Below are 57,671 nucleotides of genomic sequence, written 5' to 3' on the forward strand. Positions count from 1 at the left end.
GATATATTTTTGTACTTCTTCTTTCATAACTGCACCTCCTAAATTAACATTTGATTATATTATACAAAAAAACTCAAGATTTTACAAGCATAAATTTAAAGGAATGATTTAAATGTCTAATTTTGTTCATCTCCATAATCATACTGCTTTTAGCCTTTTAGATGGGGCAATAAGAGTTGATTCATTAATAAGAAAAAGCAAAGAGTATGATATGCCAGCTGTCGCAATAACTGATCATGGAGTACTCTATGGAATGATTGATTTTTATAGAAAAGCTAAAAAAGAAAACATTAAACCTATTATAGGAGTAGAACTTTATTTAAGTCCCGGGAGTCGTTTTGAAAAAAATAGAAAAAGATATCATTTGGTACTGCTGGCCAAGAATAAAAAAGGATATCATAATTTAATTCAGCTGGTATCAAAAGCATGGCTGGAAGGATTTTATTATAAACCGCGAGTTGATAAAGAATTACTGGCAGAGTATAGTGATGGCTTAATTTGTCTTTCTGCTTGTGTTCAAGGTGAAATCCCACAACTTTTAATTAAGGGCAATTATGATCTTGCTAAAAAAGCAGTTTCTGATTATCATGCTATTTTTGGTAAAGAAAATTTCTTTTTAGAGCTGCAAAACCATAACTTACAGAAGGAAAAAGAAGCTGCTCAAGGATTATTGAAAATAAGTCGAGAAGAGAACATTCCAACAGTTGTTACAAATGATTGTCACTATTTAAATAAAGAAGATGCAGAATTACAGGATATTTTATTAGCTTTACAAACAGGAACTACTATTGCTGATGAGAATCGGATGACTTTTACAGGTGAAGAATTTTATTATAAATCACCGGAAGAAATGTCAAAACTTTTTCCTGATTTAGATTCTGCTTATCAAAATACTATTAAAATTGCGGATAGAGTCGAAGTTGATCTAGATTTTAATCATTTTTATCTTCCTGATTACCCTGATTTAGGTGAAGAAAAAAGCCCTGAAGATTTATTGAAAAAATTATGTCTTAAAGGTCTTAAAGTAAAGGGGATGAAATCAAATCAAGAAGCAATTGATAGACTAAAATATGAGCTAGAAATTATTTTTAAGATGGGTTATGCTGCCTATTTTTTAATTGTTTATGATTTTGTTAAATATGCGGAGGATAATGGAATAATGGTTGGCCCAGGTAGAGGTTCGGCTGCGGGGAGTTTAGTAGCTTATCTTTTAAATATCACAAAAGTTAATCCCTTAAAATATGGTCTTATCTTCGAACGTTTTTTGAATCCAGAGCGAGTAACAATGCCTGATATTGATATAGATTTTGATGAAAATAGAGATCAAATTATTGAATATGTTAAAAAAAGATATGGAACTGAAAGAGTAGCACAAATTGGAACTTTTGGAACTATGGCAGCAAGGGCTGCAGTTAGAGATGTGGGGCGAGCACTTGCTATTCCTTATGGAAAAGTTGATAAAGTAGCAAAGTTAATTTCTTCTCGTAAAGGAATTGAACAATCCTTAAAAGATCAGAAGAAGCTGCAGGAACTTTATCATAATGATGGAGAAATTAAAGAGTTAATTGATTATGCTAGAGGAGTTGAAGGTCTGCCCCGACACATTTCAACTCATGCAGCCGGTGTTATAATTGGCGCTGAGCCTTTGGCCCAAATTGTGCCTTTGCAGAAGCAGGATGAAAGTGTAATTACTCAGCTGCCGATGGGAGATTTGGAAGCGCTAGGCCTTTTAAAAATGGATTTTTTAGGTTTAAGAAATTTAACAGTAATTAAAAATACTTTACAATTAATTGAAGAGCATCGTGGCAAGAAAATTGATATTGACAATATCCCGCTTGATGATAGTGAAGTATATAAGTTTTTGGGTACTGGTAAAACAGCCGGAGTCTTCCAAATGGAATCTTATTTATTTCAATCCTTAAATAAAAAAATGCAGCCTGATTGTTTTAATGATTTAATTGCTATGCTAGCTCTGGGAAGACCGGGACCATTAGGTAGTAATATTGTGGATGATTTTATCGCTATTAGACATGGTGAAAAAGAAGCAGAATATTTACATCCGAAATTAAAACCTATTTTAAAAGAAACTTTTGGGATGATTTTATATCAAGAGCAGGTTATGGAGATTGCAAGTACGGTGGCTGGATACAGTATGGGCGAAGCTGATCTTTTGCGGCGGGGAATGGGCAAGAAAAAATTAAAGTTGGTTGCATCCGAAAGAGAAAAGTTTGTAAATGGGGCAGTCGAGCGTGGTCTAAAAGAAGAAACTGCTCAGGAAATTTTTGATCAGATGGAATATTTTGCGGGCTATGGCTTTAATAAATCACATTCTACTGCTTATGCCTTTTTGGCTTATCAAACTGCTTATTTGAAATATCATTATCCAGCTGATTTTATGTCTGCTTTATTTTCGTCTGTTATGGGAAACCAGGATAAAATTGCTGATTATATTAAAGCTTCACGAGAAATTAACTTAGAAATTTTGGCACCAAATATTAATAAGAGCTATCATAATTTCACAGCTGAAGCTGATAATAAAATTCGGTATGGACTAAAAGCAATCAAAAATGTAGGCTCTTCTGCTATTGAAGCAATAGTAAAAGCAAGAAAAGATGAAGAATTTTCTTCTTTAATTGATTTTTTGAAAAGAGTCGATATCTCTACAATCAATATTCAAAGTTTGGAAGCATTTATTAAAGCAGGCGCCTTTGATGAAATTGCTGAAAGTAGGGCATCAATGCTTTTAAATTATGAAGAGCTTTATAACAAATATAATAATTTATCTAAAAATAGGGCTCAAGGACAACAGTCATTTGCAGAATTATTTAATGATGAGAATCAATTTATGGAAGAAGATCTCAATTATACCGAAGTAGAAGAATTGAAAACCGAAACTATTCTTGAGCAGGAAAAAGAATTTTTAGGGATTTACCTTTCTGCTCATCCTTTAGATCAGTACAAAGAAAAATTGAAAGATTTAAAAGCTTATACTATTGAGAGAGCACTTAATATTTCAGAAGAAAAAAAAGTATTGGTTGCTGCTTATTTGATAAATTATAAAGAGCATATAACAAAGCGTAATAATAAAATGGCTTTTTTAACTGTAAGTGATCAACAAGAAAAAATAGAAGTCATAGTTTTTTCTGATTTATTTAGAAAGATAAACTTTGATCTGCTTGAAAATCGAGCACTTTTAGTTTATGGCAAAAAAAGTGAAGGACAGATTATTGCTAAAAAAATTATATCGCTTAAAGATGATTTGCTTCTCATAGATATTTCTGAGTTTTCACAAAAAAGAATGATTAAATTAAAGAAATACTTATTAAAAAAAGAAGGTGATGTATCTGTTCTCTTGAAAAGAAATAATAGGCTGATAATTACAGCTGATAAATATAATATAGATAGCAGTCAGCAGACAAAGGATGAGTTAGCAAAAGCTCTGAAAAAATCAAAATACCAATATATTTAATAAATATTCGTTATACTTTTTTGACTTATGTTCATTAATCTGAGAAAAAAATCGCAATCTTTTAATATATTATGACAAATTTCTTGACAATGCTTTTTGGCTTATTATATTATTAAGTGGATAAAGGAGGAAAAACCATGGATGTTAATGCTGATTATATTTTAATTAAAGCTTTAGAAGATGGAGTTACAATTATTGGTTTAACAAGAGGTAAAGATACAAAATTTAATCATACAGAGAAATTGGATAAAGGAGAAATTCTGGCTGCTCAGTTTACTGAAAATGTTTCTGCAATGAAAATTAGAGGCAATGCAGAAATAATGAGCAAACACGGTAAGGTTAATTCTGAAGGGTAAATAATAGCTTTGTTTTCTAGAATATTTTAATATTCTGGAAATTGAAAGGAGCTTTTAAATGTGGCAGGTTGTATATATAGCCTCTTCCAAAGAAGAGGTTGATAATATTTCAAAATTCATGGAAAAAGAAGGCTTCATGCTTCAAATTGATGATGCGGGTTCTGGGAGTTATCAGATTAAAGTACCAGCTATTGAGGCAGAAGAAGCTTACTCCTGTTTACATGAAAATTTTTAACATGAATTTTTAACATGGAGGTTTTTAAGTGTGAAAAAGATAGCAGTGCTTACAAGTGGAGGCGATGCTCCAGGTATGAATCCAGCTATTAGGTCTGTAGTTCGAACAGCAATTTATAAAGATCTGGAAGTAGTTGGAATCAGACATGGATATAAAGGCCTGATAGAAAAAGATTTTTTCGATATGAATAGAGGTTCAGTTGCTGATATTGTTCAGCGAGGCGGGACAATTTTATTATCTGCCCGCTGTGAAGAATTTAAAACTGAAGCGGGAAGAAAAAAAGCTTATGCCAATATGAAAGAAGAAGGAATTGAAGCTTTAGTTGTTATTGGTGGAGATGGTTCTTTGCGTGGAGTACAAAAAATTAATGCAGAAAGTGATATTAAAGCTGTAGGTATACCAGGAACCATTGATAATGATTTATCATGTACTGATTATACTATTGGTGTTGATACAGCGATGAATACAATTTTAGATGCGATTAATAAGATTAGAGATACTGCAACATCTCATGAAAGAACTTTTGTAATTGAATGTATGGGACGTGACTCTGGTTATTTAGCTTTAATGACTGGTCTTGCTGGTGGTGCAGAATATATTTTAGTTCCTGAAATCGACTTCACCCCACAAGAAGTTTGTGATAAAATTACTCAAGGTTTTAATCGCGGTAAATTACACAGTTTGATTTTAATAGCAGAAGGGGTAGAAGCTCCATTTGCTGATTTAAATAAATATCATGGCAGTCCCGGTATGGCTATGGGAGATTTGATTAGAGAAAGGACTGGGATGGAAACTAGAGTTACAATTTTAGGCCATCTGCAGCGAGGAGGTAGCCCAACAGCTACAGATAGAATAGTTGCCAGTAGAATGGGAGCTAAGGCTGTTGAATTGTTATTAGAAGGAAAACGTGATAAAATGGTCAATTACAGAGACAATTCCATTGGTGTTTGTGAAATTAAAGATGCAATTAAAAAGACTGAAACAATCAATATGGATATTTATAATTTAGCAAACATTTTATCAATGTAAACAAATAATTGGGAGGTTAATATGAGAAAAACGAAGATAGTATGTACATTAGGACCAGCAACGAATGATAAGGATACAATTAAAAGAGTAGTTGAAGCAGGAATGAATGTTGCCAGAATGAATTTTTCTCACGGTAATCATGAAGAACATAAGCAAAGATTTGATCTGGTAAAAGAAGTAGAAAAAGAAACCGGCAAAACTGTTGGTTTAATGCTTGATACAAAAGGGCCTGAAATTAGAACTGGAGAAATGAAAGGTGACAAGATCCAGTTAGAAGCAGATACTGAAATTGTAGTTTCAAAAAAAGATGTTGAAGGTACTCCCGAAAAAATTTCTGTATCCTATAAAGACTTAGCAAAGGATATGGAAGTTGGAAATAAAATTTTAATTGATGATGGTTTAATTGAACTTGAAGTAATTGAAATTGATAATGAGGATGTAGTATGTAAAGTAGTTAATGGTGGAGAACTTGGATCTCGCAAAGGTGTTAACTTACCCGGTGTTAAGGTTAGTTTACCTGCATTGACTGAAAAGGATATTTCTGATATTCGTTTTGGTGTAGAGCAGGGAGTTCACTTTATAGCTGCATCGTTTGTTCGTAAAGCTAATGACGTTATTGAAATCCGTAAAATTTTAGAAGAAAAGGGAAATGAAGATATTTTCATTATTGCTAAAATAGAAAATCAAGAAGGTGTAGAAAATCTTGATTCTATTTTAGAGGTTGCTGATGGAATTATGGTTGCCCGTGGTGATCTTGGAGTGGAAATCCCTGCAGAAAAAGTACCAATTGTGCAGAAAATGATGATTAAAAAATGTAATGAGGCTTCTAAACCTGTAATTACTGCAACTCAGATGCTTGATTCTATGATCAGAAATCCTCGTCCAACCAGAGCTGAGGCTTCTGATGTTGCTAATGCTATTTATGATGGAACAGATGCAACAATGTTATCTGGAGAGTCAGCTGCTGGTAAGTATCCAATAGAATCTGTACAAACTATGGCTCAGATTGCAACAGAAGTTGAAAATTCTGATAGCTATAAAGATAAATTTGCTGGCAAATATGAATTTGCAGCTGAGTCTGTAACATGTGCTATTTCACTTGCAACATGTCAAACTGCTGAAGAGCTTAGCGCAGAAGCTATAATTACTTCTACAGGTTCCGGTTTAACAGCCCGAACAGTTTCCAAATATAGACCACAAACACCTATCATTGGTGTAACACCAAATAAAAGAGTACTGCATCAGTTATCTATGACCTGGGGTGTGACTCCTTTATTAGTAGCTAGAAGCAGTACAACTGACGAAATGATGGATAATGCTATTAAAACTTCTTTAGAATATGACTTAATTAAAGAAGGAGATTTAGTAACTATTACAGCTGGAGCTCCAGTTGGTATTTCTGGTACAACTAACTTAATTAAAGTAGATGTTGTTGGTAAACCAATTGCAGATGGTCAGGGAATTGGTAAGAGTATAGCAATTGGAAAAGCTAAATTAGTTAAAACTGCAGAAGAAGCGATCGAAAAGATTGAAGAAGGAGATATTATGATTGCTCCAATGACAGATAGAGACTTTATACCTGCAATGAAGAAAGCAGCAGCAGTTGTAACCTTCAGTGGAGGGCTAACTTCTCATCCTGCCATAGTTGGACTCAACTTTGGTATTCCTGTAGTAGTTAATACAGGTGATATTAGTGATGAATTTAAAGATGGAGAAATTATCACTGTAGATGGTGTTAGAGGATTAGTTTATAGAGGACAAGCAAATCTAAAATAAAATATATTAATATAACATAATTTTGAGGGCTTAACTGCCCTCTTAATTATGTTTTTATTTGATCATATAAAATTTTAAATATTTTTATATATTTTTTTCTATTAACGCTTTACAATAATAAAGTAATAAAGTATAATAAAAGAAAATATACTTAGGAGGAAAAAAAGTGAGAAAAAATTTATTAAATATTTTTGTTGTTGTTTTATTAGCATTATTATTAATTGGTGGTAATGTAATGGCCGAAGATTCTTTAGCTGAAATTAAGGAAAAAGGAAAAATAGTCGTAGGTCTAGATGATAGTTTTCCACCAATGGGTTTTAGAGATGAAAGTGGAGAAATTGTTGGTTTTGATATAGATTTAGCTAAAGAAGCAGCAAAAAGAATGGGTGTTGAAGTAGAATTTAAAGCTGTTGATTGGGATGGTGTTATTTTAAGTCTTAAAAATGGGATGATTGATGTAATCTGGAATGGTCTAACAATTACCCCAGAGAGAGAAGAGAGTATTGATTTTTCTAGGCCATATTTAGAAAACTCTCAAAGTATTGTAGTACAGGCAGATAGTGATATTGAAACAAAATCAGATTTAGCTGGTAAAGTTGTTGGAATTCAGCTGGGAAGTAGTGCAGTTAGTGCTGTAGAATCTGAGCCAGAAGTTTTAGAAACTTTTGAAGAGTTACGTCAGTTCTCTAATAATACTGAAGCTTTAATGGATTTACAAACAGGAAGAGTTCAGGCGGTTGTTTTAGATGTAATTGTTGGCCGTTATTATATAAGTCAGCGTCCAGGCCAGTTTAAAGTTCTTGAAGATGATTTTGGTGGAGAGAAATATGGTGTAGGTGTTCGTGATGGTGCCGATTCATTTAGAAAGGCTCTTAACTCTGCTTTAGAAGAAATGATTGCAGATGGAACAGCTGCTGAAATTTCTGAAAAATGGTTTGGAGAAGATATTGTACTTAAGTAGGAGGCATTTATTTGTTTGATTATATATTAAACGTATCAGGATATATACTGGAAGGTAGTTTAATTACCTTCCAGCTTTATTTGGTCACAGCAATCTTTTCGGTAATCTTAGGTGTATTTGGGGCACTGGGTAAAATCTCTAAAATTCCACTTTTAGAATCAATTTTATCTTTTTATACCTGGGTTTTTAGAGGAACTCCTCTTTTATTACAGCTCTTTTTTGCTTATTATGGTCTGCCAGTTTTGGGTATTACTTTAAATCCTTTTCCAGCTGCAGCCCTGACTTTTATTGTAAATTATGGTGCCTATTTCACTGAAATTTTTAGAGGTGGAATAGAATCTATAGATGACGGTCAGTATGAAGCTGCAAAAGTATTAGGTATGAATTACAAACAAACTATGAGTAGGATTGTTATTCCCCAAACTGTAAAAAGAGTTTTGCCAGCAACCAGTAATGAAGCAATTAATCTTGTTAAAGATAGTGCTCTAGTAGCTGTGATTGGCCTTGGTGACTTACTGAGGGCTGCTAAGGTAGCTGTAACAAGAGATTTTTCTATTATACCTTTTATAATAGCTGCGGTTTTCTATTTAATAATTAGTTCAGTTATTGTTACAGTTTTCCGCAAATTAGAAGAAAAATATTCTGTTTACGAATAGGTGATAATTTTGGAAATGATAAAGGCAAAAAATATTTATAAAAATTTTGGCGAATTAGAGGTGCTTAAAGATGTTTCTTTTGAAGTTCAGCAGGGAGAGGTAATTTCTATTATCGGACCTTCTGGCTCAGGTAAAAGTACTCTTTTGAGATCGCTAATTGGTTTAGAAGAAATAAATTCGGGAGAATTATTTATAGAGGGAATTTCAGTATTAAAATCTGGCAAAAAAGCTTATGAAAAAATGGGTATGGTTTTTCAAGGTTTTAATCTTTTTCCTCACAAAACAGTTATGGGTAATCTAATTGAAGCACCAATAGTTGTTAAAGGTGAGAAAAAGAAAAAAGTTAAAAACAGGGCTGAAAAGCTATTAAAAAAAGTTGGACTTTATGATAAAAAAGATGCTTATCCAGCTCAATTATCAGGTGGTCAAAAACAAAGAGTTGCAATTGCACGAGCGCTGGCAATGGAACCTGATATTATGTTGTTTGATGAGCCTACTTCTTCCCTGGATCCAGAACTAGTTGGTGAAGTTTTAACAGTTATTAGGGATTTAGCAGATGAAAATATCACAATGCTGATTGTAACTCATGAAATGGGCTTTGCCAGGGATGTTTCTGATCGGGTTATTTTTATGGATCACGGCAGGATTATAAGTGATACAGTTCCTGAAAAAATATTTGTTAATCCTGAATCAGAAAGAATACAAAACTTTTTAACAAAAATATTAAGTCAAAACTAAAGCTCCCATTTGGGAGCTTTTTCATTTCTGATTTGCTTTTAAGGTCAATGACTGTTAAAATGTTTACAGATAATAACAGCAGTTTAATATAACATTTACTTGGAGTTTTGAGTAATATAAGGAGGAGAAATTAATAGTGTTTAAAATAAATACTGATTTACATACTCATACTGTAGCAAGTGGTCATGCTTATTCTACAGTTGATGAGATGGCAAGAGGTGCCTTTAATAAGGGGATGAAATTAATAGCAATTACTGATCATGGCCCCAAATTACCAGGAGGGCCTAATGTATATCATTTCGGTAATTTAGCAATTGTTCCTGATGAATTATATGGTGTTAGAATTGTTAAAGGTGTTGAAGCAAATATTTTAAAAAATGGTAATTTAGATTTAACAGATGAAGAACTTGGTTATTTAGAATTTGTTGCAGCAGGAATTCATCGCTTAACAGGGCATAATTTAAATAATAAAGCAGAATATACTAAAGCAACAATTGAAGCAATGAAAAATCCACAGCTTGACATGATAACTCATCCAGTTCAAAGAGAATACCCTGTTGATTTAGAAAAAGTTGCTGAGGCAGCAGCTGAAAACAATGTAATTTTAGAGTTGAATGCCAGTTCTTATAACCCGAACAAATATAAAACTAGAGGTATTAAATCTGAATCACTGAAATTATTAAAATTAGCCCAAAAATATGGTTTTAAGATTGCTATAAATAGTGATGCTCATTTTTATGATAAAATTGGAGAATATTCAACACTTAATTTCATTTTTGAAAGTGAATATTTTGATAGTGAGCTGATAATTAACAGTACGGTAGAAAATATAACTAATTATTTAGATGAAAGACAAAGAAGATTAAATAAATTGAAGAAAACAGTTTAGAGGTGTAAAAATGGGAGAACCATATTATAAATATTCACAGTTTTTAAAAGATAAATATGGTAAGAAAACATATAAATTACCGGTTAATTTACCTACAACCTGTCCCAATAGAGATGGAAACCTTGCAAAAGCGGGCTGCCATTTTTGTGGTGAGGAAGGTGCTGACTTTGAGATGTTACCCGATGAGATGTCAGTTACAAATCAACTTTTAGAAAATAAAGAGTATATAGGGGAACGATATGGGGTAGATCAATTCATTGCTTATTTTCAGAATTACACAAATACCTATTTAGAACTTAATAAATTGAAAAATTATATAAAAGAAGCTGCAAAAGTTGAAGGAATAAAATCAGTTTATTTTTCTACCAGACCCGATTCAATAAGTGATCAATATATTTCTACTTTGAAAAATATTTTACAGGAAATTTCTTCAGAAATAGAGTTGGCCTTCGAATTTGGATTACAAACAGTAAATTATAAGACTTTAAAAAATGTGAACAGGCAGCATGGTTTAGCAGAATTTATTGATGCTGTTTTAAGGGCAAAAAGATTTGAAGTTGAAGTGGGAGCACATTTAATTTTGAATTTGCCAGGTGATACAAGAGAAGATGTAATTGAGGGAGCAAGAATTTTGTCAGCTCTGGAAGTAGACCATGTTAAATTACATGCTCTATACATTAGAGAAAATTCAGTTTTTGCAAAAAAGTATAAAGCTGGGGAACTTGAAATTTGTTCACTTGCTGAATATATAGAAAGGGTAATTTTATTTTTAGAAAATTTATCACCTGATATTGCTGTGCAGCGTTTAATTGGTAGAGCTCCTGGTGAAGAATCAATTTTTGTTAATTGGGACACTCCCTGGTGGAAAATTCATGACATGATTATTAAGGAAATGAAAAAAAGAAACACTTATCAAGGGAGATTATTTAATTATTTAAATGGGAAAGCCCTGTCTAAATTTCAAACTAATAATAATTAAGTTTGGGGAAATAAAACTTGAATTCTGGAAATAAAAGTATTATAATAAAAGTTAATCAAATAATTAATATGAAGTCAAAAGTAGATTAGTAGAGGAGTGATAAGATGACTTCAGTCCTAAAAAAAGTAATTAATAATTTCAGTAGTGGAATTTATGATTTTAAAAATAGATATAAATTACCTGAAGAATATCATAATTCTCAGGAATTAAAAATAATGCATATTAGTGATACACCAGAATCTATCTATTCTCATATTTATAAAATGTTGAGCTATAGTCGTCCAGATGTAATTATTCATACTGGAGATTTGGTAGATAACTTAAAACTTGAAGATGCTGGTAAGGAATTAATACCACTTTATCAGAAGAAATCAGCTGAATTTATAAGGAATCTTGAAAAATTGACTAATGCAAGAATAATATATGTTCCTGGAAATCATGATGATGTTAATATTATTAAAGCAAACATTAATAGAAGCGAGATCATGCCAGAAGGAAGTATTATTGAATTAGATGGAGTTAAAATAGGAATTGCTCATTATCCAGAAAAACTTCCTCTAAATTCAGAAATTAATCTTTTTGGTCATAATCATCAAAAAGAATTTGCTAGTGATAATAAATTTTTAAATGGGATTTCAAATATCAACTATCTATTACTTCCATCTAAAGAAGATTACAAAGTTAAGTATCCCTGGATTGTTGATCAGGGTAGACAGTATAAATCTTTTAATATGATTTAAATAACAAGTAATTTTTATCAGCCAGGTTTGCTAAAATCTGGCTAATTTCTTTTGGTTAAGTTTTAAGAAATTTTAAAATATTTGAATTTATGGGAGTGGTTTAATGAATTTTGTGCGTAGTGGTCCCAGATATTTATTTTTTAAAGTAAAATCACCAGAATTATTTTGGCAAAAACTTTCTCAAAAAACAGAACTAAAAAAATTGGATTTTCAAACTGCCATTAAACTTGCAGAAGAAGAATCGGTAATTATTTTTTTAAGTGATTACCAAAAAGAAAGTTTTAAAGTGAAAGATTCTGATTTGATTTTATATCTTCCCATGAATGCTACTACTTTAATGACAATGATTTTGAACCAGCAAGATCTAAGTCAGTCAGTTGATAAGGTTACTGCTGGACCGGGACAGTTGGTTATGAGAATACCTAAGCCAGGCAAAAAAGTAATCGACGAAATTATAGATAATTATCAGGCTGAAGAAATGTCAATTTTAGAAGGCATTGATAAAGGTAGTGCTGATAGTACAATTATTTCTTTTACAGATCAACCAATTAAATCTAGATTGAAGTCTTTAAAAAAAGTGCAAGATAATATTTTAATTAAAAAAAATACTACTTTAGTTTTTGAAGAATTAAGGCGTGATGCTATAAGATATATTACTCATGGCTTGGAAAATCAACAGTGGTCTGAACTTAAAATAAATATTTTTGATTCAGATGAATTATATGAATTAAAATATAATCGCTTGATTACTATTTTATCAGACTTAGAAGCTGGAATTATACTTGGTGAATCATGGACTAAAGATCATGCATTTGCTTTATTTTCAATTACTGCTTATCAGGTTAAGCTATTTACTTTTTTAGACCCGCTTGAAATAAAAAAAATATTGTTTGCATTTGAATATAATAGTGAAGGTGAAAGAATTGTTGATTATGATCTTTTTAATAAAAGCAATAAAATTAGTTGGTCTGAAATTTTAAATGATAATAAATATCATGATCGCAAAGCATTAGCTTTTAAATATAGAGAAAAAATAATGAAAGAATTATCTGAAGCTGCAAAAAATAGATATTTTGCAATCGAAGAAAAAATTAAAGCTGAGTCTAAAAAATAACTTTAAAGCCGGATAGTTCCCGGCTTTTTCTTATGAAATAAATAATATTTAACAAAAAATTATATAACTAAAATCTTTGTTCTAAAAATCACATATTTGCGATATATTGTATTTTGAGTTAAAATAGAAATATATACTTAAGTTTAGGAAGGAGATTTATTAATGCAGACAGAGAAAATATTAACTGATGTTGAAAAAGCCATCAGAGAACTAATAGATAATGTAAAACCGAAAGCTGGTTCAATTTTCATATTAGGTGGGAGTACAAGTGAAATTCAGGGTAAAAAAATTGGCTCAGCCACTGATGTAGATTTAGGAGATAAGATTATAAGAAAAATAATGAAAATTTTAAAAGAATACGGGCTTTATCTTGCTGTACAGGGTTGTGAACACATAAATAGATCTTTAGTTATAGAAAGAGAATGTCAACAGAAATTTTCTTTTAATGAAGTAAATGTAATACCCCATAGAACCGCTGGAGGAGCATTTGCTACAGCGGCCTTTAAAGAATTTTCAGAGGCTGTTACTGTGGAAAATATGGAAGCTGATTTAGGAATTGATATAGGTGATGCTTTAATTGGAATGCATCTTAAAAATATAGCTGTACCAGTTAGATTATCAATTAAAGAAATTGGAGAAGCGCATCTTACTGCTGCAGAAACTAGGTTAAAACTTGTAGGTGGAGTTAGAGCAAAATATAGAGATTAAGAAAAGGGAGGCTTTAATTTTGAAATATTTGCACCATTGTATTGATAAATTCATTCTTTCACTTATAGGTCGCTCTTTTACAGTTTTAACTGACACAGAGCCTATTATAAAAAAAGAATTAGCATATTTACCTGAAAATTTCACTGCTGCAGTTGCAGTAGAAAAAGAATCACCCTCTATTATATTAAAAAAAGAAAATGATGAATTTAAATATTATGGATATCACCATGAGCCAGAAAATATTGATTTAAAATTATATTTTAAAGATGAAGAATTTGCTTACGAGGTTTTAGGAGCAAAAGAGGGTATAAGACAGGCATTTTCTGAACACAAGATACTATTAGAAGGTAATTTAGAATATGCAGTTTCTTTAATTTATATTTTTGAGCTTGTTGAGGCATATATCATGTCAGATAAATTTTCTGAAAAAATTTTAGATTATAAGTTTAAAAGAAATATATCTCGCTTAAAGCTGATATTAAGGGCCTTATTTTTATATAGAGAAAAGGGTGAAATTTAATGTATAAGTCGGATTATTTTGAGTTTTTTAGTCCTGTTAAAATCATTTCTGGAGAGCATGCCTTATCTACTTTAAATTATGAGCTTGATCGTTTACATGTTAGTAATCCTTTGATATTAACCAATCAAAGCTTAGATGAATTAAAGATATTAGATACACTATTAACACATATTGAAAATAAGTCAATAAATCAGCGACAGATAATTAAAACTATTCCTAATCAGGCAACACTAGAGATTGTAAAAAAAGCTGCTCAACGTTATGAAGACCTAGAGTGTGATGGTATTATTGCACTTGGTGGAGAAGCAATTATTGATACAGCTAAAGGGATTAATTTAATGATATCTGAGCAGATTGAAGACTTAAAAAAATTAGCTGGGGTGGAAACTGCTCATGCAGATATGCAGCCCTTTATTGTAATTCCAACTACAAGTGGTACGGGATCTGAAGCTGCTTTAACTGCTGTAATTAGTGATCAAAAAAACAAAAATGATCTAGAGTTTGTTTCCAGTAGATTGATACCAGATCTTGCTGTTATAGATCCGAAGATGACCTTTGCTTTACCGCCAAGACTTACAGCTTCGACTGGAGTAGATGCTCTTGTACACGCTGTTGAAGCCTATACTGGACTTCAGACTAATCCGCTTAGTGATGCTTATGCTTTTGCTGCTTTAAAGTTAATAGGAAAGAACTTAAGAGAATTAGTTAATGACGTAAACAATCAAAAGTACCGAGTCGCTATGAATAATGCAGCTGTGATGGCTGGGATAGCCTTTTCCAATTCTCATGCAGGTATTATTCATGCAGTTGGTGATGCTTGTGAAAAAATAGCTGGGGTTTCACATGGTGATGCATTATCTGTACTTTTGCCACATGGAATGTTCTATAACCTTAAGTTTGACTACTGTAGGAATGCGTATCAGGATATTTTGCTTGCTCTAGAAGGCAGAGATAAATTTATTGATACTGATCCAGATGATCGAGCCTTAATTGCTGTAAATGCTGTGGTTAGTATTTTAAATGAACTTAGGGCTATAACAGGGATTCCTGTCACTTTAGAAGAAATAGGGGTAAAAAGAAAACAATTTGAAGATATTATTGATAAAGCAATGCATAATAGTTCTATTTTAAATTCTGCTGGTCAAGTTAATAGAATAGATATTAAGAGTATTTTAGAAGCATCTTTTTAAAGTAATGGACATTTGTCAAAATTGACAAGTGCCCCTTTTTATAGATTGTTGCAGATTAATAATGGGGGTGTCCGTAGTGGAAGAGGTTATTAAATTTTATGGATTAGGTCCATTTTATTTTAAGTATCATAATAAAACAGTTAGTGGAAGTGCTTGGGTTTCGAAAAGAGCTTTATCTATTTTTATGTATCTTTTATTGGAGAAAAAAAGAACTGTAAGTGTAGAAGAATTAATCGACATTTTTTGGGAAGGTTCAGACTTAGAGGATGGTAAAAACAAATTATATAATACTATCTATCTTTTAAGAAGATCTTTAGCAAAAGATGGGATTCCAAAGGATATTATCGAATCAGTAAGTGGTGGTTATTCAATAAATAATGCTTATGAAATTTGGGCTGACTGGGATTATTTTGAAAAAAAGACTGACCAGATGATTCATGAAAAAGAATTAGAAGTAGAGGAGCTTGAAGAACTTTTTCAGCTATATAGAGGAGATTTTTTTCCTGCACTACGCTATGAGGATTGGACTGAAATTCAGCGGGAAAAATTAAGAGAGAATTACTTAAATTTAATAGAAATACTTAGCAATAAATTATATCAGGCACAAAAATTTAGGGATACAGTTAATTATCTGCACCGTGGTATAGAATATGATCCTTATCGAGAAAATTTTTATTTACTTTATATTAAAGCTCTTGTTAAATTAGGAAGGATTGCTGAGGCGATAAATAGTTATAAAAAGTGTGAGCAAATTCTAAAAGACGAGCTTGATGTTTTGCCAGGTCAAGAATTAAAAAATGAATATCACAAAATTAAATTAAGTCGAGAATTATCTGAAACAATCGAAGAAGATTTAACTTTTGAAAATAATGATGATTCTGGCGCGATAATTTGTAATGTTGATGTTTTTAAAAAAATATATGATGTCGAACTGCGTCATGTTAGAAGGCAAAAAGGGGAATTTGTTTTGATCAAAATTGATTTTAAAGGGGTTAAGCTTCCGATTACTTTTTCTGAGGCCGCCGTTAAAATAAGCTTTATGCTTCGATCTTGTGACGTCATTTGTATTAATAATTATAAAATATACTTATTGCTGCAGGATATGAATCTGATAAATAGTGGAATAATTATGAATAGAGTTAATTCATTTTGTGAAGCCTTAGAACTAACTAAAAAACCTTCCATAGATATTAAAGAAATAAGTTAATCATAAAAAATATAATAATTTGTAACAAACTTCAAACCACCTTTTGGTGGTTTTTCTTTTTGGATAATTATAGTTATTAACAGAAAATAAAGGTAAAAAATATAAAATTCGTGTTTTTTTCGAGGAGATAACAAGAATATTTTTAGGTTAAACTGTTAGTATTAACTTATCAAAGAGGAGGTGGGAAAGATATGAAATTGAGAGTTATTATTATTATTTTATTTATGATTTTCCTGTCTCAGTTGAATGTGGAAGCTGCAGGAGTTTATCTCGGCAGTTATGCTCCAGATGAAGATCAAAGCATAAATATTTCAGTTCCTATCCAAGATATTAAAGCTGAAATAATAAAAGTTTATGCTCAGAATAATTATTTTACTTCTGCATCTAAAAAGATCAATTCTACAAACTTAAAAATATTGGGTAGAAATAATTTATTTCCCATAAGTAGTAGAAGCTTTGAAGCAGAAAAAAATAATTTATTTTTCAATAGAGCAATTAATTTTCAATTTGATTTAAAAAATGAATATGAACCAGGATTATATGAAAATATTCTTTATATCGATAATGGAAATAAAATTGATGAATATAAGCTAGTTTTCGAAATTCAACCATGGAAAAAAATGGTTAAAGCTGATCAAAGTACTGCTGTTATTAATAACTTAAATAATAGAACTCATGAATTATATAGTTCTGGACAGCAAAAATTGATAATAATTTCTAATACAGATTGGAAACTTAAAGTGGTTTTAAACAATGACTATCAAGATGGAATTTCAATTAAAGTGGCTGCTGATTCTGAAAGCAGAAAAGCGGCTAATTTTGATAGAGATTTTAAAAGTCTTAATAGTAAAGATGTTTTTATAGCAAGTGGCAGCAGCACAACATTTCTAGATTCTGGGCAGGTAGAAATATTTTATCAATTTAAAATTGATGACTTTAAAAAGATTCAGGCTGGAGAAAAAAATTATCAATTTAATTTTATCCTCGAATAATTGCTTTCCAAATGGGCAAATAACATCAGCTCTGCCTGATGTTTTTATATAAATGTTTTGGTGGGAACAAATTTCATAAAATAAAAGGAGGAGTTTTAAATGAGGATTAAAGTATTAGCTTTAACAATGGTATTGGTGATGATATTTGCAGGTGCAGCAATGGCTCAGTATACCGGGGTGTTTACAAATCCGTTAGAATTTGATGACAGTGCTTATTTTGGTGATGGTGGAGCTTATGCAGCTTATGATCAGCATAAAGATGATGATGGTACAGTTTTCTTTAATGATGTAGATTCTGACAACCCTGGTGACTATACTCATTTAGAAGGCTTGAATAGAGATGCAAATTATGATACAAATGGAAGAAATCAAGATGTATCAGTTAGAATAGACACTCGAGCTTATATCCCTTGTTTTTTAGAGCTAAAATTACAGGGTAATCAGGGTACAACTTCTGCAATTAGTTATGGTCCAAATGCTGATGCTGCGACAAATGCTACTGGTTATATAATTGCATTTGACAATGAAATTGGTGGCTTCCTTGATGAAAACTGGGTATCATTAGGTCATGGCGGTAATGCTCAAATTAATCCTGCCGATTCTGGCGTATATATTGGTGCTTGTGATATCTTCTCAGTCGAAGTTGTTTCTAATGATAACTACAGATATTCTGTAGAAGCTCAAGCTTTAGAAGCACAAGATAATACTGGTGCAGTATTACCAATGCATATGAGAACAAGTTTAGACGCAGGAGCAACTTGGGAAAGTGGTTTTGATGCATTTACCACAAGTTCACTTGTTAAAGTTGACAAGTATGATGGAGATCCAGGCGAAAAATTAACAGCACTTCATAACTTCCGAGTTCCATTCACAATGAGTACAAACCATGGTTACTATAATGGTGAAGTTATCTTTAGAGCAGCTACAATTTAACAAGCTCTAAATAATATAAGTAAATACAACTTTTCCACTACAAGGCAGGGGCTGTATATTCAGCCCCTGAATAAGTAGAAAGGGGTAATATTTATGAAAAAAATTAATAAAATTTTCAGTTTTATTTTCTTTAATTTAGTAATTTTCTTAATTTTTATTACAATTTTTTCGGGAATAAGTTGGGCAGCAGTCAGAATTGAACCAGCGAGAATTATTTTGAATGCTTTGGATAAAAAACACAGCACTGGTTTAATAGAAGTTATAAATACAGGCGAAGAAGAAATTGAACTCAAAGCACTGCTTAATGATTGGGCACTTGATGAAAATGATGGCTTGATTTTTTATGAGGCAGGAGAAACAGATTACAGTTTAGATGGCTTGATAAAATTTAATCCTAGGGAGTTTAAAATACCTCCGGGGAAAAAACAGATAGTTAGATTTACAATTTCTAATCCAGAAACAGCAGAAACTATTAGAGAACGTAGAGGAGTAGTTTTTTTTGAGCAAGAAACAGGTCTTATTGATGCTGCAACAGGTTCCAATGTTAAAAGTCAGGTTGGTTCAGTAATTTATTATATTCCTGAGAGTGTTAAATATGATTTTAAATTTAATGGTTTGAGAGTATATAAGACTTCAGATTCTATACCTCAGGGAATAACAATTAGAGTTAAAAATGATGGGGAAGCACATTTGCGTTATTACCCTTCTTATAAAATAATTAATTCAGAGAATAAAGTTGTTATGGAAAAAAGTTTTAGTGAATTAATAATCCTTCCAGGCTATGAAAGGCAATTTGCTTTTTATTTAGAAGATCGTTTAAAAAAAGGGGATTATACTTTTATACTCAGCTTCAGACTTTATAATACAAGTTATGAGCCTGAATATCAGATTCCGATAACAATAGAGTAAGTGGGTGAAAAGATGAAAAAATTAATAATATTAATTTTAATATATTTAATCTTTTTTTTCGCAGTTCAAATAGTATTTTCTCAGGGTTTTGAAGAAAGTAATCCTGAAATTGAAACAAGTATAGTTTTATTAACTCTTTTTGATATAAATAAAGAAATGGTATATGAAAAAAATGATTTTTTTGAATTATTTTATTTTAAAGAGGAAGACTATGTCTTATTACCTGCTAATTTGATTGTACCCTACCTTGATGTGGAACTAAATTTTAACAGAGAATTATCTATTTTAATTTTAACAAAAGCAAACAAAGAAGTAATAATTGACTTAAAAGATAAAAAATATATAGATCATCCAGAATGGGATACTGAAGAGCCAATTATTTATGGAGGCGAATTTTATTTAAGTAAAAAAGTTTTTTCATATTTAACTAATTATAAGATCAGCTGGAATAATTCATTTCAAGAATTACTTGTAGAGGGTGAGTTTATTGAAGATCTTAGTCAAGATCAAATCCTAGATTTAGATGAAAAAAAAGATTTATATCAAAAAGAAAAGGAAGAAATTTTAGGTGATGAACTAAGAGGCTTTCAGCTTAGTTCTGTTCATTACCGAGTTGAGCTTGAATTAGAAGATAGAATTTTTTCAGAATTGAGCAAAAATATTAGGGGAGATTTAAACTTTTATGGACGTGTTAATAATTGGGCTTATTTTATAAATAACAACCTTAGTTATAATTTAAATAATCAAGATGTCGAATATGAGCTTGATAAGATAAAATTTAAATATCAAGAGAATAACATGTTAATTATAGCAGGTGACCATGATCTTAATTTAAAAAACACAATGGGTAAAATTGATATGCAGGGACTTTATTTCTCTCTACCTGATAGACTTTCATTTAAACTTATACCTTATACTACTTTAAAAATTAATGTAAAAAAAGGTGATGATTTAAGTATAATTATTAATAATAAATTAGCAAAAAAAGAAGTAATTAAAAGAGATCGAGAGTTTTTAATAGAAAATTTAGAGTTAAGAGCTGGTTATTTAAATAAAATTGAGATAATTATAATAGATGAAGATGGAAATAAAAGCATTAAAACAAAATATCTAGCAGGTTCAAGTAATATATTGCAGCCTAAAGTTAAAGAAATAGAACTAATGGCAGGTCGTTTTAGGGATAGTAATTTTTCGGATAATGAGTGGGAAGGTTATTTTGGATCAATTAGATCTAATTATGCTCTAAATGACAAATTATCATTTAATTTAGAATCTACAATTTATAATGAATCAGAAAATCCAGACAGTGAATCAGAAAATGAAATATTATCATCAATAACAGGTTTTGCATTAAGATTAGGTGGTAGCACAGTAATTAATTTAGATTGGCTGGTAGCAGGAGAATTTGATAATCTAGAAAATGGTGCTCAAGCTGAACTGTTATTTTCAATGTTAAAAGGATATATTAAAGGTGTATATATATATTTTCCACCTGAAATTGAAGAATATATGGAAGAAGAAGAAGGGGAAGATAAATCAATTTCAATGAAATTAGATTTAACTAATAACTGGAGTATTAATCCAACTATTGGTCAGAGAAAGACTTTGGAAAATCGATTAGATGAAAGCGATTATTACAAATTCAGAGTTATTTATAATCCTAATTGGAGAAATTATAATTCTGTTTCTCTTTTATATGAAGATAACAGACAAGATTATTTAATTTCTGATACAGAAAACAATTTATATTTATTTGAGGGTAATGAAATTAAAAAAGGAGTTGCTTTAGTTAATAATCTCTATGGTAATACATTTAGAATAACAAGTGAGTTGGCTTATTATGATAATGATTTAGAAATATATAATTTTCCCCCAGATAATTATCAAGGAAATTACCAGGATTATGAAGCTGAACTATCAGTTTATAAAAGAATCAATAATTATTTATTTATATCTTTAAATTATGACGGGGAACAGCAGCGTGACAATTTAGGCTTGAGATATTATGATAGAATTTATGATGGCCAAATAAGATTATCTTTTTCTGATAGAGCTTCTTTAACTTTATCAACTGAGAGGAGAGAAGAAGAATCAGAAAACTTAATAAGTGAAGAAAGTTCATTGAAGTTAAAATATTATTTTAACAGAGAATTTAGTGTATCAGCAGAGTTAAATGACTATCAGGGTGAACTTTTAGCAGATTATCAATCACTTTTATTATCAGGTGATTATTATTTTCCAGATAACCCTGGTTATATCAGATTGTTTGGAGAATATATAGTTCCAGAAGACGGTCAAAATGGAATTTCTTTTGGAGGGGCCTATGATATTATTCGTGATGATGAAAGTGGAATAGTAATTGAAGCAGGTAGAGAATATCAAAATTTTCTTAATGGTGAATATGAAGAATATGTTACAATCTCTTATTCTCATGCTCTTTCTTTCATAGGAAGTGAAAAGAAAAACACAAGATTTACTGATTTTGAACCAAGACCAATTGTAGCAGGATATGTATATCTAGATCAAAATTATAATGGAGTTATGGATCCAGGAGAAAAAAGACTTAAAGATATTTCGATGCGTTTAGACAGTATTATGACTGAAACTGATGAAGATGGTTTCTTTATTTTCAAACCATATTTTAATGATCTATATCTTTTGAATTTTGATTATAGAAATTTAATTGCAGATTATACACCAGTAACTAAAGAAATATTAGTTAGAGTTAAAGATAACCAAAATATTATGCAAAATTTTGGTCTTACAATTAATGGTTCAATCAGTGGTAAAGTATATTTAGATAAAAATGCTAATGGAAACAAAGATGAAAATGAGGAATATCTTGTCTGGGCAGGTTTAGCAGTAGGAAATTTAAATAAAAAAGATTATACTGATCAAAGAGGAGAATTTTATTTTGAAAATATTCCTTTAGGATATCACAAACTGAATCTTTTAAAAGAATCTCTACCAAAAGGAACTAGACCATTAAATGGATATGAACAGGATATTTATATTACCGAGGATCGACTTGATCATCATGATATTGATATTCCAATAATCTATGGAGATTAAGTTATCCCAGGGCAGAAATGTCCTGTTTAGCCCCGGCTTAAATGCTGGGGTTTATTATTTTTTTGACAAAAATATTTTTTTATTATATAATTCGACTATGAGTCAAATTGACTACAAGTCAACTTAGTTTTTTAACTAGAAATTTATTATTTTAATATTTTATAGGAGGAGATTTTTTAATGGGAGCTTTAGACGGGATTAAAGTTATTGACTTAAGCCATGTATTGGCAGCACCATTTGCAACAATGATTATGGCAGACTTAGGTGCAGAGGTTGTTAAGGTAGAGCCACCATTTGGTGATGATTCAAGACAATTTGGTCCTTTTGTTGAAGATGAAGCTGGAGAACAGCAGAGCGGCTATTTTATTAGTATTAACCGCAACAAAAAAAGTATTGTTTTAAACTTGAAGGAAGAAAAAGGTAAAGAAATATTAAGAGATTTAATAAGTGATGCAGATGTGGTTGTAGAAAATTACCGCCCTACCACAATGAAAAAACTTGGTTTTTCATATGAAGAAATGAAAAAAATTAAAAAAGATATAATATACTGTTCAATTTGCGGATTTGGTCATGATGCTTTAGAAGAATATGCCAGTAAACCTGCTTATGATATGGTAGCTCAGGCATATAGTGGTTTGATGAGTATCACCGGACCTGAAGGTGGAGAACCCTGCCGTGTTGGTAGTTCTATTGGTGATATTATGGCAGGACACCAGGCTGTTATTGGTATTTTAAGTGCCTTACGTCATCGTGATCGAACTGGTAAAGGACAGCATGTTGATATGTCAATGGTAGATGGACTTGTTTCTGTTTTAGAAAATGCTATTGCTCGCTATACAATGGAGGGAGAGATTCCTGGTCCACTTGGTGGAGCACATCCAACAATTGTACCATTCCAGTCATTTAAAACTAAAGATAATTATATTGTAACTCCAATTGGGAATGATAGTTTATGGAAAAAGTTCTGTGATGCTCTTGAAATGCCTGAGTTAGCAGATGATGAAAGATTTAAAACAAATCCATTAAGAGCAGAAAACAAGGATGAGCTAATACCAATTCTTGCAAAAAGAATAAAAGAAAAAAATACTGCTGAATGGGAAGAAGTTTTCGAAGAATATGGACTCCCTTATTCACCAGTTAATACAGTAGATAAAGTTGTCGAAGATGACAACTTGAAATACAGAGATATGATAGTGGATCTTGAACAGCCTGGAATTGGTAAAGTTAAGGTTGCTGGTTCCCCATTCCACTTGTCAGAGACCCCAGGAGAAATTAAAAGTCATGCCCCTGCAAAAGGTGAGCATACTGATTCAGTGCTTAAAGGAAGTTTAGGTTTAACTGATGCTCAAATTAAAGAAATGAAAAGCCAAGGAATTATTGGCTAAAAATAATATTAGATAAAAGTTTTAAGGAGTGAGATGATGGAAATTATCGGTATGGGCTTTGTAGCATTTTTTATGCTGCTTGGCTCATTTTTAGGGAGAATTTTAGGTCAGTTCATTGGAACTGGTGGAGATGTTGGTGGAGTTGGACTTGCAATGTTATTTATGGTTTTAACAGTAAATTATCTTGAAAACAGAGGCAGAATGTTTAAACCTAGAACTGAAAATGGTATTAAGTTCTTAAGTGCTTTATATATTCCGATTATTGTTGCTATGGCTGCACGTTTAAATGTTGTTGGTGCTATTAATGGTGGGTTAGTTGCTATTTTAGCAGGTGGTGTAGCGACAATAGGTGCAATGTTTTTAGTACCTTTATTATCAAAACTAAAAAAATAATTTTATTAAAGAAACGGAAGTGATTTAAATTGTTAACAGATGCATTTAATTCTTTTGCTGGAGCAGATCATTTAATTATTTCTATAGCTCTAGTTGCATTAATAATGTTTATAACTAAGAAAATTTCGATTATGCTGGGAGAAGAGCGAATAGCTTCGGCTCTTGCAATTATTACAGGTTTAGTCTTAGCATTCATTGGTGGTAAAGTAACTGGTGGAAGTAGTGGACTGGCAGATATATCAATTTTCAGTGGTGCTGGTATTGGTTTATTAGGTGGTAGTATGCTGAGAGACTATACAATTATCTCTACTGCGTATGGTGTTAAACTTAAAAACCTTAAAAAAGCTGGCCCAGTAGGAGTAATTTCTTTATTAGTGGGAGTAATTTTCTCTTTTATAGTTGGTAGTGGAGTTGCTATGGCTTTAGGTTATACAGATCCGGCTGAAGTTACAACAATTGGTGCTGGAGCAGTTACCTTTATTGTTGGTCCTGTAACAGGAACCGCACTAGGTGTAAGCTCGGAGATTATTGCTATTTCTGTAGCTGCTGGATTGGTAAAATCAATTATGACCATGGTAATAACACCTTTCATAGCAGATCTAGTTGGCCTTGATAATCCGACTTCTGCCATGGTTTATGGGGGATTAATTGGAACAACAAGTGGTGTTGCAGGTGGTCTTGCAGCAACAGCACCTGAGCTAGTTCCATATGGAGCAATGACTGCAACTTTTTATACTGGATTAGGAACTCTAATAGTACCATCACTTGGATTTATTATAATTAGATCTATTTTGCTATAATATAATTAATATATTTATATAATTTTACTCCCCTCCCCCGGGGAGTTTTTCTTTTTTAAAATCATTTTAAATGGTAGGAGCAATTATAGCTTTCATGACAGAGTATTTTAAAGTAATCGATTAATAATTATCTTTAATGAATGATAAAGATTAAATTAAGACTCAGAAATACTTGAAATATTTTTCAGAATATTTTATAATTATAATTGTAAACGTTACCGGAAGCGTTAACGTAAATATTTTTACACAGATTTTTATATTAAATATTTTCAATAAATAATTTAGATAATTCAATTTAAATTAGGTGATATAATGAGAGTTACAATAAAAGATATAGCAAAAGAAGCTGATGTATCAATTACAACAGTCTCTAGAGTTTTAAATAACAAACCTGATGTTGGAGATGATACAAGAGCCAAAATATTAAAGATTATTGAAGAAATGAATTACAATCCAAATAGTGTAGCAAGAGGACTTGTAATGCAGAAAACCCATACTATTGGTTTGATTATTCCTGATATCAGTAATCCGTTTTTTCCTCAAATAGTCAGAGCTGTTGAAGATAAAGCACAGCAGCTTGGTTATTCTGTTATATTATTTAATACAGATAATCATTTAGAAAGGGAAAGAAAAGCAGTTGAATTGTTTAAAAGCAAACAAATAGATGGTTTAATTGTTTCTCTTTCTCTTGGAAATGAAGAAATATTAAAAAATCTTAAGGCTTCTAATTATCCTGTAGTTCAGATAGATAGATCGGTACTTGATCACATATACCCTCTGGTAAGTATTGATAATATAAAATCTGCCTATCAAATGGTAGAATATTTGATTAAAAAGGGACATAAAAAAATAGCTCATCTAAGTGGTGATCTTAACACTACTACTGCCAGGGATAGACTTTCAGGTTATAAAAAAGCTTTAAAAGATTATAAGATAGAGATTAAGAAAGATTATATTATTGAGGGAGATTATACACAAGATTCAGCTTATAAAGCTACCCAAAATTTATTGGGATTAAAATCGCCTCCAACAGCAGTTTTTGCAGCTAATGACTTAAGTGCAGCTGGTGTTTATAAAGCATTGTTTGAAGCTGACTTAAAAATACCGGCAGATATGGCAGTAGCAGGTCATGATGATATTAACCTTGCTTCACTTTTAAAGCCGGAATTAACAACAATGCGTCAGCCAAAATATGAAATGGGTGAAAGAGCAGTATCTGTTCTTTTAAAAATGATTGATGATGAAGATGCTGAAATTGAAGATCAAATATTAAATACAGATTTAATTATTCGCGAATCAGTTTAAAATAGGATTAAAAGGTAGGTGATTAAGTTGTCCCAAATACTTGTAATTGGTAGTATGAATATGGATTTAGTTGTTGAAACAGATAGATACCCTAAAAAAGGGGAAACTATTATTGGCGGAAAATTTGAGCAGATACCAGGTGGCAAAGGAGCAAATCAAGCTCTTGCAGCTGCAAAATTAGGAGAAGATGTAGAATTTATTGGTGCCTGTGGAAATGATAGTTTTGCTCCTAAATTAATATCCAGCTTAAGAAATGGTGGGGCAAAAATTGATAATATTTTTAAAGTAGATGGTGTAAGTACGGGTGTTGCAGTTATTACAGTTGATAAAAAAGGAAATAATCGAATAATTGTTTCGCCAGGAGCTAATTATCAATTAGATGAAAATAAGATAGAAAAGATAAAAGACAAAATAATTGAGGCAGAAATTTTGCTTTTGCAATTAGAAATACCAGTTGAAACAATAAAAAAAATAATTGAGATTGCTGCAGTTAATAATACTAAAATAGTTTTAGATCCTGCTCCAGCTCAAAAATTACCAGATTATATTTTATCTAAAGTAGATTATCTGCTGCCTAATGAAGGGGAATTAGATTTACTATTAGATGATATTAATCTAGAAGAACGATCTGAAAAAATTGATATCTTGCTTGATAAAGGAGTAAAAAATATTATAGTAACTGAAGGAGAAAAAGGAATAAATTATTACAGCAGAAATGAAAAATTACATCTAGATTCTTTAAAAGTTAAAGCAGTTGATACTACAGCTGCAGGTGATGTTTTTGCAGGAGCTTTTGCTGCTAGTTTAATGGAGAAAAATGACATTAAAAAATCTTTGGAGTTTGCAGTAGAAGCTGCAGCTTATTCAGTTACTAAAATGGGTGCTCAAAGTTCGGTACCTAATAAAGAAGATTTAAATAAATTCCTTGCTGAAAGGAGTAAATAAGATGAAAAAAAATGGAATAATAAACAGTCAACTATCAAGATTAATTGCAGAAATGGGTCATAAAGACAGTCTTGTTGTTGCAGATTGTGGCCTGCCAATTCCACCGACTGTTGAAAGAGTAGATTTATCATTAACAAAGGGTTATCCAAAATTTATAAAAATACTTGAAGCTACTTTAGAAGATTTAGTTGTTGAAAAAGCAATTTTGGCTTCAGAAATTAAAGAAAAAAGTCCTGAATTAGAAGCAAAAATAATAGAGATGCTTCCGACAGCAGAGATTGAGTATATTTCACATGCTCAATTTAAAAAGGAAACAAATAACTCCAGGGCAGTAGTTCGCAGTGGAGAAATTACTCCCTATGCAAACATCATTTTAATATCAGGAGTTGATTTTTAAATGGGAGCAGAAAAAGTACTTGAAATGAAAAATATTACTAAAACTTTCCCTGGGGTTAAAGCTTTAGATAAAGTTAATTTTTCTCTTAAAAAGGGAGAAGTGCATGCTTTACTTGGTGAAAATGGTGCTGGCAAATCAACTTTGATGAAAGTTTTGAATGGTATTCATCAACGAGACGAAGGTGAGATCATTTTAAGAGGTAAATCAGTTGAATTCAATGATACAAAAGAAGCTCAAAATGCAGGACTTGCAATAATTCACCAGGAGTTAGAATTAATACCACATCTCAATGTTGCAGAGAATATATTCCTGGGACGTGAAGAAAAAAAAGGAGTTTTTATAGATTATAAAAAACTCTATCAAAATACAGAAGACGTATTAAATATGCTGGGAGTAAATATTGATCCGAAGTCAAAAATTAAGGACCTAAATATTGGTAGTCAGCAGATGGTTGAGATTGCAAAAGCTGTTTCGCAGGATGCTGAAATTCTGGTAATGGATGAACCTACTTCCTCTCTAACAAATCAAGAAATTGAAATATTATTCAAATTAATTGAGCGTTTAAAGGATCAGGATATTGCAATAGTTTATATTTCTCATCGTTTAGAAGAAGTTTTTGAGATATGTGATCGGGTTACAGTTTTAAGAGATGGAGAATTTGTTGGTGAGGTAGAAACTGTAGAAACTGATGAAGATGAATTAATAAATATGATGGTGGGCAGAACAATTGAAGATCGTTTTCCTAAAATGGAATTTAATCCAGGAGAAGAAATTTTAAAAATTGATAATTTATCGGTACCCGATGAAATCATTAATGCATCTTTTTCTCTGCGTAAAGGAGAAATATTAGGTGTTGCAGGATTAATGGGATCTGGAAGAACTGAATTAGCTAAATCTATTTTTGGAGTTTTTAAAACCAAAACTGGTGGAATTTATTATAAAGGAGAAAAAATAGAAATTAATTCACCAGCTGATGCGATAAATAAAGGGATTTATTATTTAAGTGAGGATCGTAAAGATGAAGGTTTAGTACTTAGTCTTTCGGTTGCTAACAACATTAGCATTTCTATTTTAAAGCAAATGTTAAAAGCTAATACTTTTATTAACTCAGCTTCTGAAAAAGAACTTGCTCAAAAATATATTAATGATTTAAATATAAAGACTCCTTCAGAAAAGCAACTAGTTAAAAATTTAAGTGGAGGGAATCAGCAGAAGGTTGTTATTTCTAAGCTCTTATCAACAAAGCCAGAAGTAGTAATTCTTGATGAACCAACAAGAGGAATAGATGTGGGAGCCAAAAGAGAAATATATAATTTAATGCAGGAGTTAATTGATAAAGAGGTTGCTGTAATTTTAATATCATCAGAACTACCTGAGGTATTAAATTTAAGCAATAGAGTTATAGTAATGCACGAAAAGGAAATAATGGGAGAACTGGATGCCGCTGAAGCAGATCAAGAAGCTGTAATGAAGCTGGCAACTGGAAGGAGGAGTCAGTAAATTGAATAATCTTAATAATAATATAAACAAAAAAAATGTTATAGAAATTTTAAATAAATTTAAAACTGGTATTGGACTTTTAATTTTAGTTACTGTTTTATCTTTTATGAGTCCTTATTTTTTAACAATACCTAATCTACTAAACGTAGTGAGACAGGTTTCAATTATTGCAATAATATCTTTTGGTATGACAATGGTAATTTTAACCGGAGGTATTGATCTTTCAGTTGGTTCAATGCTTGCTTTCTCGGGAGCAGTAACTGCTGGAATGATTGTTAATTCAGGTCTTAATGTATTTGTAGCTATTTTGATTGGTCTGGCGGCTGGTACAGCGCTTGGCTTATTTAATGGAATTGCAGTTGCCAAAGCTAAATTACCAGCATTTATTGTAACTTTAGCAATGATGACAGTAGCCCGAGGTTTTACTCTGATTTATACAAATGGACGGCCTATTTCAGGTTTTGATGAAACTTTTAGATTCTTTGGTGCTGGCTATTTGGGTAGAATTCCAGTTCCAGTTATTATTATGTTTATACTTTTGTTTATAATATATATTTTACTAAAAAAGACACCATTAGGCCGCTACATTTACGCAATTGGTGGTAATGAAAAAGCAACTAAATTATCAGGTATTAATACAGATCGAATAAAAATAGCAGTTTATGCTTTAAATGGTTTTTTAGCTGCAGTCAGTGGAATTATTCTAACTTCAAGATTAAATTCAGCCCAACCGATGGCTGGAGAAGGTTATGAGTTAGATGCAATTGCAGCTGTTGTACTTGGTGGAACCAGCCTCTCAGGTGGTAGTGGGGGCGTAGTTGGTACAATTATTGGTGCTTTGATTATAGCGGTTTTAAATAACGGTTTAAATCTCTTAAATGTATCATCATTTTATCAGTTAGTCGCTAAAGGTGCTGTTATTCTGCTTGCTGTCTTCTTAGATCGTAAGAGTCAGCAGCAGTAATAATATAGATTAAGAAAAATACTCCAAATAGGAGGTGATCTTTTCACCAGCTTCTTTTTGACAGAATTCATTAAAAGAATTAAATTCAAGGAGGAATAAAAAAATGAGAAAAATTATTGTATTAGCTTTATCTTTAATGTTGGTAGTCGGACTTTCTGTAGGTGCTGCAGCTCAGGATATTAAAATTGGTTTGGCTGTATCTACCTTAAATAACCCGTTCTTTGTTGACTTAAAAGATGGTGCTGAAGCTATGGCAGAAGAAATGGGAGTAGAAATTTTAACAGTTGATGCTCAGAATGATGCAGCAGCTCAGTTGAGCAGTGTTGAAGACTTATTAATTAAACAGATTGATGTTTTAATTGTGAATCCTGTTGATGGCAATGCTGTAGTTTCTGCAATTACAGCTGCTAAGGATGCAGGAGTACCTGTAATCACAGTTGACCGTGCAGCAGAAGGTATTGATGTTACAAGTCATATTGCTTCTGATAACGTTGCTGGTGGAGAAATGGCTGGAGACTTTATTGCTGAGCAGTTAGGTGAAGAAGGTAATGTTGTAGAACTTCAGGGTATCCCTGGAACCTCTGCTGCAAGAGATAGAGGTAAAGGTTTTAACCAGGCTATGGATAAATATTCTGGTATGGAAGTAATAGCAAGACAGCCTGCTGGTTTTGATCGTGCAGAAGGTATGACAGTTATGGAAAATATCTTACAGGGTAATCAAAACATTGACGCTGTATTTGCTCACAATGATAACATGGCTTTAGGTGCAATGGAAGCTATAGCAGCAGCTGGTCGTTCTGATGAGATTATGATTGTTGGTTTTGATGCTATTGATGATGCAAGAGAAGCTGTAAAAGAAGGAGAAATGGCAGCTACTGTTGCTCAAAAGCCAGGATTAATGGGTGAAATGGCAGTTGAAACAGCAATTAAGGTAGTAAATGGAGAAGAAGTTGCTGAATATACTCCAGTACCTTTAGAATTAATTACTGAGTAAATAAATTTAATTAAAACTAATCAGAGATAAAAAAATTAACAAACAAAACCCTTCCAAATTTTGGAAGGGTTTTGTTATGTCTATGTGTATTAAATTAATGATATTTGTATTTAGGTAACTAAATTATATATAATGTAAATTAGAAGCTTTAGTTTAATATAAGGAGATGGTTATGTGAAAGTTTTTCAAGCAATGACAAAAGATCCTATGACATTGACCCCAGATAGTACAATAAAAATGGCTGCTAAAATTTTCTATAATAATAAGATTGATGGAGCGCCAGTGGTTTCTAAAGAAAAAAAGGTTATTGGTATTTTTACAAAAAGCCATATTATGAAATCTTCTATCGAAGGTATAAATACTAATAATAAAATTGAAACCATAATGACAAAGGATGTTATTACAGTCAGCAAAAATCAAAGTCTGGAAGAAGTATGGAATATTAAAGTTGGAAGACTTCCTGTAGTTGATGATAATAATAAATTAATTGGTATTTTAACAAGAACAGATCTTTTAACCAATTTTTCTGATAAATATAAAAAAATTGCTGAAAAGTATAATGCAATATTTAACTTTACTCATAATGGAATTATAAGTGTTAATTTAGATTCTAAAATAGTTAGTTGTAATCAAGCTGCAAAGAATATGTTAGAAAAGAAACAGGAAGATTTAGTTGGGCAAAAACTCACAGATTTAATTCCTGATAATGGTATTAAAGAAGTCATAGAATCTCAAACTAAAAGTTTAAGTCAAAAGGTTAAATATAAAGATAAAACTTTTTTAACTAATCGGAGCCCTTTATATAAAGATGGAAAAATAGATGGTGCAATCTCAGTTTTTCAGGATATTTCTGAATTAGAAGAAGTTTCAAAAGAATTAAATTATGTTAAAAACCTTAATAAAGAGTTAGATGCCATTATAGAATCTGTTTCAGATGGTATTTATATAACAAATGGTAATGGTGATACACTAAGAATAAATAGTAGTTATGAGAAAATAACTGGAATTAAAAGTGAAGAAGTTCTTGGTAAAAATATGAAAGAACTTGTGGAAAATGGTGTTTTTTCTGAATCAGTAACTTTTAAAGTTTTGGAAAAAAAAGCACCTGTTAGTGTAATGCATGAAATTAAAACTGGTCAAAAAGTTTTGAGCACAGGTCATCCAGTTTTTAATGACGAGGGTAATATTGTAAGAGTAGTAACTACTGCCCGTGATGTTAAAGAGTTAAATCATTTAAAACAAGAGCTGAATGAAGCAAAAAAATTAAGTGAAAAGTATTATTCTGAATTAGAGAAATTAAGAAAGCAACAAATTCAAATGGATGATATTATATTTAAAAGCAATAAAATGAAAAATATAATCGATTTATCTATTCAGATGGGTAGAGTAGATTCTACTATATTCATAACAGGAGAATCTGGTGTTGGAAAAGAAGTTGTTGCAAATGTTATTCATGAATCTAGTGAACGGACTTCAGGTTCTTTAATTAAAGTAAACTGTGGTGCTATTCCTGATAATTTATTAGAAGCAGAATTATTTGGTTATTCTGAAGGTTCTTTTACAGGGGCTAAAAAAGGTGGGAAGCCTGGAATGTTTGAACTAGCTGACGGAGGGACATTGTTTTTAGATGAAATTGCTGAATTACCATTAAATTTACAGGTTAAATTACTTAGAGTTTTACAGGAAGAAGAGATTATAAGAGTTGGCGGAACAAATACAATAAAGATTGATGTTAGAATAATTGCTGCTACAAATCAAGATCTAAATAAAATGTTAAAAAAAGGAGAATTTAGAGAAGATTTATTTTATCGTTTAAATGTTGTTCCAATTAACATTCCACCTTTAAGAGAGCGGAGAGAAGATATTAGTCAGTTGATTTATAAATTTCTAGATGATTTTAATAAAAAATATAAAAAAAATAAAAAAATAACACTTGATACAATTAATTTTTTAGAAAATTATGAATGGCCTGGCAATGTGCGAGAATTAAAAAATCTAATCGAGAGATTTGTTGTCATTTCTGAAGAAGATACAATTGACTTAAACTTTTTACCCAATACAATTTATAACAAAAAAGAAAAAAATAACTACTATTTAAATGAAATTATGCCTTTAAGGAAAGCTATTGCAATAGCAGAAAAGTCTTTATTAGAAAAGGCTTTTTCAAAATTTGATACTACTTATCAAGTAGCAAAAGTTCTTGAAGTGAGTCAGCCAACTATAGTTCGAAAAAAAAAGAAATATGATATAAAATAAACCTTGATTCATTATTGAATCTAATAATACAAAAATGAATCAAGGTTTAAGTTTGTCAAAACAGGATTCATAAATAAAAAATCATAAAAAAAAGCATAATGATTCAAAAATGAATCGAAATCCGACAATTTAATCAATTTTATGGATTAAAAATATTTTGAATATATATAATTTAGCTAAAAAAATGACTAAAAAGTTTTTTTTAACTAAAAATGCATATTATTATACAAAAAAAGAATGAAAAACACAGTTTTAAGGGCTTTGGCACGAATTATGCATTTTATTAAGAGTGAGTGATTAAAATATAAATTTCAAAAAAGGAAGGTGTTAAAAATGAAAGGTAGCAAGTATGGAACTCACAGAGTAATTAAAAACAAAGGAGATTTACCACAACCAGCAGAAAAAATTGACAATAATATGGAAATTTATGATAATGAAATTTTGATAGAGGTAAAAACTCTTAATATTGATTCAGCAAGTTTTACTCAGATTAAAAAGGAAGCTGGAGGAGATGAAAAACAAATTGAAAAAATTATGCAGAGAATTGTAAATAATAGAGGTAAACATCACAATCCAGTTACAGGTTCTGGAGGAATGTTAGTTGGAATTGTTGAAGAAATCGGTGAAGATCTTAAAGGGAAGATTGAACTGGAAGTTGGAGATGAAATTGCAACTTTAGTATCTCTTTCTTTAACTCCCTTATTAATTGAAGAGATTTTAGAGATAAGAAAAGATACAGATCAGGTAGATATTAAAGGAAAGGCAGTTTTATTTGAAAGTGGAATTTATGCTAAACTTCCAGAAGATATGTCCAGAAACTTAGCTCTGGCTGTTTTAGATGTTGCAGGCGCACCAGCTCAGACTGCTAAGTTAGTTGAGCCAGGAGACAGTGTACTAATTATTGGTGCGGGTGGAAAATCCGGAACATTATGTTTACATGAAGCTCAAAAGAGAGCTGGAATTTCAGGTAAAGTAATTGCTCTTGAATATAGTCAGGAAGGTTGTGAAAGAGTAGAAAGTTTAGGTCTTGCAGATGCGATCATCCAGGCTGATGCTACAAAACCAACTGAGGTCTTAAATAAAATTGAAGAAGTAACAAATGGAGAGTTGGTAGATCTAACAATTAACTGTGTTAATATACCAAATACTGAATTGTCATGTATTTTAGCAACTAAAGATAGTGGTAAGGTTTATTTCTTCAGCATGGCTACAAGCTTTACAGCAGCTGCTTTAGGTGCCGAAGGTGTTGGTAAAGACACAGAAATGTTAATTGGTAATGGTTATACTAAAAACCACTCAGAAATTGCACTTCAGGTGCTTAGAGAAAATGAAGATATAAAAGAACTTTTTGAAAAGATTTATCTTTAATAATAAATCTACATATAAATGAAAAAAGGTACTTTCAAAGGTGAATACAAAATGAGTTTATTAAAGCAGATTCAGGAAGAAAAAATCAAATCAGTATCTATTATAGGTATGGCTAAAAACACTGGAAAAACAGTTACTTTAAATCATCTTTTAAAGTTGGCTGAATTGTCAGGGAAGCAGACTGCTCTGACAACTATCGGTCTTGATGGTGAAGATAAAGATAAAGTAATGGATAATCCAAAACCTAATATACTAGTTTTGGAAAACACAATAATTGCAAATGCAAAAAAACTACTTTTAGAAAGTGATCTCAACTTTGAAATTTTAGCAGCTACAGGGATTGAATCTCCTCTGGGAGAAATAATCATTGCCAGAAATAAAGAAAGAGGTTTTATTAAACTCAGTGGTCCAAGTTCTAAAAATGACCTGAAGCTGATCAAAAAAGAATTTTTGAAATATAGTCCTGATTTGATCTTAATTGATGGTGCATTGGACAGAAGATCTTTTTCGTCTCCCGCCTTAACTGATGCGACTATTTTGGCCACAGGAGCGGTTGTTGCAAATAATCCCAGTTCTATAGTTAATAAAATAAGTTATCAAAGTGAACTTTTTAAAATCAAAAAAAGTCGAGATCAAAAAATTAATAAAATTATCTCAGGAATTTCGCAGGGTGTTAAAGTAGTGATAATAGATAAAGATTATCATAAGAAAATTCTGGATTTGAAAACAATTTTAAATAATATGGAAGAGGTTATTAACCATATTGATAAAGATACGAAGGCTGTTTATTTTAATGGTGCCCTGGTAAATGACATGATAAATACTTTAATTAATAAATGTGCTTTTATTAATCAATTTGAAATTGTTGTTAATGATGCTACTCATATCTTTATTAGCCCAATGATTTTTAATAGATTCAGTGCTAAAAAGGGTAATATTAAAGTAAAAGATGAAATTAATCTTTTAGGAATAACTATTAACCCCTTTTCGCCAAATGGAACTTACCTTAACCCTTTAAAACTATTGAGAAAAATATCTGATGCTGTAGCTCCTATACCCTGCTATGAAGTAGTTTTAAATAAAAAAAGTTCTGCAAAAGGAGTTGAAGATATTGAAATTTTTAAATGATGAAATCTCAAAAAGTATAGGTTTTAAAGAGATTTGGCAGAGTATTGAGCCTGTTTCTGAGTTAGGAGTAAGAGCAAAGAAAAAATTTGTTCCTTATTTACCCAAAGAGGAGCAGGAACTTAAAACTGAGCTTGAAAAATTGGGGATATTAATAAATATAATTACTGATAACAACTCAGAAATTCATAAAATTAAAAATTTATTAATTGATGTAAAAAATATCTATGGCATAATTAATCAGAGTCGAAGCAAAAAAACTATTTTAGATGATGTTGATATTTTTGAAGTCAAAAACATAATAATTCAGAGTAATAAAATCAAAGAAATAATTCAGAAATTAAAGCTAAACAATTTATTTGAAAAAACTTTTAAAGAGGTCCCTGATCTGCTATCTTTTCTGAGCCTAGGCCAGAATAATAGTGAGAGTTTCTATCTTTCAAACCAATATGATGAAGATCTTGAGCTAATCAGAAAAAAACGTCAAAAACTTGAAAAAGAATTAATTGGAGAAAAGAATGATTTAACTTCAGAAATTGAAAAAAAATGCAACCGCCATTTTTCATTGGATAATAAACTAAGCGTAAGTAAGAATGATCAGGATGTCATTGAGTATTTAAAAGGATCAGATAAAGTATCATTGATGAGTGAAAACTTTGCTGTATTAACTTTTAAATTAATTGAGACTGAAACGATTTCTGAATTAAAAAGTAAGATTACTGAAGTAAAAAAAGAAGAAGAGATTAAGAAAAAACTTGTTAGAAAAAAAATAACCAATGAAATCCAAAAACATTCTCTAAGTCTATTAGAAAATCTTGATAATATAGCTTACTTAGATTTTATGATAGCCAGAGCTGAATTTTCTATAGAAAATTCAGCTGTTAAACCTAAAATAACTTCTGAAAAGTTGATAAAGATTAAAAATGGGAGACATTTAGTAATTGAAAATGAATTAAATAAAAAAGGTACAGAATTTACTCCAATTGACCTTAAATTCAAAGAAGGTTCAACATTAATTACAGGGCCTAATATGGGGGGGAAAACCGTTAGCTTAAAGCTAATTGCACTTTTAACAGTGATGGCTCAATACGCTCTTTTTGTGCCTGCAGATAATTTTGAATTTAATCTCCGCAATTATATATATTTTAGTTTAACTTCAGATGATATTAAAAGTGGTTTAAGTAATTTTGGTACAGAGATTAGAAATTTAAAATATGTTGTTGCTGCAGGGAATGATAAGGGATTAATTTTAATTGATGAGATTGCACATGGTACTAATCCTGCTGAGGGTTATGCAATTGCCTATGGAATAATTAAAAAACTGGACACGATGAATTCAATTTCAGTTATTACTACTCATTATCAGAGGTTGGCCAATAAATTGGAGATTACACATTTTCAGGTCAAAGGATTAGATAAAGATCTCTTAGATAAATATCATAATCATATTAGAGAAAAGGGAATAGATATTTTAAATAAATGTATGGATTATCGACTTGAGAGGGTAAAAAGTAAAAGAGATTTTCCTCAGGATGCAATTTGCATTGCAGGTTTGTTAGGCTTTGATCAAGAAATTTTAGTAACAGCAAAAAATATTATGAATAGTGATTCAACTGGAGGGATTGAAAATAATGGTTAAGAAGATGTTAGATCTTGATAAAAATAAGATTGATAAAGCAAGAGAAGCTGCTCATGAAATTACTATGGATATCCAGAAAGAAATCGACTTAAATACTACAACCAGTGTTGAAAGAACTGTTGCCAGATTTTTTGGGATCGATGGTGTTAATGCTGAAGAAATTCCACTGGCAAATGTTTTAGTAGATCAATTAAAACAAGAGGGAGAATTAAATCGCGGTTTAGCTTTCTGGTTAGGAAATGCTATGGCCTATCACGATCTAGATGCACAGGAAGTAGCCGAAGAGGTTACAAAAGGCAGTTTTAAGCTGACTGAAATACCACTTCAGGATGAAAAGGAAGTAAAAGAATTAATTGATGTTAAAGCAAAAGAAATGATTGATTTAATTAAAAAGAATCGTCAGGATAGAGAAGACTATATTGGTAGACTTGGTGAGGGCGAAAGCCCGCAAAAATACGTTATAGTTGCAACAGGAAATATCTATGAAGATATTGAACAGGCTAAATCAGCTGCAAGACAGGGAGCAGATATTGTTGCAGTTATTAGAACAACAGGACAGAGTCTTCTTGATTATGTTCCCTATGGTCCAACCAAAGAAGGTTTTGGCGGTACATATGCTACTCAAGAAAACTTTAAAATTATGAGAGAAGCCTTAGATGAAGTTGGAGAAGAGGTTGGAAGATATATAAAATTAGTTAATTACTGTTCCGGACTCTGCATGCCAGAGATAGCTGCTATGGGGGCTATTGAAAGACTTGATATGATGTTAAATGATGCGATGTACGGTATTCTTTTTAGAGATATTAATATGAACCGTACCTTTATTGATCAGTATTTTTCTCGGATGATTAATGCATTTGCAGGTGTAATTATTAATACAGGTGAAGATAATTATTTAACAACAGCTGATGCTTTTGAGCAGGCACATACTGTTTTAGCTTCAGATTTCATTAATGAACAGATGGGACTTCAGGCAGGATTAAGTGAAGAACAATTAGGTTTAGGTCATGCTTTTGAAATGAATCCAGATATCGAAAATGGATTCTTATATGAAATTGCTCAGGCTCAAATGATCCGCCAGATTTTCCCTAACTCACCTTTAAAATATATGCCTCCAACAAAGTATATGACTGGAGATATTTTCAAAGGACACTTACAGGATGCGTTATTTAACTTAGCTTCTGTAATGACAGGCCAGGGAATTCAGCTTTTAGGTATGTTAACTGAGGCTATTCATACTCCTTTCTTAAGTGAAAGAGCACTGGCATTGGAAAATGCTGAATATGTAATGAATAATGCCCGTGATTTAGGTTCTGAGATCGAATTTAAAGAAGATGGAATTATTCAAACAAGAGCTCAAACTGTTTTAGAAGAAGTTGTAGAAATGCTTGAAGATGTAAATAATAAAGGCCTAAAAACTGCAATTGCAGATGGTGATTTTGCTGATGTTAAAAGACCGATCGATGGTGGTAAAGGTGCTGATGGTGTAATTAAGAAAAGCAAAGATTACTATAATCCTTTCTTAGAAATGATGCGGAATGAATTAAGTAAATAATTATGATATAAAGAGGTGTTATAAATGGAACTGGATATGAAAAAAATTAAGCCTTACGGTGATACTTTAAATGATGGAAAAGTTCAGATGAGTTTTACCCTTCCCATTCCTGCAAGTGATGAAGCAAAAGAAGCAGCAAAAAGATTAGCAGAAAAAATGGGAATGACTGATGTAGAGATTCCTCACATGAAAGATTTACACAACTTCTCTTACTTTGTGATTTATGGAAGTCTTGAGCACACTGTAAATGTTGAGGAAATTGATATTCCAAAGGTAAATGAAGAGGTAATGGATTATTACGAGATTAATGATTTTATTGAAGAAAATATCGGCAGAAACATTGTTGTAGTTGGGGCTTGTACTGGTACAGATGCTCATACAGTAGGACTTGATGCAATAATGAATATGAAAGGTTATGCTGGGGAATATGGATTAGAAAGATATCCTAAAATAGATGCTTATAATTTAGGTAGTCAGGTTCCAAATGAAGAGCTGATTGCAAAGGCAATAGAATTAGATGCAGATGCAATTTTGGTTTCACAGGTTGTTACACAAAAAAATGTTCATATTAAAAACATGACCGAACTAATTGAATTAATTGAAGCAGAAAACTTAAGAGATAAAATGATCATTGCTGCTGGTGGGCCGCGTATTGATCATGAACTTGCCACAGAATTAGGTTTTGATGCTGGTTTTGGTCAGGGATCTTTATCACCAGATGTAGCAACTTTTTTAGCTAAAAGAATAGCAAAAAGTGTTTAGTAACAAAGGGGGTGATTGAGGAAGAATCATTAGTGCTTCAGAAATAATAATTAAATAAGATTATCAGAGAGAATACGAGTACCTAAGAACAAATGATATGTTTAAATTACAAACAAAAACACTAGGAGGATTAAAATGTCTGAAAGTAAACTTGATAATGTAAATCAGAAGAAAGTACCGAGCTTTTCAAGTGTCATATTTGTATTTTTATATTTAATTATTTCAATGGGGATTTCAGTATTGTGGCTTGATATTCCAATACATATAACTCTAGTATCAGCTGCGATTGTTGCAACTATAGTAGCAATGTCTCAAGGTTATACCTGGGATGAAATTCAGGATGCAATTTTACATGGATGTAGTATAGCAATGCTGCCTATGCTAATCTTGATGATTATTGGTGCAATTATTGGTGCCTGGATCTCTGCAGGAACAATCCAGACAATTATTTATTATGGTCTGCAGTTGATTAGTCCAAGATGGTTCCTGGTTGCAGCAGCACTAATGTGTTCAATAACCTCTTTAGCTACAGGAAGTGCCTGGACAACTTCTGGTACAATTGGTGTTGCTTTAATGGGAATTGGAGCTGGTCTTGGAGTTCCTGCTGGAATGACAGCTGGTGCAGTTGTTTCTGGTTCTTACTTTGGTGATAAAATGTCACCTCTATCTGACTCTACAAACCTGGCAGCAGCAGTAGCAGAAGCAGATCTATTTGATCATATAAAGCATATGGTTTATACAGTTGGACCTGGTTTATTACTCTCGCTTATTGCTTATGCTGTTTTAGGAGCTCAGTTTGGTGGAAGTACAATCGATCCAGTTCAAATGTCAGTGATTAATGAAACTCTCACAGGTTTAGAACAGAACTTTAACTTAAGCTTGTGGTTATTAATTCCACCAGTTGCAGTAATTATTATGGCTGCAAAGAAAGTTCCAGCTCTAGCATCACTAATTATTTCAGCACTTATGGGTGCAGTATTTGCTTTGATTTTCCAAGGTGCTTCAATTCACGAAGTAACTCAGGCTATGAACTGGGGCTTTGTTTCAGAAACAGGTATTGAATCTGTAGATTCTCTCTTAAGTCGTGGTGGAATGCAGAGCATGATGTGGACAGTTTCTCTTGGATTTATAGCTTTATCTTTTGGTGGTATTTTAGAAAAGACATATATGCTGGAAGTTATCTTAAATAAAATTCAGCCAGCAATCAAAAACACTGGAAGTCTTGTTATTACAACTTTGCTTGGAAGTTTAGCTACAAACTTCTCAATGGCAAGTCAGTATATGGCTATTATTATTCCGGGTAGAATGCTTGCTCCTGCCTATAAGAGATTAAACTTAAAAACTAAAAACTTATCTAGAGCTCTTGAGGATGGGGGAACAGTTTTCGCTCCCTTAGTACCATGGAGTTTATCAGGTGCTTTTTCAGCTGGGGTTTTAGGTGTTGCGACATTAGACTATGTTCCTTATGCATTTCTTTGTTTCTTTGTTCCTATTATTTCTGCAATTTATGGAATGACCGGATTTACTATGGAAACAGAGGATAAAGAAATTACAGAAGATAGAGATGTCAAAAAAACAGTTAGCAAATAATTATTAGAAAATAAATAATAATCTAATAATAAAACAAAAAAAGAGTCAGCAGAATAAATATAATTATAAATAAGATAAAAATATTAATTGACTTAGAAATCAAAAAAATATTTTTAAGCATAGTTATTTTGCTGACTTTTAATTTAATAATCTTGAAATTATAATTAATACTTTATTAAAATATATAACTTTAAAAAGGAGAATGAAAATGAGTAAAGCAATGATCAGAATGAGAATGAGTTCAGCTGATGCACACTATGGTGGTGGGTTAGTTGACGGAGCTAAAATGTTAGAATTATTTGGTGATGTTGCTACTGAACTATTAATTCGTCAGGATGGTGATGAAGGTTTATTTGTTTCATACACTAATGTAGAATTTACTGCTCCTGTTTTTGAAGGAGATTATATAGAAGCAGTTGGAGAAATAGTTAAAGTCGGTAATAGTTCCAGAAAAATGGAATTTGAAGCTAGAAAAGTTATTACTTCACCAGACAATAAAGAACTAGCTGATTCAGCCAGAGATGTTTTAGATGAGCCTGTTGTTGTAGCAAAAGCAAAAGGTGTCTGTGTTGTTCCAAAAGATAAACAAAGAAATTAGGGGGTAAAAAGTGGATAAATTAATTATTACTGCAGCTTTAACAGGAGCAGAAGTTACTAAAGAAATTCAGCCCAATCTACCAATAACAGCTGAAGAAATTGCTGTTGAGGCAGAAAAAGCATATGAGGCAGGAGCAGCTATAGTACATGTTCACGCTAGAGAAGATAATGGCTCTCCAACTCAGGATATTGAATATTATAAATCTATAAAAGAAGAAATTGGAAAAAGATGCCCTGTAATTTTTCAACCCTCCACTGGAGGAGCAACCTGGCATACAGCAGAAGAAAGATTACAGCCAGTTGATTTAAAACCTGAAATGGCAACTTTAAGTACAGGAACCTGTAACTTTGGTGATGATGTTTTTATGAATTCCAAAGAGTATATTGTTAAATTTGCCAAAAAAATGAAAGAAAATAGAGTGAAACCAGAAATTGAAGTTTTTGAACCTGGGATGATTGCTAATGCTGAATATTTAATAAAAAATGATTTAGTGTCAACACCACTTCATTTTGATTTTGTACTTGGAGTTCCCGGAGCAATGCCTGCTTCAGCAAAAAATTTAGTTTTTATGGTTGGAAGTATTCCTGCAGGATCTACCTGGACTGTAGCTGGAATTGGCAGACATGAAACTCCTCTGGCTATGATGGGAATTGCTATGGGAGGACACGTTAGAGTTGGCTTTGAAGATAATATCTATTATAAAAAAGGTGAAATTGCAAAAAGTAATGCTCAATTAGTTGAGAGAGTTGCAAGAATGGCAAATGAATTAGGAAGAGAAGTTGCCACACCAGATGAAGCAAGAGAAATTTTAAATCTTAAATAATTTAATGTTGAAAGGAGCTTTGAAATGAGTAAAATTATTTCATTAGAAAAAGCAGCTGCAAAAGTTGAATCTGGAAGTAGAGTTATGATTGGAGGCTTTTTAGCTTGTGGTACTCCAGAAAAAATTGTAGATAAATTAATTGATAACGGAGTTGAGAATTTAACAATTATTGCTAATGATACATCTTTCCCAGATAGGGGACTCGGAAAGTTAGTTTCTAATAATTGTGCGAAAAAAGTAATCGCAAGTCATATTGGTACAAATCCTGATACTGGGGAAAAAATGAATGATGGCAGTATGGAGGTTGAATTAGTTCCCCAGGGAACCCTTGCAGAAAGAGTAAGAATAGGGGGAGCAGGTCTTGGTGGATTCTTGACACCAACTGGTGTAGGAACCGTAGTTGAAGAAGGTAAAGACGTAATAGAAAGCAATGGGGAAAAATATTTATTAGAACTTCCAATCAAAGGAGATGTAGCACTGGTTAAAGCCTGGAAAGCTGACAAAAAAGGTAATCTGATTTACAGAAAAAGTGCCAGAAATTTTAATCCTTTAATTGCTAAGGCTTGTGATACTGTGATTGTAGAAGCAGAAGAAATTGTAGAAGTTGGAGAAATTGATCCTGATCATGTAATGACTTCTTCAATTTTTGTAGATTACATCGTAAGAGGTGATAATTAAAATGGATGTTAAAGAAAAGAAAGAAATTATAGTTAAAAGAATAGCTAAAAGTTTAGAAGATGGTGATGTTGTTAATTTAGGGATAGGGATGCCAACTTTAGTTGCTAACCATATTTCAGATGAAATAGATATAATGCTGCAGTCAGAAAATGGATTTCTCGGTTTGGGGCCAAAACCTGAAGCAGGTAAAGAAGATAAAGACTTAACTAATGCTGGGGGAGAAGCAGTCAGTGTAAAAGATGGTGCTATGTTTTTTGATAGTGCAGAATCTTTTACAATTATCAGAGGCGGCCATGTTGATAAAACAATTTTAGGAGCACTTCAAGTAGATGCTAAGGGTAACTTAGCTAACTGGATGATACCTAATAAAATTGTTCCCGGTATGGGAGGGGCAATGGATCTTGTGGTAGGTGCAAAAGAAGTAATTATTGCTACACTTCAGACTACAAAACGAGGGAATTCAAAAATTTTAGCAGAGTGCACTCTTCCACTAACAGCAAAAAAAGAGGTTGATTATATAGTTACAGAAATGGGTTATTATAAGATTGAGGATGAAAAATTAATCCTAAAAGAAATAAATCCTGATTTTACTATTGAAGAAATAAAAGAAGCAACAGATGCAGAATTAATTGTAGCAAAAGATTTAAAGGAAATGATTTATTAAAATCAATCTTTATGATAGCTAAAATATTAAATACAAGAAAACAATCTGTATTTATCTGAAACAATAATTAATTTCCTAAAACTATAAATCTATAATCAAAGGAGATATTATTAAATGTTAACAAAATTTAAAGCTGTTAATAAAGAAGAGATATATGAAATTTGGGATTGTACAGAAGAAGAATGGAATGACTGGAAATGGCAGGTGAAAAACCGAGTTACTGATGTAGAAAAATTATCAGAAATTATTAATCTAGAAAAGGAAGAAAAAGAAGAGATTAAAGAGGTGCTTGATAAATTCAGGATGGGTATTACTCCTTATTATGCTTCTTTAATGGACAAAGAAGATCCTAATTGTCCGGTCAGAAAGCAGGCTGTACCTACAATTAAAGAAACATATTTAAGTAATAGTGATATGGAAGATCCATTAGATGAAGATGCAGACTCTCCTGTTGATGGTTTAACCCATCGCTACCCAGATAGAGTATTATTTTTAATTACAGACCAGTGTTCTATGTATTGTAGACACTGTACTCGCAGAAGATTTGCCGGTCAAAATGATTCTGGGGTGCCTCTTGATAGAATTGATAAATGTATTGAGTATATTCGAAATACTCCAGAAGTTAGAGATGTTCTGCTATCAGGGGGAGATTGCCTTTTGATTTCTGATGATAAATTAGAATATATTATAAAAGAATTAACCCAGATTTCGCATGTTGAGGTTGTGAGATTAGGGTCTAGAACACCGGTTGTTATGCCTCAGCGAATTACAGATAAGCTTGTAAATATGCTAAAGAAGTATCATCCAATCTGGTTAAATACACATTTTAATCACCCAAAAGAAATTACAAAAGAAGCAGTTGAAGCATGTGCTAAACTTGCAGATGCAGGTATTCCACTTGGTAATCAATCAGTTTTAATGAGAGGGATAAATGACTGTCCAAATATTATGTTGGAGTTAGTACAAAAGTTAGTTCAGATTAGAGTCCGTCCTTATTATATTTACCAGTGTGACCTTTCAATGGGAATTGAGCACTTTAGAACAAAAGTTTCTAAAGGTTTAGAAATTATGGAATCACTTCGTGGTCACACATCTGGTTATGCAGTTCCAACTTATGTAGTTGATGCACCAGGAGGGGGCGGTAAAACTCCAGTTATGCCTCAGTATTTAATTAGTATGTCACCGACTAAAGTTGTTTTAAGAAATTATGAAGGAGTTATTACCACTTACACTGAGCCTCAATATATAGAAGAAGAATGTCAGTGTCCTGATTGTCAGGGTGAAAGTCCCAGAAAAATTGGAGGAGTTGCTGATTTATTAAAAGGAAAAGAAATTAAGTCATTAGAACCATCATATCTCAAAAGAAAAAACAGATAAATAATATCTAGGAGGTTATAAAATGAAAGAAGTTGTTATTGTAGAAGCTTTAAGAACTCCAATTGGTAAATTTGGTGGAAAGCTAAAGAACATATCTGCTATTGACCTTGGTGCACACGTAATTAAAGAAGTATTAAAAAGAACATCAATTCCTAAAGATAGAATAAATGAAGTTATTTTTGGCAATGTACTTCAGGCAGGACTTGGACAGAATCCTGCAAGACAGGCTGCTATTAAGGCTGGTATTCCTGAAGAAGTTCCTGCTGTTACCATCAATAAGGTCTGTGGTTCAGGACTAAAAACTGTAAATTTGGCTGCTCAGGCTATTAAAGCAGGAGACGGAGATATTTATGTAGTTGGTGGAATGGAAAGTATGAGTCAGGCTCCTTATGTTAATCAGAAAAACCGTTGGGGAGCAAAAATGGGAGACTTTAATATGGTTGATATAATGATCAAAGATGGTCTTTCCTGTGCTTTTAATGACTATCATATGGGTATTACAGCAGAAAACATTGCAGAACAGTGGAATTTAAGTAGAGAAGATCAGGACAAATTTGCTGCTACCAGTCAGCAGAGAACTGAAAAAGCAATGAGTGAGGATAAATTTCAGGATGAAATTGTACCGATAGAAATTCCTAAAAGAAGAGGGGATAACGAAATCTTTGCAAAAGATGAATTCCCACGCTCAGGAGTTACTAAGGACGGCTTAGCTAAACTTCGCCCAGCATTTAAAAAAGATGGAACTGTTACTGCAGGAAACTCTTCTGGTATCAATGATGGAGCTGCAGCTTTAATTGTAATGTCAAAAGAGAAAGCTGAAGAATTGGGTTTAGAAATTTTAGCAGAGATTGCTTCCTATGCTTCAGCCGGAGTCGACCCTAAAATTATGGGTACAGGACCTATTCCAGCAACTAGAAAAGCAATTTCTAAAATTGATCTAGAAATTGAAGACCTTGAACTTATTGAAGCAAATGAAGCTTTTGCTTCTCAATCATTAGCAGTAATTAAAGAACTCGGGTTAAATACAGATATTGTTAATGTAAATGGAGGCTCTATTTCTTTAGGTCATCCTATTGGAGCAAGTGGAGCTAGAATATTAATTACTTTATTACATGAAATGAAAAAAAGAGATTCTAAAACCGGTCTGGCTACCTTATGTATTGGTGGGGGACAGGGTGCAGCTACTGTAGTAAAGCGTAAATAGATTATGGAGATCTATTTATTTAAAATATATATATAAAATTCCAAAGACCAGCAGCCTGAATAGTTAGAGTTGATTCAGGCTGTAATTTTCACTCAAAACTTAGCTAGATATAAACATATAATAATTTTTATCTCAGTAAATAGGCAGTTAATATTTAAGCGTTTTGATGAAGAATCAGGAGGTAGAAAAATAGTGATAAAAGAAATCATTAATAGAGAAAATGTTGAAAATCTTTTGGCTGATTTAATTAAAATTCCCAGTCATTTCTTTAGAGAAGATGAAGTAATGGAATTTGTTTTTAAGTGGTTTAAAGATAAAGATTTACCAGTTAAAATACATAATTTTCATGAAAAAAAAATTACTGATTTTGATGGGAAAAATGTTGTCGGCAGCTTAAAAGGTAATGATGAAGGCCCTAAAGTTTTACTTAATGGCCACCTTGATACAGTTGAAATTTGTGAGGGCTGGACCAAAGAACCGCTGGGTGCAGAAATTGAAGGAGATAAAATGTATGGAGTAGGATCTCTGGATATGAAAAGTGGCTGTGTAGCTATAATGCTTGCCGTTGAAGCATTTTCTAAAACTGTTAATAATTTTAATGGAGAAATTTTATATACTTTAGTCAGTGATGAAGAAGGACCTTTTGGTCTAGGTACAGACAACTTAATACTTGATGGTTATACAGATGATGTTGATGTAGCAATTGTTCCAGAGCCCAGTTCTGGTTTTGCAGGAGAAGATTTTCCATGTCTCTGTTTGGGAGCTCGTGGTGGCTGGAAGTATAAAGTTAATGTAAAAGGAAAATCTGCCCATGGAGCAAATCCTGAAAAAGGTATTAACGCAATCAGTGAGCTTTCAAAGATTCTTTTAGAAATAGAAAATTCTGATTTACAGGGCCACGAAAAGTTGGGATCCGGTTCTATTTGTGTAATCGATGTCGATGGGGGAGGGGCACCATTATCTGTTCCTGATAAATCATCTTTTTCAGTCTTTAGACATGTAACTATCGGGGAAGATAAAGCCTATATTCGAAAAGAATTTGAAGAGGCAGTGAAAAAAGCTAAAATAAAGGGGACAGCTACTTTAGAGTTTAGAGATGCCCCTCATAAAAATTGTGATGGCTTTTTGCCTTATGTAGTTTCTGAAAGCAACCCATATACTCAGTCTTTTAAAAAGAGTGTGCTTGAAGTAACTGAATCTAATCCCCAGATAGCATATTTCTCTAGTGTAGGCGACTTTAATTATCTTGGTTCAAGAGTAAAAGTTCCAACCTTTGTTTTTGGACCGAATGGAGAAAATTATCACAGTGCAGATGAGTATGTTGAGCTAAATACAGTAGTAAAAACTGCAGAAGTTATATATGATTATTTAGTAAATATATTAGTTGATTAATCTATAAAGGGGGATTATCAGATGTTTAAAAAAATAGGTATTTTAGGTGCAGGAACGATGGGAAATGGAATTGCTAATGTTATAGCTAAAAATGATAATCAGGTAATAATGGTTGATATAGATAGGGATAATCTTGAAAAGGGTTATCAGAGTATAGAAAAAAATTTTAACCGTTCAGTAAAAAAAGAGAGAATGACTGAGTCAGAAAAAGAAGCGGCTTTAGCTAGAATAACCACTTCTACTAAAATGGAATCTTTATCAGATGTTGATCTGGTTATTGAAGCAGCAGTAGAAAATTTAGAGATAAAAAAAGAAATATTTACTAACTTAGATGAAATTGTTAAAGATGACGCTGTATTAGCAACTAATACTTCTGCTTTAAGCATTACAGAAATTGCAACTGTAACCGACAGAAAAGATAAGGTTATCGGAATTCACTTTTTTAATCCGGTGCCAATGATGAAACTGGTGGAAATTATTAGAGCTGCAGAAACTTCAGATGAATGTTATAATCAGGTAAGTGAATTTGTAGCTTCAATTAATAAAGAAGCAGTAAAAGTTAATGAGGCACCAGGTTTTGTAGTTAACAGAATTTTAATTCCTATGATTAACGAAGCTGTTTATATTTTACAGGAAGGTGTAGCTTCTGCTGAAGATATTGATCTCGCTATGAAGTTAGGAGCAAATCACCCAATCGGACCATTAGCTTTAGCAGATTTAATTGGACTTGATGTTTGTCTAGCTATTATGGAAACTTTACATGAGGAATTAGGAGAAGATAAATATCGTCCTTGTCCTCTATTAAGAAAGAAAGTTAGAGCAGAACAATTAGGAAGAAAAACAGGTAAAGGATTCTATAACTACTAAAAATGTATCAGCTGTCTAAGTGTTTAGGCAGCTGAGCTAAAATTATTTCTCAATATTTTTATTAAAATATAAGCTCAAATCTTAGGAGGAACAGTAAGATGAATTATAATAATCTAAATATTAAATTTGATGGCAGCTTAGCTATTTTAAAAATCAATAGACCAAAAGCATTAAATGCTTTAAATAAAGAAACACTTACAGAGCTTGAAATAGCAGTTGATGATTTAAATAATAATAAGGAAATTAAAGCTGTAATAATTAGCGGTGAAGGAAAAAAAGCTTTTGTTGCAGGTGCTGATATTTCTGAAATGAAAGATATGAATGTTAAAAAAGCTAAAGAATTTTCCTTACTTGGTCATCGAGTTTTTAATAAAATTGAAGAATCAAATAAAATTTTTATTGCAGCAGTCAATGGTTATGCTTTGGGAGGAGGTTGCGAATTAGCTCTTGCCTGTGATCTAAGAATTGCTGCTGAAACAGCAAAGTTTGGTCAGCCAGAAATTAATCTGGGAATTATACCTGGATTTGGTGGAACTCAACGTTTAGCGAAAATAGTTGGGAAACCCCAGGCACTGGAGTTAGTATTAACAGCAGAAAATATTGATGCTCAAAAAGCAGTTGAGTTAAAATTAGTTAATCGAGTTGTTGAAACTGATCAGCTTATTTCAGAAGCTAAATCACTTGCTCAAACAATTGCTCAAAAATCTGCTCCAATAATTTCTCTTGCAAAAGAAGCAGTTAATTTTGCTTTAGAACATCCAGCCGCAGAAGGTAGTAAATATGAAGCTAACTTATTTAGCAGCTGTTTTAGTACTCTTGATCAAGAAGAAGGTATGCAGGCTTTTTTAGAAAAAAGAAAAGCAGAATTTAAAAATGAGTAAGACTCTATAAAAGGATGAGATAATTATGTTAAAACTTTTATGCAATGCTGATATCTATACAATGGATAGATCTAATCCTATTGTTGAGAATGTGCTGGTTGAAAATGGTAAAATTGTTGCTCTAAATGTAGATAATAAGATTGAATATCAAAAAGTAGATCTTGAAGGAAAAACTTTAATTCCTGGTTTATGTGACAGTCACTTACATACTGTAATGTATGGCTCCGAATTAGATAAAATAGATTTAAGTGCTGCCAAATCAATTGCTGATTTAATAGAACTTGGAAAAAACCACATAGAAGATAAAGATTTAAAAAAAGATGACTGGATATTTGGTTGGGGCTGGAATCAGGAAAACTTTGAAGAAGATAGTTTACCAACAGCTAAAGATTTAGATGAAATTTCTAAAAATTACCCTATAGTTTTAAAAAGAGAATGCAGGCATGTTTTAACTGCAAATACAGCTGCTTTAAAAGCAGCAGGTCTTTATAAAAAAAATATAGCTAATAAGAGAGTTTATAAAGATGAAAAGGGTAATCCAAATGGAGTTTTGTGCGAAGATGCACAAAAACTAATTTTAGATGCCGCTCCGAAAACTACTGTAGAAGATATTAAAAATTATATTATTGACGCTTCTAAAAAATATCTAGAGTATGGATTAACTTTTGTTCAGTCTGATGATCTGGCTGATTCTAGTATTTCTTTTCACAAAACATTACAGGCTTACTTTGAATTAGCAGATAGTGGAAAGCTGCCATTAAGATATAACTTACAGCTTCGTTTAACAAATGAAAAAGATCTAAAAGAATTTATTGCTAATTATAAGACGGGTAATTATAATGATTATTTAACTCTAGGGCCTTTAAAAATTTGGGCTGATGGGTCTTTAGGAGCAAGAACTGCTGCTTTAAGAGAAAGTTATAACAATCTCGATTCTGCTTATGGAGAACTTTTATGCAGCAGAGAAAAGATGGAGAACTTAGTTAAAATAGCCTGTGAAAATAAGATGCAGGTTGCCTGTCATGCTATAGGTGACAGAACCATTGAACAATTTGTAGAAATAGTCGAATCAATGCAGGAAGAATATACCGATAATCTAAGGCACAGAATTATTCACTCTCAGCTTGCAGATTATCAACTGCTTAAAAGAATGAAAGCTACAGGAATTAATACAGATATCCAACCTGCATTCACAGCAAGTGATTGGGAAATAGTTGAAAACAGAATTGGTAAGGACAGAGAACAGCAGAGTTATTTATGGAAGGATATGATTGATTTAGGTATTAACACTGCTGGTAGTTCTGATTCTCCGATCGAAAAGCCGGATCCAATCTGGGGAATTAGCTGTCTGGTTAGCAGAAAAGATGAGCTTTTAAAACCGGAATTTGGCTGGCTGCCCAATCAAAAAGTAACAGTACAGGATGCACTAGAAATTTATACTAAAAATGGAGCTTATAATGCTTTTGTAGAAGATAAGTTCGGTCAGATAAAACCTGGCTATAAAGCAGATTTTAGTATTTTATCGCAAAACCCGTTTTATGTAAAGGAAGATAAGTTGAGGGAAATTGAAGTGTGTAATACCATTATTGATGGTAATCTAAGTAAATAATCATTAGTTTTGAAATAAATTTAATTAAAGCAATAAAGTAAAATTTGGAGGTAAAAAAATGGATTTTAATTTGAATGGTACTCAGGAAATGATAAAAAAAGTTGTTAGAGATTTCGCTGAAAATGAAGTTAAAGATATAGCTGCTGAAATTGATGAAAGTTGTGAATTTCCAAAAGAAAATGTGGAAAAAATGGCAAAAGCTAATATGTTAGGTATTCCTTTTCCAAAAAAATATGATGGAGCAGGTGCTGATACATTAAGTTATGCTATAACAGTCGAAGAATTATCCAAAGCATGTGCAACTCATGGAGTAATTGTTTCTGCTCATACTTCTTTAGGTGCTCATCCAATTTATCAATTTGGAAATGAAGAACAGAAGGAGAAATACTTAAAACCACTAGCAAGAGGAGATAAACTAGGTGCTTTTGGTTTAACTGAGCCAGATGCAGGTACTGATGCATCAGCGCAAAAGACTACTGCAGTATTAGATGGTGATGAGTATATAATTAATGGTTCCAAAATATTTATTACCAATGCTGGAGAAGCTGATACTTTTATTGTTTTTACAATGACTGATAAGAGCAAAGGAACAAGAGGAATCAGTGCCTTTATTATTGAGAGAGATACCCCAGGCTTTAAACTTGGTAAAAAAGAAAATAAACTGGGGATTAATGCATCAGATACCAGAGAGTTGATCTTCCAAGATTGTAGAGTTCCAAAAGAAAATCTTCTTGGCAAAGAAGGAATGGGTTTCAAAATCGCTATGGCAACATTAGATGGCGGTAGAATTGGAATTGCTGCTCAAGCTTTAGGTATAGCTCAAAGAGCTTTAGATGAGACTGTTCAGTATGTTAAAGAAAGAGAACAATTTGGCAGACCTATTTCTAAGTTCCAGGGTTTACAGTGGGAAATAGCTGAAATGGGCACTAAAGTTGAAGCTGCAAGATTATTAGTTTACAAAGCAGCAAAAGCTAAAGATTCAGGTCAGAGATATTCTAAAGAGGCAGCAATGGCTAAATATTATGCTTCAGAAGCTGCTGTATATGTTGCAAATAAAGCAATTCAGCTCCATGGTGGTTATGGATATATGAAAGAATATCCAGTTGAACGTTTATTACGTGATGCAAAGATTACAGAAATTTATGAAGGAACAACTGAAGTACAGAAGATGGTTATTGCAGATTCTTTATTAAAATAAATCTGATTTACTAACAGGAGGTAATATAATGAATATATTAGTATGTGTAAAACAGGTACCAGACACAAATGAAGTAAAAATTGATGAAGAAAAAGGAACATTAATCAGAGATGGTGTCCCAAGTATTATAAATCCAGAAGATAAGATTGCTTTAGAAGAAGCAGTAAGATTGAAAGAAAAAAATGGTGGGAAGGTTACTGTAATTAGTATGGGACCTCCTCAGGCTAAAAACGCACTTTTAGAAGCTTATGCGATGGGAGCTGACGAATGTATACTTCTTTCAGATAGAGCATTTGCAGGTTCTGATACATGGGCAACTTCTTATACATTAGCACAAGGAATTAAAGAGGCAGGAGAGTTTGAGCTTATTTTCTGTGGCCGTCAGGCAATTGATGGAGATACAGCACAGGTAGGACCCCAAATTGCTGAAAAACTAGAAATTCCTCAGATTACATATGTCAAAGGTCTGAAAGTAGATGGTAAAAAAGTTAAAGCAAAAAGAGCTTTAGAAGATGGTTATAGTGTTGTAGAAACTGAACTACCAGTATTATTAACAGTAATTGATGATCTTAATAAACCACGCTATCCTTCTATTTCAAGAGTTGTCTCAGCTTTCCAAAAAGAAGATTGTATTAAGGTTTGGACAGTAGAGGATTTTGAAGTTGATAAGACAAAGCTTGGTCTTGATGCATCTCCAACTCAGGTATATGATACCTTTGTGCCTACAAATGAAAAAAAAGGTGAAATCTTAGAAGGAAATAAAAAAGAAAAAGTTAAGAAATTATTAGAAAAATTAAAGATGGAACAGGTAATATAATTATAGGAGGAATAGTTGAATGCTGAAAATATTTGAAGATAATTGTGTCGGATGTGGAGTTTGTGTAAGTAACTGTCCATTTGATGCTTTAAAAATGGAGAATGATATAGCGGTTGTTGATTCTGAAAAATGTACTATGTGTGGAATTTGTGTTAAAGAATGTAAATTTGATGCAATGGAAATTGAAAAAGAAAACAAAGTTGAAAAACAAGAAATCTCAGGTTATGAAGGTGTTTGGGTTTTAGCAGAACAGAGAAACAATAAATTAATGGATGTTGCTTTTGAATTATGTAGTGAGGGTAGAAAGTTAGCTGATGAACTGGATACAACTTTATCAGCAGTTGTCTTAGCATCAAATATTAAAGAAGAAGCAAAAGAATTGTTTGCGTATAAAGCAGATCACGTATATATTGTAGAGGATGAAGAATTAAAAGATTATAGAACAGAAACTTATACATCTGTCATTTGTGATTTAATTAATGAGTTTAAACCTGAGATAGTTCTTTTAGGTGCTACTCACAATGGTAGAGATCTTGGGCCAAGAATTTCGGCTCGTTTAGATACTGGTTTAACAGCAGACTGTACTAAATTAGCAATTGATAAGGAAAGAGAAATTTTATTACAGACTAGACCAGCTTTTGGAGGTAATTTAATGGCAACAATTATTTGTCCTGACCACAGACCTCAAATGTCAACTGTAAGGCCTGGAGTTATGGAAAAGGCAGAGCCAGATTATTCTAGAAGTGGAGAAATCGAAGAGATTGAAGTAGACATTTCTGACAAAAATATCAAATCACATATTACAGATAGTGGTAAAATTATTAATCTAAAATCTGATCTATCTGACATTGATATTTATACTACTATTAAAGAAATTATCAAAGAGGCTAAGGGTAGTGTTAATCTAGAAGAAGCCGAAATTATTGTTTCAGGTGGTCGGGGTGTTGGCAGTCCTGAAAACTTCAAATTGATTGAGGAACTTGCTTCTGTTTTAGGTGGAGAAGTAGGTGCTTCCCGTGCTGTAGTAGATGAGGGTTGGATCGATAAAGCTCATCAGGTAGGACAGACCGGAAAAACAGTTAAACCAAGAGTTTATTTTGCCTGTGGTATCTCTGGAGCAATCCAGCACAAAGCAGGTATGGAAAACTCTAATTTAATTATTGCTATTAACACAGATGAAGATGCTCCAATTTTTGAAATTTGTGATTATGGTCTTGTTGGAGATCTAAAGAAAACTGTCCCAATGCTTAGTAAGGCTTTTAAAGATTTAGAATAATAAAAGTTTAATAAACAAAATAATAAAACCAGCAGGAAATTTCCTGCTGGTTTTATTAAGTAAAATATATATAATTACTAAAATAGTAAATTAATTATTCTAGATAGAAGTTAACTTTTAATGTGACTAATAATTGGAGGTAGAAGTATGAGGTATACTACAGATATACAAAATTTTAAGATTAGATTTGCAGAAAAAAATGATGTATCTCTAATTTTAAAATTTATTAAAGAACTAGCTGATTATGAAAAATTATTAGATCAAGTTGTAGCAACTGAAGATGTACTTTATAAATCCCTGTTTATTAAAAAAGAGGCTGAGGTAATAATTGGCGAATATGAACAAGAAGAGATTGGATTTGCTTTGTTTTTCCAAAACTTTTCAACATTTATTGGTAAATCTGGATTATATTTAGAAGATCTATATATTAAACCAGAAGTACGAGGTGAAGGGTTAGGAAAAGAAATGCTATCATTTCTTGCGAAAATTGCTAAAGATAGAAATTGTGAAAGATTGGAATGGTGGTGTTTAGACTGGAATAAATCATCTATTCATTTTTATAAGAGTATTGGTGCTGAGCCTATGGAAAATTGGACTGTATATAGGCTTAGTGGAGATGATTTAAATAATTTAGCTAAAAATAGTAAATGATTTTGAAAAATATTGCTTATAAATATATTTGAAACTGTTTTGTTTTCTCTGCTTTATATTTATTATTTTCAAAACTTTAAATATCTTGAGAGGTGAAAAAAATGAAATATCCACTTATTGATATTGATTTACAAAAATTAAAATATAATTTTAATGAATTAAATAAAAAATGTTCTAAAAAAAATATTAAATTAACTGTAGTTACAAAGGGCTTTGCTGGTGATCAAAAAATAATGAAAACCCTTATGATGGCTAATGTTAATAGTATAGCTGATTCTCGCTTAGATAATATCAAGGAATTCAGAGATTTAAACTATAATGGGGAAGCAATATTATTAAGAATTCCCAAAAAGTCAGAAATAAAAGAGGCTATAAATTATATTGATTGTAGTCTTGTCAGCGAGAAAGAAAGTTGTATTTATTTATCTGAAGAAGCTAAAAAAATAAATAAAAAAATTGGTGTTATAGTTATGGTGGATATTGGGGATCGAAGAGAAGGAGTAATGCCTGAAAATTTAATGAATTTTATAAAAGAAATAATTAAATTTCCAGGGATTTATTTAGAGGGAATAGGAACGAATTTAGGCTGTTATGGTGGTGTTATTCCTGATCTAAAAAACACTCAAAAAATTATAGAATTAAAAAAGGAAGTAGAAAACGAACTGGGAATTGAAATTAATCGTCTTTCTGGTGGGAATACTGCTACTACCAATTTATTTGGACAGGGTTTACTAGAATCTGAAGTTAATAATTTAAGAGTTGGAGAAGCAATATTATTAGCTAATGATATTACTAATCAACGTCAAATAGAATATTTAAAAAGAGATGTATTTAAAGTCAGAGCAGAAATAATTGAATTGAAAAAAAAGCCTAGCTTGCCATCAGGATCTCAAGGATGTAATTTTAGTGGTGAAAAAGTACAGTTTAAAGATAAAGGGATCGTCAAAAGAGCAATTTTAGCTATAGGTAGTCAAGATATTGATCACAGTTCTTTAATACCTGAATTAAAAGGAGTAGAAATTTTGGGCAGTAGTAGTGATCATTTATTAGTAGAATTAAGTAATTGCAAAAAAGAATTAAATTATGGAGATGTATTAAATTTCAAATTGGGTTACAGTGCTTTATTAAGAGCAATGACTTCTCCTTATGTAAAAAAGAATTATTTATATTAAATAACAAATATAAAGGTGTGATTGTTATGATAAAAATTTCAGCTGATAATTTTATTTATCAAATGGCTGCTAAGAATGAGCTGGTAGCTGAAGTTCTTTCTGGAGATAAAGTATTATTTGAGACAAATGACTATTTTAAAAATCAATTAAACCCCAATAATCTAAATTTAGATAAAGTAAATTGGAATCAAATAAATCCAGCCCAGCTACTGGGCCTCTAAAAATTAAAAAACCTAAAACTAAATTAATAGAAATTAAAAATAATAAAGCAACTTTTAATGAAGTGATACAATTAGACTTAAACCCAATGATTGGAGTAATTGGAGTTGCACCTTCTAAAGAAAAAGGGTTAATCCCATGTGATACTCTTGACTCTCATGGCGGTAATATGGATGCTAAAATAATAACTGAAGGTTCTACTTTGTATTTACCGGTCTTGGCAGAAGGTGGTCTTTTAGCTTTAGGTGATTTGCATGCATCTATGGCAGATGGAGAAATGGTTACAGGGCTCGAGGTAGCAGGGAGGTAACATTAACTGTTAGCTTAATTAAAGAAAAATTAATTCCTAATCCAATGTTAGAAAATGAAAAATATTTATATACAATTGCTTCTGAGGAAGACATTTATCAGGCCTGTAAAATTGCTTCGAAAAATATGTTTTCTTTTTTAAAACAAAAAATTAAAATTGATGAGACAGAATTATTAATGCTAATGGGGTTAATTTGTGATATTGAAATTTATCAGGTTGTTGACCCAAAACTAACAGCAAGAATCAAAATAAGAAAAGATAATTTGAAAAATTTTAACCTGAATTTTTTATAGATTAATATTTTAAATCAACCGGGAGTGATATTAATGAAAATTTTTGTTATTAACTGTGGGAGTTCATCTTTAAAATATAAATTATTTGATATGAGAGATGAAGATGTTTTGGCTGAGGGGATTATTGAAAGAATTGGAATTGAAAATTCATTTTTGCAATATGAAACAAAAGAAGGAACAGATATTAAAAT

Annotated in this window: 56 protein-coding genes (2 of these 56 only partly in view); 55 read left to right on the forward strand and 1 reads right to left on the reverse strand. The window is 31.8% G+C overall.

What is annotated here, in order from left to right; translation table 11 throughout:
- Positions 1-27: the start of a NifU family protein gene (locus HSACCH_RS01005; protein ID WP_005487181.1), read on the reverse strand. The gene continues 195 nt to the left of window position 1, outside the view; 27 of the gene's 222 nt are visible here — the first part of the coding sequence; its start codon is at positions 25-27; its stop codon lies beyond the left edge, outside the window.
- Between the two features lie 85 nt (positions 28-112).
- On the opposite strand from HSACCH_RS01005, the gene HSACCH_RS01010 reads away from it, so the two are divergent.
- From HSACCH_RS01010 to HSACCH_RS01265, 55 genes are all read left to right on the forward strand, one after another.
- Positions 113-3,469 carry a DNA polymerase III subunit alpha gene (locus HSACCH_RS01010; RefSeq protein WP_005487183.1) on the forward strand — a complete coding sequence of 1,119 codons (3,357 nt, stop codon included), beginning with the start codon at positions 113-115 and terminating at the stop codon, positions 3,467-3,469.
- 137 nt (positions 3,470-3,606) lie between these two features.
- Positions 3,607-3,825 (forward strand): trp RNA-binding attenuation protein MtrB, encoded by a 219-nt coding sequence (gene mtrB / locus HSACCH_RS01015; RefSeq protein WP_005487184.1) that lies wholly within the window; start codon positions 3,607-3,609, stop codon positions 3,823-3,825.
- Positions 3,826-3,883: 58 nt separating this feature from the next.
- Entirely contained in the window at positions 3,884-4,060 is a 177-nt protein-coding gene (locus HSACCH_RS13980; protein ID WP_005487185.1) for a hypothetical protein, read from the forward strand.
- 30 nt (positions 4,061-4,090) lie between these two features.
- Positions 4,091-5,089, forward strand: coding sequence for a 6-phosphofructokinase (pfkA, locus tag HSACCH_RS01020; protein WP_005487186.1), 999 nt, complete (start codon positions 4,091-4,093; stop codon positions 5,087-5,089).
- A gap of 21 nt (positions 5,090-5,110) precedes the next feature.
- Entirely contained in the window at positions 5,111-6,865 is a 1,755-nt protein-coding gene (gene pyk / locus HSACCH_RS01025) for a pyruvate kinase (RefSeq protein ID WP_005487187.1), read from the forward strand.
- A 166-nt stretch (positions 6,866-7,031) separates the two neighbouring features.
- A complete protein-coding gene (locus HSACCH_RS01030) occupies positions 7,032-7,826 on the forward strand; it encodes an amino acid ABC transporter substrate-binding protein (protein ID WP_005487188.1) in 795 nt (264 codons plus the stop codon).
- 11 nt (positions 7,827-7,837) lie between these two features.
- Positions 7,838-8,482 carry an amino acid ABC transporter permease gene (locus HSACCH_RS01035; protein WP_005487190.1) on the forward strand — a complete coding sequence of 215 codons (645 nt, stop codon included), beginning with the start codon at positions 7,838-7,840 and terminating at the stop codon, positions 8,480-8,482.
- A 9-nt stretch (positions 8,483-8,491) separates the two neighbouring features.
- Positions 8,492-9,220 (forward strand): amino acid ABC transporter ATP-binding protein, encoded by a 729-nt coding sequence (locus HSACCH_RS01040; RefSeq protein ID WP_005487192.1) that lies wholly within the window; start codon positions 8,492-8,494, stop codon positions 9,218-9,220.
- A 136-nt stretch (positions 9,221-9,356) separates the two neighbouring features.
- On the forward strand, positions 9,357-10,109 hold the full coding sequence (locus HSACCH_RS01045; RefSeq protein ID WP_005487194.1) for a phosphatase: 753 nt from the start codon (positions 9,357-9,359) through the stop codon (positions 10,107-10,109).
- A 10-nt stretch (positions 10,110-10,119) separates the two neighbouring features.
- A complete protein-coding gene (locus tag HSACCH_RS01050) occupies positions 10,120-11,088 on the forward strand; it encodes a TIGR01212 family radical SAM protein (protein WP_005487196.1) in 969 nt (322 codons plus the stop codon).
- Positions 11,089-11,192: 104 nt separating this feature from the next.
- Entirely contained in the window at positions 11,193-11,828 is a 636-nt protein-coding gene (locus HSACCH_RS01055; RefSeq protein WP_005487197.1) for a metallophosphoesterase family protein, read from the forward strand.
- 103 nt (positions 11,829-11,931) lie between these two features.
- Positions 11,932-12,942 (forward strand): hypothetical protein, encoded by a 1,011-nt coding sequence (locus tag HSACCH_RS01060; RefSeq protein ID WP_005487200.1) that lies wholly within the window; start codon positions 11,932-11,934, stop codon positions 12,940-12,942.
- Positions 12,943-13,104: 162 nt separating this feature from the next.
- A complete protein-coding gene (locus HSACCH_RS01065) occupies positions 13,105-13,650 on the forward strand; it encodes a TIGR01440 family protein (RefSeq protein WP_005487201.1) in 546 nt (181 codons plus the stop codon).
- Between the two features lie 19 nt (positions 13,651-13,669).
- Positions 13,670-14,170 (forward strand): hypothetical protein, encoded by a 501-nt coding sequence (locus HSACCH_RS01070; RefSeq protein ID WP_005487202.1) that lies wholly within the window; start codon positions 13,670-13,672, stop codon positions 14,168-14,170.
- Positions 14,170-15,360 carry an iron-containing alcohol dehydrogenase gene (locus tag HSACCH_RS01075; protein WP_005487203.1) on the forward strand — a complete coding sequence of 397 codons (1,191 nt, stop codon included), beginning with the start codon at positions 14,170-14,172 and terminating at the stop codon, positions 15,358-15,360. Before HSACCH_RS01070 ends, HSACCH_RS01075 begins: the two co-directional genes overlap by 1 nt.
- A gap of 76 nt (positions 15,361-15,436) precedes the next feature.
- Positions 15,437-16,567 (forward strand): AfsR/SARP family transcriptional regulator, encoded by a 1,131-nt coding sequence (locus HSACCH_RS01080; RefSeq protein WP_005487204.1) that lies wholly within the window; start codon positions 15,437-15,439, stop codon positions 16,565-16,567.
- Between the two features lie 191 nt (positions 16,568-16,758).
- Positions 16,759-17,559 (forward strand): hypothetical protein, encoded by an 801-nt coding sequence (locus HSACCH_RS01085; protein WP_005487205.1) that lies wholly within the window; start codon positions 16,759-16,761, stop codon positions 17,557-17,559.
- A 99-nt stretch (positions 17,560-17,658) separates the two neighbouring features.
- Positions 17,659-18,492, forward strand: coding sequence for a hypothetical protein (locus tag HSACCH_RS01090; protein WP_005487206.1), 834 nt, complete (start codon positions 17,659-17,661; stop codon positions 18,490-18,492).
- A gap of 93 nt (positions 18,493-18,585) precedes the next feature.
- Positions 18,586-19,401: a fimbrial biogenesis chaperone gene (locus HSACCH_RS01095; RefSeq protein ID WP_005487207.1), complete on the forward strand. Its 816-nt coding sequence runs from the start codon at positions 18,586-18,588 to the stop codon at positions 19,399-19,401.
- A gap of 12 nt (positions 19,402-19,413) precedes the next feature.
- On the forward strand, positions 19,414-22,473 hold the full coding sequence (locus HSACCH_RS01100; RefSeq protein ID WP_005487210.1) for a hypothetical protein: 3,060 nt from the start codon (positions 19,414-19,416) through the stop codon (positions 22,471-22,473).
- A gap of 179 nt (positions 22,474-22,652) precedes the next feature.
- Entirely contained in the window at positions 22,653-23,858 is a 1,206-nt protein-coding gene (locus HSACCH_RS01105) for a CaiB/BaiF CoA transferase family protein (RefSeq protein ID WP_005487211.1), read from the forward strand.
- Positions 23,859-23,894: 36 nt separating this feature from the next.
- Positions 23,895-24,251, forward strand: a complete 357-nt coding sequence (locus HSACCH_RS01110; RefSeq protein ID WP_005487212.1) for a malonate transporter subunit MadL — start codon at positions 23,895-23,897, stop codon at positions 24,249-24,251.
- 29 nt (positions 24,252-24,280) lie between these two features.
- Positions 24,281-25,051 carry a malonate transporter subunit MadM gene (gene madM, locus HSACCH_RS01115; protein ID WP_005487213.1) on the forward strand — a complete coding sequence of 257 codons (771 nt, stop codon included), beginning with the start codon at positions 24,281-24,283 and terminating at the stop codon, positions 25,049-25,051.
- Between the two features lie 312 nt (positions 25,052-25,363).
- Positions 25,364-26,356 carry a LacI family DNA-binding transcriptional regulator gene (locus tag HSACCH_RS01120; RefSeq protein ID WP_005487214.1) on the forward strand — a complete coding sequence of 331 codons (993 nt, stop codon included), beginning with the start codon at positions 25,364-25,366 and terminating at the stop codon, positions 26,354-26,356.
- Positions 26,357-26,374: 18 nt separating this feature from the next.
- A complete protein-coding gene (rbsK, locus tag HSACCH_RS01125) occupies positions 26,375-27,301 on the forward strand; it encodes a ribokinase (protein ID WP_407635718.1) in 927 nt (308 codons plus the stop codon).
- A 1-nt stretch (position 27,302) separates the two neighbouring features.
- A complete protein-coding gene (gene rbsD / locus HSACCH_RS01130; protein WP_005487216.1) occupies positions 27,303-27,698 on the forward strand; it encodes a D-ribose pyranase in 396 nt (131 codons plus the stop codon).
- Positions 27,699-29,198 carry a sugar ABC transporter ATP-binding protein gene (locus HSACCH_RS01135; RefSeq protein WP_005487217.1) on the forward strand — a complete coding sequence of 500 codons (1,500 nt, stop codon included), beginning with the start codon at positions 27,699-27,701 and terminating at the stop codon, positions 29,196-29,198.
- A gap of 1 nt (position 29,199) precedes the next feature.
- A complete protein-coding gene (locus HSACCH_RS01140) occupies positions 29,200-30,162 on the forward strand; it encodes an ABC transporter permease subunit (protein ID WP_005487218.1) in 963 nt (320 codons plus the stop codon).
- 103 nt (positions 30,163-30,265) lie between these two features.
- On the forward strand, positions 30,266-31,156 hold the full coding sequence (gene rbsB / locus HSACCH_RS01145) for a ribose ABC transporter substrate-binding protein RbsB (RefSeq protein WP_005487219.1): 891 nt from the start codon (positions 30,266-30,268) through the stop codon (positions 31,154-31,156).
- Between the two features lie 192 nt (positions 31,157-31,348).
- Positions 31,349-33,412, forward strand: a complete 2,064-nt coding sequence (locus HSACCH_RS01150; RefSeq protein WP_235043977.1) for a sigma 54-interacting transcriptional regulator — start codon at positions 31,349-31,351, stop codon at positions 33,410-33,412.
- Between the two features lie 333 nt (positions 33,413-33,745).
- Entirely contained in the window at positions 33,746-34,780 is a 1,035-nt protein-coding gene (gene kdd, locus HSACCH_RS01155) for an L-erythro-3,5-diaminohexanoate dehydrogenase (protein WP_005487223.1), read from the forward strand.
- A 51-nt stretch (positions 34,781-34,831) separates the two neighbouring features.
- A complete protein-coding gene (gene kamB / locus HSACCH_RS01160; RefSeq protein ID WP_005487224.1) occupies positions 34,832-35,908 on the forward strand; it encodes a lysine 5,6-aminomutase reactivase subunit KamB in 1,077 nt (358 codons plus the stop codon).
- Positions 35,892-37,544 (forward strand): lysine 5,6-aminomutase reactivase ATPase KamC, encoded by a 1,653-nt coding sequence (kamC, locus tag HSACCH_RS01165; RefSeq protein WP_005487226.1) that lies wholly within the window; start codon positions 35,892-35,894, stop codon positions 37,542-37,544. The genes kamB and kamC overlap by 17 nt, the downstream gene beginning before the upstream one ends.
- On the forward strand, positions 37,537-39,099 hold the full coding sequence (gene kamD, locus HSACCH_RS01170; protein ID WP_005487227.1) for a lysine 5,6-aminomutase subunit alpha: 1,563 nt from the start codon (positions 37,537-37,539) through the stop codon (positions 39,097-39,099). Before kamC ends, kamD begins: the two co-directional genes overlap by 8 nt.
- A 24-nt stretch (positions 39,100-39,123) precedes the next feature.
- The gene (gene kamE / locus HSACCH_RS01175) at positions 39,124-39,861 is read left to right on the forward strand and encodes a lysine 5,6-aminomutase subunit beta (protein WP_005487229.1); all 738 of its coding nucleotides are present in this window, start codon (positions 39,124-39,126) and stop codon (positions 39,859-39,861) included.
- A 135-nt stretch (positions 39,862-39,996) separates the two neighbouring features.
- Positions 39,997-41,451 carry a Na+/H+ antiporter NhaC gene (nhaC, locus tag HSACCH_RS01180; RefSeq protein ID WP_005487235.1) on the forward strand — a complete coding sequence of 485 codons (1,455 nt, stop codon included), beginning with the start codon at positions 39,997-39,999 and terminating at the stop codon, positions 41,449-41,451.
- Between the two features lie 208 nt (positions 41,452-41,659).
- Entirely contained in the window at positions 41,660-42,049 is a 390-nt protein-coding gene (kal, locus tag HSACCH_RS01185) for a 3-aminobutyryl-CoA ammonia lyase (protein ID WP_005487236.1), read from the forward strand.
- Between the two features lie 10 nt (positions 42,050-42,059).
- Positions 42,060-42,872 (forward strand): 3-keto-5-aminohexanoate cleavage enzyme, encoded by an 813-nt coding sequence (kce, locus tag HSACCH_RS01190; protein ID WP_005487237.1) that lies wholly within the window; start codon positions 42,060-42,062, stop codon positions 42,870-42,872.
- Between the two features lie 24 nt (positions 42,873-42,896).
- Positions 42,897-43,550, forward strand: a complete 654-nt coding sequence (locus HSACCH_RS01195; RefSeq protein WP_005487238.1) for a CoA transferase subunit A — start codon at positions 42,897-42,899, stop codon at positions 43,548-43,550.
- Between the two features lies 1 nt (position 43,551).
- Positions 43,552-44,214, forward strand: coding sequence for a 3-oxoacid CoA-transferase subunit B (locus tag HSACCH_RS01200; RefSeq protein ID WP_005487239.1), 663 nt, complete (start codon positions 43,552-43,554; stop codon positions 44,212-44,214).
- Between the two features lie 114 nt (positions 44,215-44,328).
- On the forward strand, positions 44,329-45,591 hold the full coding sequence (kamA, locus tag HSACCH_RS01205; RefSeq protein WP_005487240.1) for a lysine 2,3-aminomutase: 1,263 nt from the start codon (positions 44,329-44,331) through the stop codon (positions 45,589-45,591).
- Positions 45,592-45,613: 22 nt separating this feature from the next.
- Entirely contained in the window at positions 45,614-46,795 is a 1,182-nt protein-coding gene (locus tag HSACCH_RS01210) for an acetyl-CoA C-acetyltransferase (RefSeq protein WP_005487241.1), read from the forward strand.
- A gap of 192 nt (positions 46,796-46,987) precedes the next feature.
- Entirely contained in the window at positions 46,988-48,187 is a 1,200-nt protein-coding gene (locus HSACCH_RS01215; protein WP_005487242.1) for a M20 family metallopeptidase, read from the forward strand.
- Positions 48,188-48,208: 21 nt separating this feature from the next.
- Positions 48,209-49,054 (forward strand): 3-hydroxybutyryl-CoA dehydrogenase, encoded by an 846-nt coding sequence (locus HSACCH_RS01220; protein WP_005487243.1) that lies wholly within the window; start codon positions 48,209-48,211, stop codon positions 49,052-49,054.
- 98 nt (positions 49,055-49,152) lie between these two features.
- Complete coding sequence (locus tag HSACCH_RS01225; protein ID WP_005487244.1) at positions 49,153-49,935, forward strand: enoyl-CoA hydratase-related protein; 783 nt, start codon at positions 49,153-49,155, stop codon at positions 49,933-49,935.
- Between the two features lie 25 nt (positions 49,936-49,960).
- Positions 49,961-51,544, forward strand: a complete 1,584-nt coding sequence (locus HSACCH_RS01230) for an amidohydrolase (RefSeq protein WP_005487245.1) — start codon at positions 49,961-49,963, stop codon at positions 51,542-51,544.
- Positions 51,545-51,602: 58 nt separating this feature from the next.
- The gene (locus tag HSACCH_RS01235) at positions 51,603-52,742 is read left to right on the forward strand and encodes an acyl-CoA dehydrogenase (RefSeq protein WP_005487246.1); all 1,140 of its coding nucleotides are present in this window, start codon (positions 51,603-51,605) and stop codon (positions 52,740-52,742) included.
- 28 nt (positions 52,743-52,770) lie between these two features.
- Complete coding sequence (locus HSACCH_RS01240) at positions 52,771-53,559, forward strand: electron transfer flavoprotein subunit beta/FixA family protein (protein ID WP_005487247.1); 789 nt, start codon at positions 52,771-52,773, stop codon at positions 53,557-53,559.
- 19 nt (positions 53,560-53,578) lie between these two features.
- Positions 53,579-54,835 (forward strand): electron transfer flavoprotein subunit alpha, encoded by a 1,257-nt coding sequence (locus HSACCH_RS01245; protein ID WP_005487248.1) that lies wholly within the window; start codon positions 53,579-53,581, stop codon positions 54,833-54,835.
- Between the two features lie 147 nt (positions 54,836-54,982).
- Positions 54,983-55,486: a GNAT family N-acetyltransferase gene (locus tag HSACCH_RS01250; protein ID WP_005487249.1), complete on the forward strand. Its 504-nt coding sequence runs from the start codon at positions 54,983-54,985 to the stop codon at positions 55,484-55,486.
- A 101-nt stretch (positions 55,487-55,587) separates the two neighbouring features.
- A complete protein-coding gene (locus HSACCH_RS01255) occupies positions 55,588-56,658 on the forward strand; it encodes an alanine/ornithine racemase family PLP-dependent enzyme (protein WP_005487250.1) in 1,071 nt (356 codons plus the stop codon).
- A gap of 26 nt (positions 56,659-56,684) precedes the next feature.
- On the forward strand, positions 56,685-56,879 hold the full coding sequence (locus HSACCH_RS14080; protein ID WP_005487252.1) for a hypothetical protein: 195 nt from the start codon (positions 56,685-56,687) through the stop codon (positions 56,877-56,879).
- Entirely contained in the window at positions 56,840-57,187 is a 348-nt protein-coding gene (locus HSACCH_RS14085; RefSeq protein WP_005487254.1) for an acetamidase/formamidase family protein, read from the forward strand. The genes HSACCH_RS14080 and HSACCH_RS14085 overlap by 40 nt, the downstream gene beginning before the upstream one ends.
- Before the next feature lie 44 nt (positions 57,188-57,231).
- Positions 57,232-57,480: a hypothetical protein gene (locus tag HSACCH_RS14090; protein ID WP_005487255.1), complete on the forward strand. Its 249-nt coding sequence runs from the start codon at positions 57,232-57,234 to the stop codon at positions 57,478-57,480.
- A 33-nt stretch (positions 57,481-57,513) separates the two neighbouring features.
- On the forward strand, positions 57,514-57,671 hold the 5' portion of the coding sequence (locus tag HSACCH_RS01265) for an acetate/propionate family kinase (protein WP_005487256.1). Its footprint extends 1,042 nt past the window's final position; the window shows 158 of its 1,200 coding nt (coding positions 1-158); it begins with the start codon at positions 57,514-57,516; the stop codon falls past the right edge of the window.

This window comes from Halanaerobium saccharolyticum subsp. saccharolyticum DSM 6643, assembly GCF_000350165.1.
Classification (GTDB): domain Bacteria; phylum Bacillota; class Halanaerobiia; order Halanaerobiales; family Halanaerobiaceae; genus Halanaerobium; species Halanaerobium saccharolyticum.

Bases quoted from the DNA above. Each gene is read 5' to 3' on its own strand.
- HSACCH_RS01235 (WP_005487246.1), top strand. From the start codon at position 51,603: ATGGATTTTAATTTGAATGGTACTCAGGAAATGATAAAAAAAGTTGTT.
- HSACCH_RS01240 (WP_005487247.1), top strand. From the start codon at position 52,771: ATGAATATATTAGTATGTGTAAAACAGGTACCAGACACAAATGAAGTA.
- HSACCH_RS01230 (WP_005487245.1), top strand. From the start codon at position 49,961: ATGTTAAAACTTTTATGCAATGCTGATATCTATACAATGGATAGATCT.
- mtrB (WP_005487184.1), top strand. From the start codon at position 3,607: ATGGATGTTAATGCTGATTATATTTTAATTAAAGCTTTAGAAGATGGA.
- HSACCH_RS01225 (WP_005487244.1), top strand. From the start codon at position 49,153: ATGAATTATAATAATCTAAATATTAAATTTGATGGCAGCTTAGCTATT.
- HSACCH_RS01105 (WP_005487211.1), top strand. From the start codon at position 22,653: ATGGGAGCTTTAGACGGGATTAAAGTTATTGACTTAAGCCATGTATTG.
- HSACCH_RS01090 (WP_005487206.1), top strand. From the start codon at position 17,659: ATGAGGATTAAAGTATTAGCTTTAACAATGGTATTGGTGATGATATTT.
- HSACCH_RS01150 (WP_235043977.1), top strand. From the start codon at position 31,349: ATGACAAAAGATCCTATGACATTGACCCCAGATAGTACAATAAAAATG.
- HSACCH_RS14090 (WP_005487255.1), top strand. From the start codon at position 57,232: ATGTTAGAAAATGAAAAATATTTATATACAATTGCTTCTGAGGAAGAC.
- HSACCH_RS01255 (WP_005487250.1), top strand. From the start codon at position 55,588: ATGAAATATCCACTTATTGATATTGATTTACAAAAATTAAAATATAAT.
- HSACCH_RS01065 (WP_005487201.1), top strand. From the start codon at position 13,105: ATGCAGACAGAGAAAATATTAACTGATGTTGAAAAAGCCATCAGAGAA.
- HSACCH_RS01100 (WP_005487210.1), top strand. From the start codon at position 19,414: ATGAAAAAATTAATAATATTAATTTTAATATATTTAATCTTTTTTTTC.
- HSACCH_RS01245 (WP_005487248.1), top strand. From the start codon at position 53,579: ATGCTGAAAATATTTGAAGATAATTGTGTCGGATGTGGAGTTTGTGTA.
- HSACCH_RS01055 (WP_005487197.1), top strand. From the start codon at position 11,193: ATGACTTCAGTCCTAAAAAAAGTAATTAATAATTTCAGTAGTGGAATT.
- HSACCH_RS13980 (WP_005487185.1), top strand. From the start codon at position 3,884: ATGTGGCAGGTTGTATATATAGCCTCTTCCAAAGAAGAGGTTGATAAT.
- HSACCH_RS01195 (WP_005487238.1), top strand. From the start codon at position 42,897: ATGAGTAAAATTATTTCATTAGAAAAAGCAGCTGCAAAAGTTGAATCT.
- HSACCH_RS01210 (WP_005487241.1), top strand. From the start codon at position 45,614: ATGAAAGAAGTTGTTATTGTAGAAGCTTTAAGAACTCCAATTGGTAAA.
- HSACCH_RS01250 (WP_005487249.1), top strand. From the start codon at position 54,983: ATGAGGTATACTACAGATATACAAAATTTTAAGATTAGATTTGCAGAA.
- HSACCH_RS01050 (WP_005487196.1), top strand. From the start codon at position 10,120: ATGGGAGAACCATATTATAAATATTCACAGTTTTTAAAAGATAAATAT.
- HSACCH_RS01075 (WP_005487203.1), top strand. From the start codon at position 14,170: ATGTATAAGTCGGATTATTTTGAGTTTTTTAGTCCTGTTAAAATCATT.
- HSACCH_RS01200 (WP_005487239.1), top strand. From the start codon at position 43,552: ATGGATGTTAAAGAAAAGAAAGAAATTATAGTTAAAAGAATAGCTAAA.
- kamB (WP_005487224.1), top strand. From the start codon at position 34,832: ATGAGTTTATTAAAGCAGATTCAGGAAGAAAAAATCAAATCAGTATCT.
- kal (WP_005487236.1), top strand. From the start codon at position 41,660: ATGAGTAAAGCAATGATCAGAATGAGAATGAGTTCAGCTGATGCACAC.
- HSACCH_RS01095 (WP_005487207.1), top strand. From the start codon at position 18,586: ATGAAAAAAATTAATAAAATTTTCAGTTTTATTTTCTTTAATTTAGTA.
- HSACCH_RS01120 (WP_005487214.1), top strand. From the start codon at position 25,364: ATGAGAGTTACAATAAAAGATATAGCAAAAGAAGCTGATGTATCAATT.
- rbsB (WP_005487219.1), top strand. From the start codon at position 30,266: ATGAGAAAAATTATTGTATTAGCTTTATCTTTAATGTTGGTAGTCGGA.
- HSACCH_RS01220 (WP_005487243.1), top strand. From the start codon at position 48,209: ATGTTTAAAAAAATAGGTATTTTAGGTGCAGGAACGATGGGAAATGGA.
- nhaC (WP_005487235.1), top strand. From the start codon at position 39,997: ATGTCTGAAAGTAAACTTGATAATGTAAATCAGAAGAAAGTACCGAGC.
- HSACCH_RS01010 (WP_005487183.1), top strand. From the start codon at position 113: ATGTCTAATTTTGTTCATCTCCATAATCATACTGCTTTTAGCCTTTTA.
- kdd (WP_005487223.1), top strand. From the start codon at position 33,746: ATGAAAGGTAGCAAGTATGGAACTCACAGAGTAATTAAAAACAAAGGA.
- kamD (WP_005487227.1), top strand. From the start codon at position 37,537: ATGGTTAAGAAGATGTTAGATCTTGATAAAAATAAGATTGATAAAGCA.
- pyk (WP_005487187.1), top strand. From the start codon at position 5,111: ATGAGAAAAACGAAGATAGTATGTACATTAGGACCAGCAACGAATGAT.
- HSACCH_RS01135 (WP_005487217.1), top strand. From the start codon at position 27,699: ATGGGAGCAGAAAAAGTACTTGAAATGAAAAATATTACTAAAACTTTC.
- HSACCH_RS01085 (WP_005487205.1), top strand. From the start codon at position 16,759: ATGAAATTGAGAGTTATTATTATTATTTTATTTATGATTTTCCTGTCT.
- kamA (WP_005487240.1), top strand. From the start codon at position 44,329: ATGTTAACAAAATTTAAAGCTGTTAATAAAGAAGAGATATATGAAATT.
- HSACCH_RS01110 (WP_005487212.1), top strand. From the start codon at position 23,895: ATGGAAATTATCGGTATGGGCTTTGTAGCATTTTTTATGCTGCTTGGC.
- HSACCH_RS14080 (WP_005487252.1), top strand. From the start codon at position 56,685: ATGATAAAAATTTCAGCTGATAATTTTATTTATCAAATGGCTGCTAAG.
- HSACCH_RS01060 (WP_005487200.1), top strand. From the start codon at position 11,932: ATGAATTTTGTGCGTAGTGGTCCCAGATATTTATTTTTTAAAGTAAAA.
- kamE (WP_005487229.1), top strand. From the start codon at position 39,124: ATGGAACTGGATATGAAAAAAATTAAGCCTTACGGTGATACTTTAAAT.
- rbsD (WP_005487216.1), top strand. From the start codon at position 27,303: ATGAAAAAAAATGGAATAATAAACAGTCAACTATCAAGATTAATTGCA.